This window comes from Nocardiopsis sinuspersici (assembly GCF_001998325.1).
Lineage (GTDB): Bacteria > Actinomycetota > Actinomycetes > Streptosporangiales > Streptosporangiaceae > Nocardiopsis > Nocardiopsis sinuspersici.
In genome coordinates this window covers 3,549,581-3,604,382 of the sequence record NZ_MCOK01000001.1, presented here as the reverse complement: position 1 = coordinate 3,604,382, position 54,802 = coordinate 3,549,581, and the positions used below count along the sequence as shown (strand labels likewise).

Below are 54,802 nucleotides of genomic sequence, written 5' to 3'. Positions count from 1 at the left end.
ACCGTGCTGTTCACCGACGAGCTCGGCGGCGGTGGCGCACCCACCTGCACCGAGGAGGTCGGCCCCGAGCGCGGCGCCGACGCCGTCTACGAGGTCGGCGGCGAGAAGGGCGCACCGGAGCTGGACTTCGCCAGCTACTTCAAGATCGACCGCCACCAGGGCGACCAGGTGTGCGTGGCGCACAACGGCTCCCTGATCCCGGTCCCGGGCCGTGACTACTTCGTGCAGTCCTGGTACCAGGGCGGCGTCTCGGTCATCGACCTCAACGACCCGGGCAGCCCCGAGGAGATCGGCTTCTTCGACGTGGACTCCCGCGTCCAGGAGGGCGTGCAGGACAACGACACCTGGTCGACGTACTACTACAACGGCTACGTGTACTCGTCCGACATCAGCCGGGGCCTGGACGTGCTCCGTATCGACGACCCGCGCCTGCGCGCGGCCGAGCAGGTCCGGATGGACGAGCTCAACCCGCAGAACCAGGAGAGCTACCGACCGGGCCGAGGCAACGGCCGGTAGGAAGGGCGGACGACACCACGAGTGGTGACCCCGGCGGGGGCGGCGCCTCGGCGCCGTCCCCGCCTCTCGGTCTCAGCCGAAGAGCCGGTCGGTGGGGGCGTCCACGGCCTCCAGGACCCGGCCGGTGAAGTAGACCGTGCCCAGGGCCAGCACACGTGTGCCGAGCGCCCTCAGGGCCGCGGGGGAGAGGCCGTCGGCGTCCATCCGGTCCCAGTGGTCGGGCAGGGCGTGCTCGAACCGCAGGTGGGCCTCGGGCAGGCGCACGGCGGTCACCGGCAGGTCGCCCAGGGCCTCCACGGCCCCGGACACGTCCTTGTGGTCGGGCAGGCACAGCAGAACGTGGTCCACCCGGCCCCACAGCCCGCGGGCGTGGGCCAGCGCGGCGGAGACGCCGGCGCGGTCGATGGCCGAGTCCACGAGGACCTCCGCGTCCGGTACCGCTCCCGTGCTTTCGTCGCCCGCGTCTCCTGTGGCCCCGCCGTCACCACCGCCGCTCGCGTCTTCCGTGGCCCCGCCGTCACCACCACCGCCGCTCGCGTCTTCGGTGGGGACGGCATGGTGGGACAGCCTTCCCGGCAGCCGTAGGGTGCCCAGCACGGCGTGCAGCCGTTCCCGGTCCATCGGCGGGCGGCCCAGGTGGTCCAGCATCCGTGCGGCGGCGGCCGTGCCCAGCACCCCCGACGCGGCGGACAGCCCCGGCGGGCGCAGCGCGGGCGGCGGCTCCACCCCCGGCCGCCCGGGGTCGACCACCTCGGCGCGGACCCGGCCGCCGGTGGCCTCGGCCAGGGCGGCGTCGACCTCCGCGGCCACCCCCGCGGTCTGCGGCAGGCGCACCAGCGCGCGGGTCCGCTCCCCGGCGACCCGCGCCTTCTCCCGGGCGATCTCCTCCACGGTGTCGCCGAGGACCCCCACGTGCTCGGCGAAGACGCTCCCCAGCGCGACGACCTCCGGACCGACCAGGCGCAGCTCGTCGCGGTGCCCGCCCATCCCGGCCTCCAGCACGCACACGTCGGCCTCCACATCGCGGGCGTGCAGCAGTCCCGCGACCAGGAACAGCCCGCTCGGCGCCAGGTACCCGCCGGACTCCTCCACCGGTGGCAGCCCGCGGCGTGCGGCGTCGATCCGGGCACCCAGCGCGTCCAGTTCGGCGTCGGTCACCGACATCCCGTCCACCCGCACCCGCTCGCGGTAGGACCGGAAGCTCGGCCCGGTGACCAGTACCGTGCGCAGCCCGGCCGACGCCAGCGCCGCCGCCGCCGTGGTCGCGGTGGTGCCCTTGCCCTTGGACCCCACCACCCCCAGCACCGGGGCGCGGTCGGCGTCCAGTCCGAGGGCGCGCGCCAGCGCCGCGGCGCGTTCCAGGCTGCGGGCCCGTCCGGGGCGCCGTCGCGCCCACTCGGTGAAGAAGGGGTCAAGACTCGGCATGGCACCAGTATGGTCCGTGCGACATGTGCCACCGGTTCCTTTACCCGGCGTCCGGTCCCAGGTGAGGGCGCGTACACTGGCGCGGGTGTACACCCCGAACAAGCGAGACACCGAGACACCGTGAGTGACGCCAGCGCCGAGCAGCGCTACGACGAGGTGACCGCGGAGATCCTCTCCCGCGCACCCGAGTCCGACATCGATCCTCGTCTGGACCGGATCCGCACACTGCTGGACCTCCTGGGCGACCCGCACCGCAACTTCCGGGTCATCCATGTCACGGGTACCAACGGCAAGACCTCCACCGCCCGCATGATCGACGCGCTCATGCGCGCACGCGGCCTGCGTGTGGGCCGCTACACCAGCCCGCACCTGCGCACCGTGCGCGAACGCATCGTCATCGACGGGAAACCGGTCTCCCGGGAGCAGTTCGTCGAGGCCTACGACGACATCCGGCCCCAGATCGAGATGGCCGACCTGATGAACGACGCCCCGCTGTCGTTCTTCGAGATCCTCACCGGGATGGCCTACGCGGCCTTCGCCGACGCACCCGTGGACGTCGCCGTGGTCGAGGTCGGCATGGGCGGCCGGTGGGACGCCACCAACGTCGTCGACGGGGACGTCGCCGTGGTGACCCCCATCGGCATCGACCACACCGAGTACCTGCCCGACACGCTGGAGGGCATCGCCGAGGAGAAGGCGGGCATCATCAAGCCCGACTCCGTGGTGGTCATGGCCGAGCAGCCGCTGCCCGCAGCCGAGGCGCTCCTTCGCAGCGCCTCCGAGATCGGGGCCCAGGTGGCCCGGGAGGGTCTGGAGTTCGGCGTCACCGCCCGCGAGGTCGCCGTGGGCGGTCAGCAGGTCGACATCAAGGGCCTCACCGGCAACTACGAGAACCTGCTCCTTCCGCTCTTCGGAGCGCACCAGGCCGGAAACGCGGCCGTCGCCATCGCCGCGGTGGAGGCCTTCTCCGCCGGCGAGGACGCCGACGGCCTGGACCCGGAGATCGTCGGCGAGGCCTTCGCGGAGGCGGACTCCCCGGGCCGCATGGAGATCGTGCGCACCAGCCCGACCGTCATCGCCGACGCCGCGCACAACCCCGCCGGGATGATCGCCACCGCCGCGGCCGTGGAGGAGGCCTTCGCCTTCTCCCGGCTGGTCGGAGTGGTCGCGATCATGGCCGACAAGGACGTCGAGGGGATTCTCGACCCCCTCGAACCGCTACTCGACGAGATCGTCGTCACCCGTAACTCCTCACCGCGCTCCCTCGACCCGGATCGGCTGTCCACCGTCGCCCAGCAGATCTTCGGCGAGGACCGCGTGCACGTGGCACCCCGACTCGACGACGCCATCGACCAGGCCGTGGGCCTGGCCGAGGAGAACGGCGAGTTCGGTGGATCCGGTGTACTGGTCACCGGATCGGTCGTCACCGCCGGTGACGCCGTCCACCTGCTGCGCGGCGCGGGGGAGTGACGGGCCGGACGGCCCACTACGAAGGGAACCCGCCGTGCGTGTAGTCTGCGCCGTCATCCTGGTGTTCGAGGTCATCGTGATCGGCCTCTTCATCCCCGTCGCCATCGCCCTGGAGGGGATGGCCCCGGCCCTGGCAGCGGGCCTGTGGGGCGGGATGGCCGCCGCCGCCCTCGTGCTCTCCGGCCTCCAGAAGTACCGCCTGGCGCACTACGCCGCCTGGGTGCTGCAGGCCGCGTTCCTGTTCACCTCCTTCCTGGTCTCCGGGGCGGTGCTGATCGCCGTGGTCTTCGTGTCCCTGTGGGTGACCGGTGTGATCATGGGCCGCCGTACCGACGAGGTGAAGGCCGCGCACCGGGCCAGGGCCGAGGCGGAGGCCGCCCGGGAGGCCGGGGAGGCCGGTGGGGACGGCGACGTCGTGACATCCGCGTCGTCCCGGCAAACGCGATAGTGTGACGCACGTCCGGGCGGGTGGCCGGAGCAGGGAGGGACTCCCGCTCCTCGGCCCCCGCTTCCGTGACCCATCACCCGAACCCTCCGCGTGCGGCCGACGCCGTGGGCGAACAGCCCACGTGCGCCACGCGGAGCCCCAGTGAGGAGTTGACACGCACGTGGAGCGCACTCTCGTTCTCATCAAGCCGGACGGCGTCCGCCGCAACATCGTCGGCGAGGTCATCTCGCGCATCGAGCGCAAGGGCCTGCAGCTGGTCGCGATGGAGCTGCGCACGCTCGACACCGAGACCGCCAGGACACACTACGAGGAGCACGCCGAGCGCCCGTTCTTCGACTCGCTCGTCGAGTTCATCACCGGCGGTCCGCTGGTGGCCGTGGTGGTCGAGGGCGAGCGCGCGGTGGAGGCCTTCCGGGCCCTGGCCGGCGCCACCGACCCGGTGACCGCCTCCCCCGGCACCATCCGCGGCGACTTCGCGCTGGAGGTGCAGCAGAACATCGTGCACGGCTCGGACTCCACCTACTCCGCCGAGCGCGAGATCAAGCTTTTCTTCCCCGACCTGTAGGCGGGGCGGAGCGGGCCGCGGGTTCTTCGGCATGGGACCCGCGGCTTCGTCATGAGGGGACTTCTTCGGATTCGTCCGCCGTCGGGGCAACAATTCGGTGTGTTTGCGTAACGGACTAAGTGCTGACCGTTACGATACGGGGGACTGGATACCTATCGTGACGGATCGACTACGTATGGTCGCTCGCGTCGCCACGCCCGACACGGCGCCTCTGAGGACGTTACATGCCGAACAACCTTGCTTTTCTCGGCCGGGACATGGCCGTCGACCTTGGCACCGCCAACACGCTCGTGTACGTGCGCGGACGCGGCATCGTTCTGAACGAGCCGTCGGTGGTCGCGCTCAACACCTCAACGGGCAGGATCGTCGCCGTCGGCATCGAGGCCAAGCAGATGATCGGCCGCACACCTGACAACATCACGGCGATCCGCCCCCTGAAGGACGGCGTCATCGCCGACTTCGAGATCACCGAGCGCATGCTGCGCTACTTCATCCAGAAGATCCACCGACGGCGCCACTTCGCCAAGCCCCGCCTGATCGTCGCCGTCCCGAGCGGTATCACCTCGGTCGAGCACCGCGCCGTCAAGGAGGCGGGCTACCAGGCGGGCGCACGCCGGGTCTACATCATCGAGGAGCCCATGGCCGCCGCCATCGGCGCCGGGCTCCCCGTCCACGAACCCACCGGCAACATGGTCGTGGACATCGGCGGCGGCACCACCGAGGTCGCCGTCATCTCCATGGGCGGCATCGTCACGTCCCAGTCCATCCGCGTGGGCGGCGACGAACTCGACCAGGCCATCACGACCTTCGTCAAGAAGGAGTACTCCCTGATGATCGGGGAGCGCACCGCGGAGGAGCTCAAGATGGCCGTCGGGTCCGCCTATCCCAGCGGCTCGGAGGAGGTCCGCGCCGAGGTGCGGGGACGCGACCTCGTCAGCGGCCTGCCCAAGACCATCGTCCTGTCCGAGACCGACGTGCGCCAGGCCATCGAGGAACCGGTCATCGCCATCATCGACGCGATCCGCACCAGCCTCGACAAGTGCCCTCCGGAGCTGTCCGGGGACATCATGGACCGCGGTATCGCCGTCACCGGCGGCGGGGCCCTGCTCCGCGGACTCGACGAGCGGCTCCTGCACGAGACCGGCATGCCCATCCACGTGGCCGACAACGCGCTCGACTCCGTCGCCCTCGGCTCGGGCACCTGCGTCGAGAACTACGAGCGCCTCCACCAGGTCCTCGTTCCCGAACGGCGGCGATGACATGTTCCGCGACTCGTCCCGATCCAGACTGATCCTGGCCGTGCTCCTCGCGGCGGCCGTGGCCCTGCTCGTCCTGGACGCGCGACCCGGCGGCGACCCCGTCACCTCCGCGGCCCGCGCGGGCGGCGAACTCGTGTTCGCGCCCACCGCCGCGGGGGTGGGCTGGGCGACCGCGCCGGCGGCCGCCCTCTACGACGGGCTGCGCCAGAGCCCGGAGACCTCCGACCGCATCACCGAACTGGAGCAGGCCAACGCCGACCTGAAGGACCAGCTCCAGGCCGCCCGCATCGACGAGCAGCGCTCGAAGCAGCTCGACGAACTCCTGGACCTGGCCGGCCTGGGCGGCTACGAGATCGTCGCCGCCCAGGCCGTCACCCACGTCACCGCGCGCGGCTACGCCGACACGGTCACCATCGACGCCGGAACCGAGTCCGGCGTGCGCCCGGACATGACCGTGGTCAACGGCTCCGGCCTGGTGGGGCGCGTGACCGAGGCCGGTCCGCACACCGCCACCGTCATGCTCGCCACCGACGTCAAGTCCGCGGTCGGCGCCCGGCTGGAGGCCACACGCAAGATCGGCGTGGTCAACGGCGGGACCGTTCCCGGCGGCCCCGAGGCCGAGCTGACCCTGGAGCTGTTCGACCTGGAGGCGCAGGTGGATCCCGGAGACCGGGTGGTCACGCTCGGCTCGCACGAGGGCGCGCCCTTCGTGCCCGGCGTGCCCATCGGCACCGTCGAAGAAGTGCAGGTGGCGCCCGGCGCGCTCAGCCGCCTCGCCGACATCGCCCCGGCCGTGGACTTCTCGTCCCTGGACGTGGTGGGCGTGGTGGTGCGGGGTCCGGAGGAGGACCCGCGCGACTCCGTGCTCCCGCCCCGACCCGACAAGGGGGACCGGTCATGAGAACCGCAGCGGCCCTGATCGCGGTGCCCGCCGCCGTACTCGTCCAGACCACGATCATCAACCGGCTCCCGTTCGACTGGGGGGCCGGACCGGACCTCGTGATCGCGGTGGTCGTCGCGGTCGCCCTGACCACCAGCCCCGCCGCCGCGGCCGGCTGCGGCTTCGCCGCCGGGCTGGCCATGGACGTACTCCCGCCCGCCGAACACGTCCTGGGCCGCTACGCCCTGGTCCTGTGCCTGGCCGCCTACGTGCTGGCCCTGCTGCGCAGGAACACCGGCTCGGCCGGCTCCCTGGACGGGCGCTCCTCGGTGTGGGCGGTGACGGGAACGGTGGCGGCCACGGCCCTGGGCGTGGGCCTGGGGTACGCGGTGGTCGGCCTGCTCATGGGGGACCCGCGTGTGTCGCTGGCCGCCGTCGCGGTCAACACCCTCGTGGGCACCGCCCTCACGGCCCTGGTCGCCCCGCTGGTCGCCTTCCCGCTGCTGCGGGTGCGCGAGTCGCTCGCCGACGACGAGTACGCCGCGGTCCGGGGCCCCATGCCCTCGGGGAGGTGGTGAGCCGTGCGCGCAGCACCCGTCGACGACTTCGAGCCCCCCGGCCGCAGACTCGGCCGGGCCGGGCTCGTCATCGCCCAGGTCCTGGTCGTGACGCTCTTCGCCTTCCTGGCCGCCCGGCTGTGGTACCTGCAGGTCCCGATGTGGGACCACTACCGCGAGATGGCGATGGCCAACCACCACCAGCAGCTCATCGTCCCCGCCACACGCGGACAGATCCTCGACGCCACCGGCCGCCCGCTGGTGAACAACCGGACCGAGCTGGTGGTCTCCGGTGACTACCACGAGCTCATGGGCATGAAGGACAACGGGAGGAAGGTCCTCAGCGACCTGTCCGAGGTGCTCGACGTGTCGCCGGAGAAGCTCCAGCAGCGCATGCGCCTGTGCGGGCCCGAGGTGAGCCGTCCCTGCTGGCCCGGCTCGCCCTACCAGCCCGTCACCCTCGCCGACGACGTGGAGCCCTCCGTCGCCCTCCAGATCATGGAGCGAGCCGGCGACTTCCCCGGCATCAGCGCCCAGGCCCACGCCGTCCGCTCGTACCCGCAGGGAGGCCACGCGGCCCAGCTAGTGGGCTATCTACAGCCGATCACCCAGGAGGAGCTGGAGGCCCGCGAGGACCTGCGCACCCAGTTCACCGGTATCGACCAGGTGGGACGAGACGGGGTGGAGGCCTCCTACGACGCGCAGTTGCGCGGCGACGCGGGCAAACGCGTGCTGGGGGTGAACAACCACGGCGAGGTCATGGAGGTGATCTCCGAGACGCCTCCCGAACCGGGCATGCACCTGGTCACCCACATCGACCTGGGCGTGCAGAAGCTCGCCGAGAAGGCGCTGGCCGAGGGTATGGCCAAGGCCCGGCCCCGCTACAAGGCCGACTCCGGCGCCGCCGTCGTCCTGGACGTGCGCACCGGCGGGGTGGTGGCCATGGCGAGCCTGCCCACCTACGACCCCGCCATCTGGCGCGGCGGCATCGACCAGGAGACCTTCGACGAGATGCTCAGCGAGGAGGCGGGCGAGCCGCTGCTCTCCCGCGCGGTGCAGGGCACCTACCCGCCGGGTTCCACGTTCAAGGTCTCCTCGCTCGCGGCGGCCGCGGAGAACGGGTACTCGCTGCGCAGCACCTACGCCTGCCCGGGCTCGGTGAACCTGGCGGGGCAGAACTACCAGAACTACGCGGGCCAGGGCCACGGGCCGATCAGCCTGCACAAGGCCATCGTGGTCTCCTGCAACACCGTCTTCTACAACCTCGGCTACCAGATGTGGAAGAAGGACGGCGGCCTGTACCCGGAGGGGGAGCCCGAGGAGGCCATGGCCAACATGGCGCGCGGCTTCGGCTTCGGCTCCCCGACCGGGATCGACCTGCCCTACGAGACCTCGGGGCGCATTCCCGACCGCGAGTGGAAGCGCACCTTCTGGCAGGAGACCCGGGAGAACAACTGCCACCGGGGCGAGCACGGCTACCCGGAGGTCGCCAAGACCGACCCCTCGCGCGCCGCCTACCTCAAGCTGCTGGCCTACGAGCAGTGCGTGGAGGGCTTCCAGTGGCGGGCCAACGAGGCCGTCAACTTCTCCATCGGCCAGGGAGACGTCCTGGTCACGCCCCTCCAGCTCGCCAACGCCTACGCGGCCGTCGCCAACGGGGGCACGCTCCACGAGCCCCGCATCGGCCGGGCGCTGGTCTCCGCGGACGGGTCGAAGGTGAAGGAGATCGAGCCGGTCGTGCGCGACCGGCTGCCGGTCAGCGACAAGACCCTCGAGTACCTGCAGAAGGCGCTCACCGAGGTCCCCAAGAAGGGAACCGCCGCCGGCGCCTTCGCCGGGTTCCCGCAGGACAAGGTCTCCGTCGCGGGCAAGACCGGCAGCGCCGACGTGCGGGGCCGCCAGGTCTCGTCCTGGTTCGCCTCCTACGCGCCCGCCGACGACCCGCAGTTCGCCATCGCCGTCCTGGTCTCCCAGGGCGGCACCGGCGGGATGACGGCGGCGCCCATCGCCCGCGAGATCTACGAGGGCATCTACGGGTTCGAGAGCCCCGGCCAGGCCGAGGGGGAGGGCGGCTCCGGGCCCGCCGAGCCGCTGCTCCCGGGCGGCGAGCCGCCCGAGGACCTGCCGGCCATCCGCCCCGACGGCTCCATCGACGTCCTGGATCGGTAGTGATGACCACACACCTGGGGGCACCCCGCACGCGCAGGGCCGAGTTCGGGCGCAACGCGGCGGGCCTCGCGCGACGACTGGACTGGACGCTGATCGTGTCGGTGGCGGCCCTGTGCGCCATCGGCACCCTGCTGGTGTGGTCGGCGACGGTGCCGGGAGACGGCAGCGACCCGCTGGACTCCACCGAGCACCTGCGCCGCCACCTGTTCCACCTGGTGGTGGGGTGGACGCTGTGCCTGGCGGTCGCCTCGGTGGACCACCGGACGATCCGCGCGTACGCGCCCATCGCCTACCTGGTCACGGTGGTCCTGCTGGCCCTGGTGCTCACCCCGCTCGGCGAGACGATCAACGGGTCGCGCGGATGGATCGTGATCGGCGGGTTCCAGTTCCAGCCCAGTGAGCTGGCCAAGGTCGGGCTGGTCCTGATGCTGGCCACGCTGCTGGGCGAGCCGCGCGACGGCGAGGCCCGGCCGATGACGCGGGACGTGCTGTTCTGCCTGGTGGCGCTGGCGGTGCCGCTGGCACTGGTGATGTCCCAGCCGGACCTGGGCACCACGCTGGTGCTCGGCGCGATCTTCCTGGGGATGCTCACGCTCTCGGGAGCCCCGGTCGTGTGGGTGGCGGGCATGCTGGTGTGCGGTGCGGTCGGGGCGTTCTGCGTGTGGTTCTTCGACGTGCTGAAGCCCTACCAGGTGGCCCGCATCGCGACCCTGATGAACCCGACCGCCGACCCGCAGGGCACGGGGTACAACTCCAACCAGGCGCTGATCGCGGTGGGGTCGGGCGGGTTCAACGGGACCGGGCTGTTCCAGGGAGAGCAGACGCACGGGCAGTTCGTGCCCGAGCAGCACACCGACTTCATCTTCACGGTGGCGGGCGAGGAGCTGGGATTCGTGGGCGCGGTGCTGGTCATCGGCCTGTTCGGGCTGATCCTGTGGCGGCTCCTGCGGACCGCCCAGGGGTGTGAGAAGCCCTATCCGCGCCTGCTGTGCGTGGGTGCGGCCTCCTGGTTCGGGTTCCAGGCCCTCATCAACATCGGGATGTGCCTGGGGGTCGTGCCGGTGACGGGCCTGCCGCTGCCGTTCGTGTCCTACGGGGGTACCGCGGTCGTGGCGAGCATGCTCGCCCTGGGGCTGGTGCTGGGGGTCAGGTCCAGGGACCGGGGTTTCGTGTAGAGGGACACGGCCGGCGCCTCGTCCGCCGGTAGCCTGGGGACACCCGCGCGGTCGTGTTCCACGAGCCCCGGGGACCGCTCCCGCCACGGCGGGAGTCCACGCACACTCCGACACGAAGTCCGCCGAACGAAGGCCCACACCATGTCCGTCGAAAGCCTCTTCCCGCGACTGGAACCCCTGCTGACACAGGTGGGCAAGCCCATCCAGTACGTCGGTGGCGAGCTCAACTCCGTGGTCAAGGACTGGGACGACACCCAGGTGCGCTGGGCGCTGATGTACCCGGACGCCTACGAGGTCGGCGTGCCCAACCAGGGCGTGCAGATCCTGTACGAGGTCCTCAACGAGCGTGAGGGCGTGCTGGCCGAACGCACCTACGCGGTGTGGCCGGACCTGGAGAAGCTGATGCGCGAGCACGGCGTGCCGCACTTCACCGTGGACACCCACAGGCCGGTGGCCGCCTTCGACGTCCTCGGGCTGAGCTTCGCCAGCGAGATGGGCTACACCAACATGCTCACCGCGCTGGACCTGGCCGGTATCCCGCTGCGCACGGCCGACCGCACCGCCGAGCACCCGATCGTGCTGGCGGGCGGGCACTCGGCGTTCAACCCCGAGCCGATCGCCGACTTCCTGGACGCGGTGGTGCTCGGCGACGGCGAGGAGATCACCCTCGCCATCACCGAGATCATCCGCGAGTTCAAGGAGGAGGGCGAGCCGGGCGGGCGCGACGGGCTGCTGCTGCGGCTGGCCGCGACCGGCGGGGTGTACGTGCCGCGCTTCTTCGACGTGGAGTACCACCCCGACGGGCGGATCGCCTCCTACACGCCCAACCGGCCCGGGGTGCCCGGCACGGTGCAGAAGCACACCGTGATGGACCTCGACCAGTGGCCCTACCCCAAGAAGCCGATCGTGCCGACCGCGGAGTCCGTGCACGAGCGCTACAGCGTGGAGATCTTCCGGGGCTGCACGCGCGGCTGCCGGTTCTGCCAGGCGGGGATGATCACCCGCCCGGTGCGCGAGCGCAACAAGGAGACCGTCACCAGGATGGTCGAGGACGGCGTGAAGGCCTCCGGTTTCCAAGAGGTGGGGCTGCTGTCGCTGTCCAGCGCCGACCACAGCGAGATCGGGGGCATCGCCAAGGGGCTCGCCGACCGGTACGAGGGCACCAACACCGGCCTGTCTCTGCCGTCCACCCGCGTGGACGCGTTCAACATCGACCTGGCCAACGAGCTGACCCGCAACGGGCGCCGCTCCGGGCTGACGTTCGCCCCCGAGGGCGGCAGTGAGCGGATGCGCCGGGTGATCAACAAGATGGTCACCGAGGAGGACCTCATCCGCACCGTCACCGCGGCCTACGAGGCCGGGTGGCGGCAGGTGAAGCTGTACTTCATGTGCGGTCTGCCGACCGAGGAGGACGAGGACGTCCTGGCCATCGCCGACCTGGCCACCGAGGTGATCCGGACCGGCCGCGAGGTGACCGGGCGCAAGGACATCCGGTGCACGGTGTCCATCGGCGGGTTCGTGCCCAAGCCGCAGACCCCGTTCCAGTGGGCGGGGCAGACCTCGCACGAGGACGTCGACGCACGGCTGCGCAAGCTGCGCGACCGGCTGCGGGGCGACCGCAGGTACGGCAAGTCGATCGGCCTGCGCTACCACGAGGGGCGTCCCTCCATCGTCGAGGGCCTGCTCTCCCGGGGCGACCGCCGCGTCGGCCGGGTGGTCGAGGAGGTGTGGCGCGCCGGCGGCAGGTTCGACGGCTGGAGCGAGCACTTCTCCTACGACCGCTGGATGAGGGCCGCCGAGACGGCCCTGGCCGGCCTCCCGGTGGACGTGGACTGGTTCACCACCCGCGAGCGCGATGAGGAGGAGGTCCTGCCCTGGGACCACCTGGACGCCGGGCTCGACCGGTCGTGGCTGTGGCAGGACTGGCAGGACTCGCTGCACGGCGAGGAGTCGCTGGAGGTCGACGACTGCCGGTGGAACCCCTGCTACGACTGCGGCGTGTGCCCGAGCATGGGTACCGAGATCCAGATCAACGCCCCCGCGGAGGGCCGCCCGACGCTGCCGCTGACCGTGGTGCAGCCCTGACCCGCCCCGGGCGCGGGAGGACGCTCCCGCGCCCGGGCGCGAGGCGCTAGCGGGAGGGGTCCGGCCTCCGCTCGCCGTGGTCGTCGGGCATCAGGTCGCGCAGTTCGGGCGGCAGGTCCGGGCGGCGCGACCCCGCGACGTGGTCCGCGATACCGTCCAGCGCCTTCATGTCGGCCCCGGAGAGCACCAGGTCGAGGGCGGCGGCGTTCTCGTCCAGCCGGTGCGCCCTCTTGGTGCCGGGGATGGGTGCCGCGGCGATCCCCGTGGCGCCGATCCGGTGCGCCAGCCAGGCCAGGGCGACCTGCGCGGGGGTGGCCTCGTGCTCGTCGGCGACCCGCCGCACCGGGCGCAGCAGCGCCGCGTTCGGTTCGACGTTGCCCTCGGCGAACCACGGGAACGCCTGGCGGGCGTCGCCGTCGGCGATGTCGCCCGGGTCGGAGAAGGCGCCGGTGAGGAAGCCCCGTCCCAGGGGCGGGTAGGGGACGAGGCCCACCCCGAGTTCGAGGCACGCGGGCACGAGCTCCTTCTCCGCGCCGCGCACGAACAGGGACCACTCGCTCTGCACGGCGGCGATCGGGTGTACCGCGTGCGCGGCGCGCAACTGCTCCGCGGTGACGTTGGACAGCCCCGGGTACCGGACCTTGCCCGCGCCGACCAGTTCGGCCATCGCGGCCACGGTCTCCTCCACGGGCACGTCCGGATCGGGGATGTGCTGGTAGTACAGGTCGATACGGTCGGTGCCCAGGCGGCGCAGGCTCGCCTCGCAGGCCTGCCGGACGTACTCGGGGTCGCCGCGGACGCCGGTGGCCGTCCCGGTCCCGGGATCGAAGATCCCGCCGAACTTCGTGGCCAGGACGACGTTGTCGCGGCCCACGCGGGTGAGCACCTCCGCGATCAGGAGTTCGTTCTCGCCCAGCGCGTGGGAGTCGGCGGTGTCCCAGAAGCGGATGCCGAGGTCGAGGGCGTGTTCGAGGGTGGCCAGCGCCTCCCGGCGGCCGCCGGGAGCGTCGTAGGACTGGTTCAGGCCCATGCATCCGAGCCCGAGTCCGGAGACCGCGGGGCCGGAGGCGCCCAGGATGACGTCATGCACAAGGAGGTCCCTTCGGGATATAATCGGGATGCCCATCCCGGTTAATCGGAAGATACGGGACGGGCATCCCGTTTGTCTGCCGCCCGTGTACGGGCACCGAGGGAAGTGCGGATGCGAGCCGACGCCAGACGCAACAGGGAGAAGGTGCTCAGGGCCGCCTACGAGGCCTTCGCCTCGGAGGGGAGGGGGGTCTCCGTGCAGGAGATCGCCCGCCGCGCCGGGGTGGGGACCGGGACCGTGAGCCGCCACTTCCCCACCAAGGAGGCTCTCTACGAGGCGATCGTGCTCGACCGGATGGAGGTCCTGGCCGGAGCGGCCGAGGGGTTCGCCGCCGAGAGGGGGCCCGGGGAGGCCTTCTCCGCCTTCCTCGGCTTCATGGTCGACGAGGGGGCGCTCGACCACGGGCTCGCCGACGCGCTCAGCGGCGACGGGTTCGACGTCGTCGCCGCGGCCCGCGGCACGGGCCACGACGTCGTGGAGGTGCTGGGCGCACTCCTGGCCCGGGCACAGGAGGCGGGGGAGGTCCGGGGCGACGTGGACGCCGCCGACGTCAAGGCGCTGGTCAGCGGGTGCATCGCCCGGGGGCGCGGAGGGGCCGACGAGGCCGCCAGGCGGCGCACCGTGGCCGTGGTCCTGGACGGACTGCGTCCACGGGCCTGAACCGGGGGCACGGGAGGGGGCGACGCCCGCAGGGGCCGGTTCCGGCCGCGCTGAGGGGCGTGGAGCGGGATTTCGCGATCCGGCGCCGACTCGACCCCTGAGGGGAGTGCGGCCCGGGAGAAGGTGTACGGCCCGGCGCCCCGCTCGCGCCGGGCCGTACGTGTAGTAGGACTCGCGGCTTACGCGGGGGGTTGCCATCCGGCGCAGATTTTCTTCGGATTTTTTTCCGGGGCCCTCATGTTCTGGGAGTGAGGACCGATTCGATACCGGCTCCGACCGCTTCGGGACTTTTCGATCCCAGGTCAGTGGGGGAGATACCGGTATGCGTAGTCCTGTTGGCGCATGTGCACCACCGCGCACCGTACGCTGAACAGGACGAGGAACAGCCCCTTCTGGCCGCCCCGCCGGCCACACCAGGGGGCATGAGGAAAGGAGTTGAGCTGCCCCCCGCACCCGAGGGCACCACCTCACCCTCCACCGCCAAACCCGGACAACGGCTTCGCGTCCGCTACGCCAAGCGCGGGCGCATGAGGTTCGCCAGCCACCGCGACATCGCCCGGGCCCTGGAGCGCGCCCTGCGTAGGGCCTCCGTACCCGTGGCTTTCTCCGCTGGCTTCTCACCTCACCCCAAGGTCTCCTACACCGGTGCGGCTCCCACAGGGGTCGCCAGCGAGGCGGAGTACCTTGAACTCACCCTGGCCGAACCGCGCCCGCCCGAACAGGTACGGGCCGACATCGACGCGGCGATGCCCTCCGGCATCGACATCGTCGAGGTCGTCGAGGCCCGGCACCCCGGACTGGCAGACCGGCTCCAGGCATCCGAATGGCGGGTGGAGATGGCGGACGTCGACCCCGACGACGCCGCCAGGGCGGTGGCCACCTACCTGGCCGCCGACAGCGTCGAGGTGGAGCGGATGACGAAGAAGGGTCGTCGCCGCTTCGACACGAGACCCGCAGTGGTCCGTATCGACGTGTGCACTGACTCCCACGGGCGCGCCCCAGAGGAACATCACACGACATATGCCATACTTCGGATGGTTGTACGGCACATGACACCTGCCGTCCGACCAGACGACGTGCTGACCGGCCTTCGCCACGTGGCCGACCTCGCGCCGCCGTCATCACCGATGATGACCCGGCTGGCGCAGGGGCCGCTGGACGAGACGACAGGTGCGATCGCGGACCCGCTCACACAGGACCGTCCCGAAGCTCACACGAGCCCCGGACCCGCGAACGACAACGCGGACGAGCGGCGCGACAGCGCATCACAGCCGTCGACGCCCATGCCGGGACCGCGCTGATGAGCGGCCCCAAGACGGGGAGCATGGGCGACACCACAGGACTTTGCCCCGACGGCGCTCCGGCGCCGCCGGCGCTGACACAGCGACGACAGTTCTCGCGAGCCGCGCCGCCGACCGACAGGTCGCGCCGAGCCCGAGAACTCTGACGGGAGACCGCCCGCATGCTCGACAACGAGCCCGACAACGGTGCCGAAGGCGCCGAGGGCACGACCGAAACGAACAACGACATGGCGGAGGCGCCCCCCACGGGGAGCGGCGAGGTGCGCGTGACCACACCCGCGCCCGCCAGGGGCGGCCGCCGCGCCGCCGGACCACCCCCCGAACCGGACGACGTCTTCACCCCTCCCTCGATGCCCGTCACCTCCCTCGCCGGATCCGGCGAGGGGGGCACGGTCAAGACCGCGGTGACCACTCCCGCCTCGCGCAGGCGCACCGTGCGCGCCGCGGGCAGCCCCGACGAGGAGGTGGCGGCGCCGCCGCGGCGTAGCCGTACCCGTGCCGCCGCGGAGACCGCCGCTCCGGTCCCAGCCGAGGGCCCCGGGGCTGAGGAGGCCGCGGCCCCGGTCGAGGAGGGTGACGACGCCTCCACCGCCCGGAGCCGCTCCCGCGGCCGCTCGCGCACCCGCTCCGCCGAGACCGGTGGGGCCGAGCCCGCCAGGGGCCGTAGGGCCAAGGGCGCCGGGACCAGCAGGACCTCCGAGCCCGCCGAAGCCACCGAGGAGCCCGAGCAGGAGGACGAGGAGTCCGCCGGCGGGAACGTCTTCCAGTCGCCGGCCATGCTCTTCCAGCCCCCGGTGGCCAGCGCCGCCCCCGCGACCGTCCGGAGCGCCGACACCGGTGCCGACGAGGACGAGGACGAGGAGTCCGGGGAGGAGACGGCCGAGTCCACCGGCACCGAGGACAACGGTGAGGAGGGCGACCGCCCCAGCCGTCGCCGCCGCCGTCGCGGTGGCCGCGGGCGCGGCCGGTCCCGTGGGGACGAGGGCGAGGACGACGCCGAGCCCGCCGCCGAGAGGGCCGAGAAGAAGGCCGACAGGAAGGCGGAGCAGAAGGAGTCCAAGAAGGACGCCGGCTCCGGCGAGGACGGCGGACAGGCCGCCGACCAGGGTGAGGACTTCGGCGAGGAGTCCGAGCGCGGCAGCCGTCGCCGCCGCCGTCGTCGCCGCCGCTCCAGCACCGGCAACGGCGCCGACGCCACCGGGGACGACCCGCCCAACACCGTGGTCCGGGTGCGCGAGCCGCGCCAGGAGAAGCCCATCGAGGACGAGGTCCAGGCGGTCCGCGGCTCCACCCGCCTGGAGGCCAAGAAGCAGCGCCGCCGTGAGGGCCGGGAGCAGGGCCGCCGCCGCCCCCCGATCGTCACCGAGTCGGAGTTCCTGGCCCGCCGGGAGGCGGTCAAGCGCGACCTGGTGGTCCGCCGGATCGGCGACCGCACCCAGATCGCCGTCCTCGAGGACGACATCCTCGTCGAGCACTACGTCGACCGTGCCACGCACCGCTCCTACGTGGGCAACGTGTACCTGGGCCGGGTGCAGAACGTGCTGCCGTCCATGGAGGCCGCCTTCGTCGACATCGGCAAGGGCCGCAACGCCGTCCTGTACGCGGGCGAGGTCAACTGGGACTCCTTCGGCCTGGACGGCCAGCCCAAGCGCATCGAGTCGGTGCTCAAGTCCGGCCAGTCGGTCCTGGTGCAGGTCACCAAGGACCCGGTCGGCCACAAGGGCGCCCGCCTGACCAGCCAGGTCAGCCTGCCCGGCCGCTACCTGGTGTACGTGCCCGGCGGCTCGATGACCGGCATCAGCCGCAAGCTCCCCGACAAGGAGCGCGCCCGCCTCAAGCAGATCCTCAAGAAGGTCATGCCCTCCGGCGCGGGCGTCATCGTGCGCACGGCCGCCGAGGGCGCCAGCGAGGAGGAGCTGGAGCGCGACATCACGCGCCTGGCCAAGCAGTGGGACTCCATCAAGCGCAAGTCGAAGTCGGCGAACGCCCCGGCGCTGCTCAACAGCGAGCCGGACCTGACGGTGCGGGTCGTGCGCGACGTGTTCAACGAGGACTTCTCCAGCCTGGTCGTCTCCGGCGACGAGGCCTGGACCACCGTCCGCGAGTACGTGGACTACGTGGCGCCCAACCTCGCCGAGCGCCTCTCGCACTGGAGTGAGGACCGCGACGTCTTCGCCGCCTACCGGATCGACGAGCAGATCAACAAGGCCCTGGAGCGCAAGGTCTGGCTGCCCAGCGGCGGCTCGCTGGTCATCGACCGCACCGAGGCCATGACCGTGGTCGACGTCAACACCGGCAAGTTCACCGGCCAGGGCGGCAACCTGGAGGAGACGGTCACCAAGAACAACCTGGAGGCGGCGGAGGAGATCGTCCGCCAGCTCCGGTTGCGCGACATCGGCGGCATCATCGTCATCGACTTCATCGACATGGTGCTGGAGTCCAACCGCGACCTGGTGCTGCGCCGCATGCTGGAGTGCCTCTCGCGCGACCGCACCAAGCACCAGGTGGCCGAGGTCACCTCGCTGGGCCTGGTCCAGATGACCCGCAAGCGGGTCGGCCAGGGCCTGCTGGAGGCGTTCTCGCACAGCTGCGAGCACTGCAACGGGCGCGGCCTGATGCTGGACCTCGACCCGGCCGAGGGCAAGGGCGGCGGTAACGGCGGAGGCAACGGCGGCGGCCGCAAGAAGAAGAAGGGCAAGGGCGAGCCCGACAAGGACTCCAAGGCGGAGAAGGCGGAGGAGTCCGCTGACAGGCCCGAGCAGGCCGCTGACGTGAAGGCGGCGGAGCCCGAGCCCGAGCAGGTGGAGGAGGCGCCGGCCGCCGAGGCCGAGGCCGAGCCCGCCAAGAAGACCCGAAAGCGGGCCTCCCGTTCCCGTAAGGCCGCCGAGGCGGCCGCGCAGGAGCAGGAGGAGATCACCGCGGCCGAGGCCGCTCCGGTGGAGGCCTCCGCCCCTTCTGGGGAGAAGGCCCCCGAGGCGGAGGAGGAGGCCCCGGCCAAGAAGACCCGCAGCCGGCGCACCACCCGCCGGTCCGCCCGCGCGGCGGCCGACGAGGGTGGGTCCCCGGCGGCGGACGGCGGTGGCGCGGACGCCGCCGAGGAGACGTCCGCCCCGGCCGAGGGCGACGACGAGGCCGCGGAGCGGCCCAAGCGGCGCCGTACCCGGCGTACCAAGGCGGCGGCCACCCCGCCGACCGCCGTGGACGCGGGCTGAGCCAGGGGCGGCAGCCCCGCCGTGGTCCGGACCGGGCACATGTCCGGTCCGGACCACGGCACGTGTGCAGGCCTGTGGCGGGCCAGTGGTAATCTGATGGACGGTGCGTCGGCGCGCTCCACCACATCGCGCGCCCCGACACCGAAGTGCTCTCCACGCAGGGTTTGTTTCCCTCGGATCCCCGCGCCCCGCTACAGGCGATCAGTGGATCGTGGAACGAGGCTCCTCCCCACCCACGGGGACGGACCTCCCGGCGGGCCTGGGCACAGGCACTGCCGGACCCGGACCCCGGACCTCACGTCTCGGGGATGGTCCCGAGCATTATTCGTTGAGCGAGCAGGAAGAGAGTTACCCGGTGTACGCGATCGTGCGAGCGGGCGGCCGACAGGAGAAGGTGTCTGTCGATGACGTCCTGAACATCGACAAGGTTTCCGAGGAGACCGGCGCCACCATCACGTGGCAGCCCATCCTCGTCGTGGAGGACGGCAACGTCATCAGCGACGCGGACAAACTGAGCGGCTACTCGGTCACCGCCGAGATCCTCGGTGAGACCAAGGGCCCCAAGATCAACATCATGAAGTACAAGAACAAGACCGGTTACAAGAAGCGCCAGGGACACCGCCAGAAGCACACCCAGGTGCGCGTCACCGGCATCGCGGCGAAGTAGGAGGCCTGGAGAAATGGCACACAAGAAGGGCGCTTCGTCCAGCCGTAACGGTCGTGACTCGAACGCCAAGCGCCTCGGCGTCAAGCGCTTCGGTGGTCAGGCCGTCTCGGCTGGCGAGATCCTGATCCGTCAGCGCGGCACCAAGTTCCACCCCGGCGCCAACGTCGGCCGCGGTGGCGACGACACGCTGTTCGCGCTGGTCGCCGGTCAGGTCAAGTTCGGCAGCTTCCGCGGCCGCAAGGCCGTGAACATCGTTCCCGTCGCGGCCGAGTAGGGTCGCGCACGGACGTTGTGAAGGTGGGGCGGGCCAGGGAACACTGGCCCGCCTCTCGCGTTGTCACTGGGTGACACACGTGTTCGTCCAGGCCCTCGCCGGGGGCCGGAGAGTAACGGGGAGAGTTATGCCTGACTTCGTCGACGAGGCGGTCTTGCACGTCAAGGCCGGGAACGGCGGGCATGGCTGTGCCTCCGTGCACCGTGAGAAGTTCAAACCGCTGGGCGGCCCGGACGGCGGCAACGGCGGCCGGGGCGGTGACGTGGTCCTGGAGGTCGACACCCAGACCGCGACCCTGCTGGACTACCAGCGCCGCCCGCACCGCAGCGCCCGCAACGGCACGCCCGGACAGGGCGGCCACCGCGCCGGGGCCAACGGCGAGGACCTCGTCCTCGCGGTGCCCGACGGCACCGTGGTCACCCGTGTGGACGGAGAGGTCGTCGCCGACCTCGTCGGCCACGGCACCCGCCTGGTGCTCGCCCAGGGCGGCAGCGGCGGCCTGGGCAACGCCGCGCTGGCCTCCAAGAAGCGCAAGGCGCCCGGCTTCGCCCTCAAGGGCGAGGAGGGCGAGGGCTTCGACGTGCGCCTGGAGATGAAGACCATCGCCGACGTCGGCCTGGTGGGCTTCCCCAGCGCGGGCAAGTCGTCCCTGATCGCCGCGATGTCCGCGGCCCGCCCCAAGATCGCCGACTACCCCTTCACCACCCTCGTGCCCAACCTGGGCGTGGTGGAGGCGGGCAGCGTCCAGTACGTCATCGCCGACGTGCCCGGGCTCATCCCCGGCGCCAGCGACGGCAGGGGCCTGGGCCTGGAGTTCCTGCGCCACATCGAGCGCTGCTCCACCCTCCTGCACGTGCTGGACTGCGCCACCTACGAGCAGGGACGCGACCCGGTCAGCGACCTGGAGGCCCTGGAGGCGGAGCTGTCCGCCTACGGTGAGCGCGCCGGCGTGGACCTGTCCGACCGGCCGCGCCTGGTCGCCCTGAACAAGGTCGACGTTCCCGAGGCGCGCGACCTGGCCGACCTGGTCACCCCGATACTGGTCGAGCGCGGCTACCAGGTCATGGAGGTCTCCGCGGCCTCCCGCGAGGGCCTGCGCGAACTGTCCTTCGCCCTGGCGGAACAGGTCGCGGCGGCCCGTAAGGCCACGCCCGCGGCCGAGCCCACCCGGATCGTGCTCCGGCCCAAGATGATCGGCGACATCCCCTTCCAGGTGGTGCCGCTGGGCGACAACACCTTCGAGGTGCGTGGCGACAAGCCCGCCCGGTGGGTGCGCCAGACCGACTTCTCCAACGACGAGGCCGTGGGCTACCTCGCCGAGCGCCTCAACCGCATCGGTATCGAGGAGGAGCTGGCCAAGGCCGGTGCCACCGAGGGCGCCGAGGTGCGTATCGGCACCGAGGAGGACTCCGTGGTCTTCGACTGGGACACCTCCACGGACGCCGAGATCGTCCCGTCCGGCCCGCGCGGAACCGACGCCCGGCTGGGCTGATCCGCGCGGGGACCGACGGCCCGGCCGAACAGGCACGAGCGCGGTGCCGGACGCCGCGCCACTGGATGGAAAGCCCCTCACGGTGCACAGCACAGAACTGGAAGAGACCGCCTCCCCGGAGGCCGCGGGCCGCGCGGCGGTGGCCGCCGCGGGCCGGGTCGTGGTCAAGGTGGGGTCGTCGTCGCTGACGACCCCCGACGGCCGGATCGACTCCGGCCGCATCCGCGACCTGGTCCGGGTGCTGGCGGAGCGACGCGCCACCGGACAGGAGGTGATCCTGGTCTCCTCCGGTGCGGTCGCGGCCGGGATGACCCCGCTCGGAATGGCCCGCCGCCCCCGCGACCTGGCCTCGCAGCAGGCCGCCGCGAGCGTGGGACAGGGGCTGCTGCTGGCCGCGTACACGGCCGAACTGGCCGGACACGGCCTCACCGCAGCCCAGGTCCTGCTCACGGTGGAGGACATGATGCGCCGGGTGCAGCACCGCAACGCCCAGCGCACGCTGCGCCGCCTGCTGGACATCGGCGCCGTGCCGATCGTCAACGAGAACGACACGGTGGCCACCGACGAGCTGCGGTTCGGCGACAACGACCGGCTGGCGGCCCTGGTGGCGCACCTGATGCGCGCCGACGCGCTGGTGCTGCTGTCGGACGTGGACGCCCTCTACGACGGCGACCCCTCCGCGCAGGGATCGTCGGTGGTCAGCCTGGTGCGCGGCCCCGCCGACCTGGACGGGATCGACATCGGCAGCACGGGGAGGCGGGGCGTGGGCACCGGCGGGATGGTCACCAAGGTGGCCTCCGCGCGGATCGCCACGGAGGCGGGGGTGCACACCGTGCTGACCTCCGCCGCCAACGCCCGCGCGGCCCTGGGGGGCGACCGCGTGGGCACCCTGTTCTCCCCGGGCGGAGGGCGGCGCCCATCCGCCCGCCAGCTGTGGCTGGCACACGCCACCGCGGGGCGGGGCAGCCTGGTCCTGGACCCCGGCGCGGTCGCGGCGGTGGTGCGGGAGAAGGCGTCCCTGCTGCCCGCCGGCGTGGTGCGGGTGACCGGCGACTTCAGCGCGGGCGACCCGGTGGACCTGTGCGACGAACAGGGCGGTGTGGTCGCGCGCGGGCTCGTCAACTACGACGCGGCCGAGGTACCCGACCTGATGGGACGGTCCACCCGCTGGCTGGCCCGGGAGATGGGGCCCTCCTACGAGCGCGAACTCGTGCACCGGGACGACCTGGTGGTCCTGTAGCCCGTCCGTGCGGCGGTCGGCGCGGCCGCCGCACGGACGGCGGCTACCCGTCCAGGTCCCGTCGGCCGAAGCCCCACACGCCGAGCGCGGCCAGCGCCACGGCGAGCACGGTCAGCACCGCGGTCGGGACGAGCGCGGGCTCCTCCACGGGTACGCGCGGAACGTGGTTGTAGGGCGAGGTGGCCAGCAGTCGGTCCGGCCAGCCGAGGTCGGGCGCGAAGAACCGCAGGCAGACGCCGTAGACGACCACCGCCCAGACCGCACCGAAGGCCCGGGGCGCCCATCCGAGCAGGGCCGCGGCCAGCCCCGCGGTCAGGAGGACCTCCGGCGCGCGTGCGAGGGCGGCGCCGAGCAGGACGGGAAGCAGCGATCCGTCCCCGACGGAGGCGGCGGCGCCCAGGCCGGTCCCCAGCCCGACCAGGGCCACCAGCGCGACTCCCGAGACCGCGGTGACCAGGAGTGACGTACCCGTCCACGCGGCCCGGCCCGTCGCCGCGGTGAGCACCGCGACGGCGCGTCCGCTGGTCTCGTCGCGGCGCAGGCCCCGCACGGAGACGACGGCGAAGAAGCACACGACGAAGACCATCGAGACGGTCATGATGCTGAGGTAGCCGTCGAGCACGTCCACCGCCGGCCCGCCGACCACCTCCGCGGGCAGGTCGACGGCGCCCTCGTCCATGGCGCCGCCCAGGCCGCCGTAGCACAGGGAGGCGGCGAACACCGCCGTGCCCCACCACGCCACCGTGCGGCGCTGGAGCCGCCAGGCCAGGGCCAGCGGCGACCGCAGCCACGGGGCGGCCGTGGACCGGCCGGGGCGCGTGCCGACGAAGCCGCCGCCGAGGTCCCTGCGCTCGGCGAGCGCGTAGGAGGCGGCCGCCCCCGCCGCGAAGAGGAGCACCGACAGGGCCAGCGGCCACCAGCGCTCGTCGTCCAGGATCCGGGTCAGCTGCGGCCATCCCAGGGGGGACAGCCAGGTGGCCCAGCCGCCGGCCTCGTCCTGGACGGCGCCGACGGCCCGCAGCATCCAGGCGGCCGGCAGCGCGGCCGAGGCGAGCCCCGAGGCGGTCCGGGAGCTCTCGCCGAGCTGGGCGGTGACCGCGGTGATCCCGGCGAAGGACAGGCCCGTCGCCGCGACGGCGGCGCCGAACAGCAGACCGGAGCCGGCGGGGAAGGCCAGCGCGACCATGGCCAGGGCGATGAGCAGGCCGAGGGCGGTGTTGGCGAGCACCGCGACGGCCAGCGCCGCGGTGAGCTGGGCGTGGCGGCCCACCGCCGAGGCGCGTACGAGTTCGGCGCGGCCGCTCTGCTCCTCGCCCCGGGTGTGCCGGGCGACGAGCAGGACGCTCATCACCGCTGCGGCGAGCAGGAACTCCGGGAGGTAGACCAGGAAGGAGCGCTGGAGGGTGACCTCCCCGAACCCGAAGTAGGGCCCGGCGAACAGCCGCACCATGGGGCTGTCCATGAGGGCCGTGGACTCCTCCAGCGCCTCCTGGGTCGGGCTGACGACGCCCAGGACGGTGTAGAAGTAGGGCACGAAGACCGTGATGCCGAGCAGCCAGGCCGGCAGGCGGATCCGGTCGCGGCGCAGGGCGAGCCGGACCAGTGCGCCGGTCCCGGCCGCCGCTCCGCCGGCCGCGGGGGCGGTGCGGCCCGGCGACGGCGCGCCGGTGGCGGTCACGCCGCCTCCCCGTCCCCGTAGTGGCGGAGCATGAGCTCCTCCAGCGTGGGCGGGTGGCTGCTGAGCGAGAGGACGCCGAAGCCCCCGAGGTGCTTGAGGGCGCCGTCGAGGTGGTCGCCGTCCACGTCGAAGCGCACCCGTGTCCCGGTGGCCTCCAGGCCGTGCACGCCCGGGAGCCGGTCGAGCCCGTCGGCGGGCGCGGCGGTGGTGGCCTCGACGGCGGTGCGGGTGAGGTGGCGCATCTCGGCCAGGGTGCCGGACTGCACGACGCGGCCCCGGCGGATGATGCTGACCCGGTCGGCGAGCTTCTCTACCTGGGACAGGATGTGGCTGGAGAGCAGAACGGTGCGCTCCTCCCCGCGCAGCTCCCCGACGACCTGCTGGAACACGGCCTCCATGAGGGGGTCCAGGCCGGAGGTCGGCTCGTCGAGCAGGAGCAGTTCGACGTCGGAGGCCAGCGCGGCCACGAGCGCGACCTTTTGCCGGTTGCCCTTGGAGTAGGTCCGTGCCCTGCGCGTGGGGTCCAGGTCGAACCGCTCGACCAGCGCGTCGCGCCGGGCGGCGACCGCGCCGCCGCGCAGGCGGCCGAGCAGGTCGATGATCTCACCGCCGGTGAGGTCGGGCCACAGCTCCACGTCGCCCGGCACGTAGGCCAGCCGGCGGTGCAGTGCGACGGAGTCGCGCCACGGGTCGCCGCCGAGCACCGCGGCGGCTCCGCCGTCGGCGCGGACGAGGCCGAGCAGGATCCGGATGGCGGTGGACTTGCCCGCGCCGTTGGGGCCGAGGAAGCCGTGGACCTCTCCGGAACGCACGGTGAGGTCGAGGCCGTCCAGGGCCCGTGTCGGCCCGTAGGCCTTGGTGAGGTCGACGGCGGAGACGGCCGTGGTCATGGTGTCCTCCGGTAGCAGGTGTGGTGGAGCACCGCGAGGAGGTGGTCCTCGACCTCTCGTACCGTGCAGGTGTCGGGCCGGGTGAGGAGATGGGTGGTGACCGCGCTGGTGAGGATCTCCCCGACGACCGCGAGGTCGGCGTCCGGGGGGAACTCACCGCGCTCCCGGGCCCGCTCCAGGGTGGAGCGGATCCACCGCTCGCGGCGCGCGATGCCGGCCTCCCGGTAGGCCCGGTGGAGCTCGGGGTGGTCGTGCAGGCCGGTCATCAGGCGGCGGAGCAGGCGGCGCCCTCCTGCGGCGTCCGGCCCGCCCAGGCCCTGGGCCCACATGGACAGCATCTCCTCGACGCTGTCGCACTCGGGCAGGTCCGAGGGCGTCCGGAGGCCTTCCAGGAGCGCGGCCAGGAGCAGCCGCGTCTTGTCCGGGTACCGCCGGTAGACGGTGGCCCGGGTGACGCCCGCCCGCTGGGCGACCTTCTCGATGCTGGTGCCCTCGACACCGTGCTCGACCAGCAGTTCCAGAGCGGCGCCGAGGACGGCCCTGTCGGCCTCCGCGCTGCGGGGCCGACCGGGTGTGGGCGGCATGTGCGTCCTCCTCCGGTGCCGGCGGTCGCGGCACCTCTGGTTACAATACGGTGCTGTACCGTATTTAATCAAGGCGCTAGACTCCGGCCATGGCCGACACCACACGAGCGGCGGCGCTCCTCCTGGCCGTACTGTGCGCGGGATGCGCTTCCACGGCCGCCGTCCCGGTCCCGGAGCCCCCGCCGAAGGGCCCGTTCGACTACCAGCTCGGCGGTGCGTACACCCCGGCCGCCGGAGTGGCCACGGTGGTCCGCGACGCCACCGACGAGCCCGCCGCGGGCCTGTACTCCGTCTGCTACGTCAACGGTTTCCAGACCCAGCCCCAGGAGCGCGACCTCTGGCTCTCCGAACACCCCGGCCTGCTCCTGCGCGACACCGGCGGCGATCCCGTCGCCGACCCGGACTGGCCGGACGAGATGCTGCTGGACACCTCCACCGCCGACGCGCGGGAGGAGATCGCCCGCGTGGTGGGGGAGACCGTCGCCACCTGCGCCGAGAGGGGCTTCGACGCCGTGGAGTTCGACAACCTGGACTCCTTCACCCGCTCGGGCGGTGCGCTGACCGCGGACGACAACCTGGCACTGGCCGCCGAACTGGTCGCCGCCGCCCACGGCCGGGGGCTGGCCGCGGCCCAGAAGAACGCCGCCGAGACCACCGGCCGGGCACGTGGGGAGGCGGGCTTCGACTTCGCGGTGGCCGAGGAGTGCGTGGCCTTCGACGAGTGCGGCGCCTACACCGGCGCCTACGGTGACGGCGTCCTCGTGGTCGAGTACCCGGACACGCTCGGTTCCTCCCTCGCGCAGGCCTGCGGCGCTCCGGGCACACCGTCCCGCACCATCCTGCGCGACCGCGACCTGCTCGTCCCGGGAGAGGAGGGCCACCTCCGCGAGTCCTGTTGACGGCTCCGCGCGTCCCGGCCCTCCCTGTGGCCGGGGCGGAGGTGGCCGTGGGACCGGCGGCGGCCGCGCGGGTGCGGGGAAGTCCCGGTCCCCCCGGACCGCTTCCTACCATGGAGCCGGGCCGTTTTCGTCGTCCCCCCGTGGAAGGGTTCGTTCCTCGGACCCTCGCCTGCAAGAGAAGGAATCCCATGCCCAGCCTGGCGGTACGATCCCTGTCCCTGCTGCTACGGGTGGCGCGCAAGCGGCCCATGGCGACCCTGGAAGAGGCCCGCAGGCAGATCACGGCACCCAAGCGCGATCCCGCGCCCCCCGCCTGGTTCGCCGAGCGGTACGGGGTCGGCGTACGAAGGGTCGGCGGGTTCGACAGCTTCACCGTGCCGCCGCGGGGGAGGGAGACCCCCGAGCGGGTCGTGCTGTACGTGCACGGCGGGTCCTACGTCCACGAGATCTCGCACTGGCACTGGGTGTTCGTCGCCAGGCTGGCGGACGCGGGCTGCCTGGTGGAGGTACCGGCCTACGGCCTGGCCCCCCGGCACACCCACCGGGAGGCGCTGCCCTTCCTGGAGGCCGTGCACCGGGAGCTGCCGACGGACGCCGGCCCCCTGGTGTTCGCGGGGGACTCGGCGGGTGCCGGACTGGCGCTCTCCTACACCCAGTCCCTCCTCGGGGAGGAGGCCGGATCGGGACCGCCCATGCCGCGGCGCCTGGTGCTGATCTCCCCCTGGGTGGACCTGACCCTGTCCCATCCCGACATCCGCGAGCTGGACCGGGTGGACCCCTGGCTGAGCCCGGTGGGGCTGCGGGAGTCCGCCCTGGCCTGGGCCGGAGGCGACGACCTGGCCGATCCCCGGCTCAGCCCGGTCAACGGTCCGATGGAGGGCCTGCCGCCCACCGACCTCCACATCGGCACGCACGACCTTCTCCTGCCCGACGTCCGGCGGCTGCGCGACCGGCTCGTGGAGGCCGGGGTGGCGGTCGACCTCCAGGAGGAGAAGGGCGCCTTCCACGTGTACCCGCTGGTCCCGTACCCGGAGGGGCGCGCGGCCCGGGACCGGATCATCGCCGCGCTGCGGGAGCCGCGGGCCACCGACGGCTGAGGCCGGTGGCACCCGCCCCCGGCCGACACGGGCGAGGAGGGTCCCCGGCGCCGGAAGCGAGGGTCCCGGCAGGTCACGTGCGGTCCCCGGCACACCGTCAGCGCCGCGATGGTGAGGCCGGTGCGCTCAGGTCAGCTTCCGGACCACCGACAGGGGGAGCCGCCTCATCGCGAAGCCGATCGGTGCCCACGGCCACGCGGGCACGTACGCCCTCACCCTGCGCTTCTCGATCGCGGCGACCATCGAGCGCACACCGGTCTCCGTGTCCACCATGAACCTGGTCCTCTGCTGCACGTGCTCGTTCATCTCCGAGCGGATGTAGCCCGGGTAGACCACGGACACGTCCAGGCCGGGCACCCGCTCCGAGCGCAGGCCCTCGGCGATGGCGGCCACGCCGGCCTTGGTGGCGGCGTAGACGTTCATGGCCTTGCGCATGCCGCGCAGCGCCGACATCGACGAGATCATCACCAGGTGGCCGCGCTCCTGGGCGCGGAAGATCTCCATGGCCGCCTCGGACTGGGCCAGGGCGCCCACGAAGTTGGTCATCGCGGTCTGGCGGTTGGCGTCGTAGCGCCCCTTGCCCAGGGCGGCGCCCTTGCCGAGCCCGGCGTTGACGATCACCCGGTCCACGGTGCCGAAGGCCGCGGCCAGGTCCTTGAAGACCTCGAACACGGCCTCGTCGTCGGTGACGTCCAGCGCACGCAGCTCCACCCGGCGGTCGGGGTGCGCGGCGGTGATCTCCTCGCGCAGCGCCTCCATCTTCGCGGTACGCCGCGCGCACAGTCCCAGGTCGTAGCCCAGCGCCGCGAACTGGCGCGCCATCTCGGCCCCGAGGCCGGCGCTGGCGCCGGTGATGAGGATCGTTCCCTTGCTCATGTGTGCTTCTCCGTGCTGTGTCTCGTGCAGGGCGGGAGGGACGCCGTGCGGAGTTCGTTCCGTTGACACTACGTTCTTGTTGAGCAATGCTCAATAGCGTGAGCGACCGAGAGCCGCGACGTACGCGGATGACCCAGGACGACCGCAGGCGCCAGCTGGTCGGGATCGGGCTGCGGATGCTGGTGGAGAGGCCCATCCAGGAGCTGTCCGTCGACGAGGTGGCCAGGGAGGCGGGCATCTCCCGGGGACTGCTGTTCCACTACTTCCCGAACAAGACCGCCTTCCACGACGCGGTCGTGGCCGCCGCCGCCCGCCGGGTCGTGCGCAACACCGCCCCCGACGAGGGGCTCGCGCCGGCGGAGGCGGTCGCGCAGTTCGTGGCCCGCTACTACGGACAGGTCGACCGGCGCCGGGACTCGTACCTGGCACTGGTCTTCGGCAGCGGGGCGGTGGGCCTGGGCGGAGAGCACGTGGAGGGCCTGCGCCTGGCCATGGCCGAGCGCATCCTGGCGGTCCTGGACCTGGACGGGGACGCGCTGCCCGTCGCGCACGGGTGGACCGCCTACGTGGAGGACCGGGCGCTGCGCTGGTCGGCCGTCCCGGAGGGGGAGCGGTCCCGCACCCTGGAGGAGGAGGTCGCCCACTGCGTCCGAGCGCTGGAGGCCCTGCTCGCGGTGCGCTGACGCGGACCCGCCCGAACGGAGCGACCGGACGGCGTTCCCGCGGCCACGGCCTAGGATGCGGGCGTGAGCGAACGAACGATGAGCCGAGGCGACGACCACCCCCAGCACGGCGAGGTCCGCGAGGTCCCCACCGCCCGCAACGCGACCACGCTCGTCTACGCGCCCGAACGCGACGGCCTCGCCGACGCGGGCGAGATCGTGTGGACGTGGGTGCCCTACGAGGAGGACCCGGGTCGGGGCAAGGACCGGCCGCTGCTGGTGGTCGGCCGCCGCGGCGGCCGACTGCACGGCCTGATGCTGTCCTCGCAGCGCCCCGACGACTGGGAGCGCCAGGACTGGCTGCCGATCGGCTCGGGCCCCTGGGACCGGGAGCAGCGCGACTCCTACGTGCGGATGGACCGGCTATTCGAGTTCGACGAGGACGGTATCCGCCGCGAGGCCGCCGTCATGGAGGAGGACCTGTTCTGGGGGGTCGCGGCGGTCCTGCGCTCCCGCTACGGCTGGCGGTGAACGCCGGCGGCCCGCGGACGCCCCCGGGTGTTCGGCCTGTGGAAGGCCGTGTCCCCCGAAGCGCGGCGCTATACGCTGGAGGTGTTCACCCCGGTGCGTACCCCGACGCCCTCCGACGTCGCAGGGCGGGTACGCCGGGATGGCCTCCCAACCAAGAGAGAACACCATGAGCGACATCGAGCGCGAGGTCCACGCGGTGGCGGAGCGCGCCAGGGACGCCGCGGCCGACCTCGCCCCGCTCAGCCGGGCGGTGAAGGACGCGGCGCTGCTGGCGATCGCCGACGCCCTGGTCAAGCGGGCCGACGAGATCACCGCGGCCAACGCCGAGGACGTGGAGCGGGCACGGCGGGACGGCACCGGCCCGGCCATGGTCGACCGGCTCACCCTCACCCCGCGGCGGATCGAGGCCATCGCCGACGCCGTTCGCGAGATCGTCGAGCTCCCCGACCCGGTGGGCGAGTCCGTGCGCGGCTCCGTACTGCCCAACGGCCTGGACCTGCGCCAGATCCGGGTGCCGCTCGGTGTCATCGGCATCATCTACGAGGGCCGTCCCAACGTCACCGTGGACGCCGCCGCCCTGTGCCTCAAGAGCGGCAACGCCGCCCTGCTGCGGGGCTCCTCCTCGGCCTACGCCTCCAACACCGCCATCGTCGCGGTCCTGCGGGACGCCCTGGAGGGCACCGGCGTCCCCGTGGACGCCGTCCAGATGGTGCCCGGGCGCACCCGTGAGTCCTCCACCGCGCTCATGCGGGCGCGCGGTCTGGTGGACGTGCTCATCCCGCGCGGCGGCGGCTCCCTCATCCAGGCCGTGGTCCGCGACTCCACCGTCCCGGTCATCGAGACCGGCGAGGGCCTGTGCCACGTCTACGTGGACGCCGACGCCGACCTCGACAAGGCCGTGGCCATCACCACCAACGCCAAGGCCCAGCGCTGCTCGGTGTGCAACTCCGCCGAGACCCTGCTGGTGCACGAGTCGGTGGCCGATGCGTTCCTGCCGCGCGTGCTGGAGTCACTGGCGGAGAGCGGCGTGACCGTGCACGGCGACCCGCGGGTGCTGGAGGTCGCCGCCGCGCACCGGACCGGGGCCACCGTGGTCGAGGCCACCGAGGAGGACTGGGCGACCGAGTACCTGTCCATGGACCTGGCCGTGCGCGTGGTGCCCACCATCGACGAGGCACTCGCCCACATCCGCAGGTACTCCACCCATCACACCGAGGCGATCGTCACCGACTCGCTGAAGGCCTCCCGGTACTTCGTCGCCCGGGTCGACTCCGCCGCGGTCATGGTAAACGCCTCCACGAGGTTCACCGACGGCGGTGCATTCGGTTTCGGCGCCGAAATTGGTATTTCCACCCAGAAACTGCACGCCAGAGGGCCGATGGGCCTCACCGAGATGACTTCCACCAAGTATGTGGTCACCGGTGACGGCCACCTCCGGTAACGGGGAGGGAAGGGCCGCCCGCCCCGCCGGGCGGCCCTTGCGCGCGTGACCGAGACGGGGGAGCGGCGGGACGGATACGTGTTCCCGTTGGCGTCTGAAACGTTTTCCTACAGGAAACCTGGACAGAAGCGAATCTTCGTCCGGGGAGTGTTCCCAAAGCGAACTCCGGTCGATATTTTCACTTGTGGTGTCTCACGGCGCTCCCGGGTCCATTCGGAGCGTCACCCCCACGGTCACGACGAAAGGAAATCCCCCGTATGAAGCTCCGGAACAAGGTCGCGGCCATCGCCACGACCGCCCTGGCCGTCAGCGGTGTCACGATGACGGCCACCCCCGCCCAGGCGGACCTCGTCACCCTCTGCTCGGGCCACGGCGGTGCGATCACCCTGCCCACGGACCTCGCGGTCCCCGCCGGCAAGAGCTGCTTCCTGGACGGCACCGTCGTCCAGGGCGACGTCACCGTCCGCAAGGGCGCCAACCTGCACATCGTCGGCGGCGAGATCGAGGGCCGGGTGACCGTCCAGAAGGACGGCTACTTCGACGCCCAGGAGAGCTCCGTCAGCGACCGCGTGGTCAACCGCGGCTCCTACGGCACCTACATGGAGGACAGCTCGGCCGGTGCCGCACTGCGCACCGTCCCGGTGGAGGGCGGCAACACCGACGGCTTCGCCTACGTGGTCGACTCCTCCGTCCGCAGCATCAACGCCGAGGTCGGCGCCGTCTACGTCTCCGGTTCCCGCGTCAACGGCGCGTTCAAGGCCGACGGTGTCGAGTACGTCGACGTCTACGACTCCGTGGTGCGCGGCGACCTGTCCGTCACCGCCCCGAACAGCGGCGGCATCCTCTGCGACAGCGAGGTGATCGGCGCGGCGACCTACACCGGCGGCTCCGGTCCGGTCGCGGTCGGCGCCGGTGAGAAGGAGGGCTTCTGCTCCTCCGTCAACTACGTCGACGGCGACCTGAGCGTCACCGGTGTCAGCGGCGGCGTCTACGTCGACAACAACATCGTCGGCGGCGACCTGGTCACCTCCGGCAACACCCCGACCGCACAGGTCGGCGACCACAACCGCGTCCGCGGCGACATCCTCACCGAGGAGGTCGCCCTGCGCACCTTCTCCGCCACCGTGGTCGAGGAGTTCGAGGCCCACGAGGACGGCCTCGCGGAGGAGGTCGAGCAGGCCCGCTCCGAGACCATCGAGGACGCCATGGCCGCCGGTTCCGCCTTCTAGCCCGTACGGGGCGCGTCCGATCGTCGACGGCGCCGACGGCCCGGAGCCGTCGGCGCCCTCGTGTGTCCGCGGGGCCGGCGGGCCGGGGAAGCCCCCGCCCCGGCCCCGGGCGGCGCTCCAACGGCGTCTGAACGGCGCCCGGGAGGCACTAGGACGGCGCACCGGGGGACGGGGCGGGGTGGGGCGGGAGCGACCTGTTACGGTCCGCGGACATCGAGCCCGACGACGAGGAGGCACCCGTGCCGACCACCGTGGCCTACGGCGACCACCCCAGCCAGACCGTGCACCTGTGGGATCCGGAGGGCGGCCCGGGCGGACCCGCGCCCGTGGCGGTGCTGCTGCACGGCGGCTGGTGGCGCGACCGGTTCGACGCCGGCCTCATGGACGCGCCGGCCCGCGACCTGGCCGCCGCCGGATGGGCGGTGTGGAACGTGGAGTACCGGCGCACCGGCGGCGACGGCGGAGGCTGGCCACAGACCCTGGACGACGTCGGCCGGGCCCTGGAGTTCCTCGCTACGGCGGCCGCGCGCGGGTCCGGGCGCTACGACCTGTCCCGCGTGGTGTCCGTCGGCCACTCCGCGGGCGGACACCTGGTCCTGCTCAACGCACTCGACGAGAGGACGCCCGTGACCGCCGTGGTGGCCCTCGCCCCCGTCACCGACCTGGAGCGCTGCGCCGGAGCGGGCCTCGGCGAGGGCGCGGTCGAGCCGTTCCTCGGCCCGGACCCCTCCGCGGAGCTGTACACCGCGAGCTCGCCGGTGCTGCGGGTGCCGCTCGGCGTGCCCCAGCTGGTCGTGCACGGCGACGCCGACCAGCGCGTTCCCGTCGAGCACAGCCGCGACTACGCGGCCGCCGCACGCGCGGCGGGGGACACCGTGGACTACCGCGAGGTGGCCGGAGCCGACCACTTCGCGGTCATCGACCCCGCCCACGCCGCCTGGCGGCAGGTACGCGGGTACCTGTCCGGGACACGCTAGGAACCGTTGGACCCCTGGCCGCCGCCACGGGAGGAGCCGTTCCGCCACCGGTCGGCGACGGTGTCGAAGATCTTGCCGCCCGCGCTGGCCGCACCGCCCGCGACGTCGCGCAGGGTGCCCAGCAGCGGGTCTCCCGAGCGCTCCCAGGCCTCCTTGTAGGAGTTGGCGGCCTTGCGAGCCTCATCGCCGACCTTCGCGTCGCGGTCGGAGGAGCGGCGCGGGTAGTCGCCGTCGATGACGCGCTGGTAGGAGCCGTCCTCGATCCACCGGTGCAGCTGGGCCAGGCGCACCACCGCGAACGGGTGGGTCTGGCCCATCAGGCTGACCATCTTGAGCAGGCTGTCGCGGGCGTCGCCCCCGGACTCGTAGTCGCGGGCCTGCTCCAGGAACGCGTCGGGGTTCATCTCCACGAGCCTGGAGCCGCCCGCCAGCTTCATCAGGGCGCGCTTGCCCGCCTCGGGGTTCTGGCCGGCGAGGACCCCGGCGCGGTCACAGGACAGCTCGGACTTGCGGTACCACTCCTCCAGCGCGGAGACGATGGCCTGGAGGCCGATGAAGCCCAGCGGCACCCACGCCACCCGGGCGGCCAGGCGGATCAGGGCCAGCAGCATGGTGCGGTACACGGCGTGGCCGCTGAGGATGTGGCCGACCTCGTGGCCGACGACGAAGCGCTGCTCCTCGGCGTCCAGCAGGTCGAACAGGCCCGTGGTCATCACGATGAACGGCCGCTGGCTGCCGATCGCCATGGCGTTCGGCCTGGGGTTCATCTGGATGTACAGCTCGGGTACCTCGTCCAGGTCCAGGACGTAGGCGGCGTCGCGCACGTAGTCGTACACGTGCGGGAACTGGGTGGGACCGACCCGGACGGCGCTGGAGAGGAACATCAGGCGCAGGGCCCGTTCGTTGAACAACCCCGACAGGCGCTTGAACACCTCGTCGAACCCGCGCAGCGAGCGCAGCGCCACCAGGGCGCCGCGGTCGGCGGGGTGCTCGTAGGCGCGGGGTGAGATCTCGGACAGCCGGACGCGGACGCGGTCTGGTGTGTTGGCCATATCGGCATGCTATGCGTCGGGATGGTGCTTGGCCACGGTTTCCCCAACGAGATATGACGCGATTTCCGGGCGTGGGGGACACGCCCGGGGAGGGAGTCTCCCGAGGTGCTCGTTCCCCCGGTGCGGGGGCAGACAGGGAGGAAGGGGACAGTGGTGGTGCCCGGTGTCGGCTAACCTCGGTTGGCCGGTCCCGGCAACGGCAACGTCCAAGGCGAAACGGAGCGCACAGTGGCGCACGAAGCTTCCGACGCCCCCCGGAGCGGAGGATCCCCCGCGCGGCGAGGAACCGCCCCGACCAAGGTCGGCATCATGGGTGGCACCTTCGACCCCATCCACCACGGTCACCTCGTGGCGGCCAGCGAGGTCGCGCACTTCTTCGGGCTCGACGAGGTGGTGTTCGTCCCCACCGGCCAGCCCTGGCAGAAGGACCTGGCCAAGGTCACCCCCTCCGAGGACCGCTACCTGATGACGGTCATCGCGACCGCCGAGAACCCCCAGTTCCGGGTGGACCGCATGGAGATCGACCGCTCCGGCCCCACCTACACCATCGACACACTGCGCGAGATGCGCTCCAAGTACGGGCCCGGGGTGGAGTTGTACTTCATCACCGGGGCCGACGCGCTGGGCGCCATCCTGAGCTGGCACAACGTCGACGAACTGTTCGAGCTCGCGCATTTCGTAGGCTGTAACCGGCCCGGTCACCATCTCAGTGATCCCGGACTGCCCGAGGGCAAGGTCTCCTTGTTGGAGGTCCCCGCGCTGGCCATCTCCTCGACCGAGTGCCGGGAGCGGGTCCGCAAGGGCGAACCCATCTGGTACCTGGTTCCCGACGGCATCGTCCGCTACATCAACAAGACCGGGCTCTACCTAGAGAGCTGAAAGGCAGCAAGCACAACGTGACAGCCACCGACAGGGCGCAGGAACTGGTCAGGGTTGCGGCAGAGGCCGCGTCCGACAAGCTCGCCCAGGAGATCATCGCCTACGACGTCAGCGAGCAGCTGGTCATCACCGAGGCCTTCGTGCTGTGTTCGGCGCCCAACGACCGGCAGGTCCGGGCGATCGTCGACGAGGTCGAGGACCAGCTCCGCATCCAGGCCGGCGCCAAGCCGGTCCGCCGCGAGGGCGAGCGCGACGGGCGCTGGGTGCTGCTGGACTACGCCGACATCGTCGTGCACATCCAGCACGAGGAGGAGCGCGGGTACTACGGCCTCGAACGGCTGTGGAAGGACTGCCCCGAGATCGACCTCCCCGAGAGCGCGCGCGGCGCCGAGCGCACTCCCCTGGACGAGCAGTAACACCGGCACCACTTCGACGACACTCCGATCGGGAGAGACACACCACGTGAGTGATACGCCTCGTGTGCTGTTCTGGCGGCACGGACGTACGGCCTGGAACGTGGAGAACCGCTTCCAGGGGCAGACCGACATCGATCTCGATCCGATCGGCCACGCCCAGGCCAGGCGGGCGGGGGAACTGCTCGCCTCCATGAACCCGGACGTCATCGTCGCCTCCGACCTGAGGAGGGCCGCCGACACGGCCGGGTACCTGTCCCGTGCCTTGGGCGTGCGGGTGGAGTACGACAAGGGGCTGCGCGAGCGCTTCGGCGGGTCCTGGCAGGGGCTGACCGGGGTGGAGCTGTCCGAGCGCTGGCCGGCCGAGCACGCCAGGATGGACATCCCCGACGGGGAGGACATCGCCGAGGTCGGCGACCGGATGCACGCAGCCGTCGAGCGCGGACTGGGCAAGACACCGCCCGGGGGACTGCTCGTGGTGGTCAGCCACGGCGCCGCCCTGCGGGTGGGGATCGCCCGGATGCTCGGGATCTCCGACGAGCAGCGCGAGGTCCTGGGGCCGATCAGCAACTGCTGCTGGTCGGTGATCCAGCGGCGCCGGGACCACTGGCGGCTGATGGAGCACAACGCGGCCAGCCTGCCCGAGCCGGTGGTGCTCAGCGACGACGCGTAACCGTTTCGACGTTCGCGCCGGATTCCGCTAGGGTGCAGGGAGTCGGCAGGGCCGCACAGGTCCGATCGACTCCCTCACGGGGCTATGGCGCAGCTGGTAGCGCGCCTCCATGGCATGGAGGAGGTCTGGGGTTCGAATCCCCATAGCTCCACGTGACGCGGGCTGCTGCTCGCCGGTCTTCGACCGGCTCGCCGCAGCCCGCGATTCTTTTTGGGGGGACGACCCCCCAGACCCCCCGGTGTGCCGCTCGGCCTTCGGCCGTCGTGCTTCGCGGCACGACCGTGGTTGAGGCCTGCTGCACGGTCTTCGTCCGTCTCGCCGGGTCGTCTCGTCGTTTCTCTGGGGGGCGACCCCCAGACTCCCCGGTGTGCCGCTCGGCCTTCGGCCGTCGTGCTTCGCGGCACGACCGTGGTCGTGGTCTGCTGCACGGTCTTCGTCCGTCTCGCCGGGTCGTCTCGTCGTTTCTCTGGGGGGCGACCCCCAGACTCCCCGGTGTGCCGCTCGGCTTCCGGGGGCCTTCGGCCGCCTCGCCTCGCGGCGCACTCCCGGTGTTCACCCCATGGGCGCGGTCGTGGCCGGAACTGGGGTCAGCCGGTGTCCCGCCGGCGCTTCCAGTGGACGTAGCCGCCCCTGAGGCTGCGCGCCTGGCGGCCCGTGCCGTTGAGCACGCGGACGGCGCGGGGCGACACCACGCAGTACGGCCCCTGGCAGTAGGCCACGATCGTCATGTCCCACGGCAGCTCGTCCAGGCGCTCCTCCAACTGGCGCGAGGGGATCGACACCGCGCCGGGCACGTGGTCCTCCTCGTACTCCTCCGGTGAGCGCAGGTCCACCAGCACGACCTCCCCGCCTCGGAGCAGCTCTTCCAGCTCGGGACCGGTGACCGCGCCGACCGTCTCGTCCCTGCCCAGGTGCTCCTCGATCTCCGCGCGCAGGTCGCTCATGCGCTCCTCGGCGAACTCCTGGAACCTTCCCAGGAACCCGGAGACCTCCCGGTCGCGCAGGGAGTAGTGGATCCGGGTGCCCTCCCTCCGGGTGGCCACCAGGCCCGCCGCGCGCAACTGCTGTAGGTGCGCGGAGGTGTTCTTCAGCGGCAGCCCGCCCCGCTGGGCCAGCTCCTCGACGGTGCACTCGCCCTGGTCGAGCAGGTCGAGCAGCCGGAGCCGCACCGGGGCGGACAGCACCTTGCCCAGGCGGGCCAGGTGCTCGTAGATCGGGGCCTCGGGAAAGTCAGTCATAGTCGGGCAGGTCTCCGTTGAGGAAGCGGATGTAGCGTTCGGCGTCGCGCACGAGGAGTTCCTTGGCCCCGGCCTCGATACGGGGCTCCCACCATCCACCGTGGATCCGGTCGAACTCCAGGGGCTCCACGGCGGAGACCACACGGCGCACCAGGCGCTCGGGCAGCGGGAGGCGGTTGGGCGCGCTGTAGAGGAAGGTGACGTGGTGCCCGCCCGGCGTGACCATGACCGTGTCGCCGACGAACAGCGCACCCGGCCCCTCGTCCACGTGGAGGACCGCGCTGCCGGGGAAGTGGCCGCCGGTCTGGACGACCGCCAGTCCCGGCAGGGGCCGGTACTCCCCGCTCCAGGTGCGCACACGGTCGCTCGGCCGCTGGAGCCAGTGCGCGTCCGCCTCGGGCAGGGCGATCTCGGCCTCGAACAGGTCGGCCCACTCCACGGCGGAGCCGTACATGTGCGGATGGCTCGACGCGACGACGGCGACGCCGCCGAGCCGCTCGACCTCGGCCACGGCGTCCTGGTCGAGGAAGCCGGGCGGGTCCCACAGCAGGTTGCCGCCGCCGGTCCGTACGAGGACGCCCCGGTGGCCCACGCCGAGACCGGGTTCGACGCCGATGCCCACGACGGACTCCTCCACCGGCCGGAACACGGTCCGGTAGCCCTCCGCGGCCAGTTCCCCGCGTGTGGCCCAGTGGTGCCCGTCCCGCGGCACCCACTGGCGGTCGTCCTCGCAGATCGGGCAGTCGGCGGGAGCGGTGTCGGAGGGCGCCCGGTTGGCGCCGCAGGTGCGGCAGATCCAGTAGTCGCCGATCTCGCCGGACGCGGGGGATGGGGTGGCCATGGGGTCCTCGCCTCTTCGGTGCCTGCTTATCCAATATTCTAGCGATTATTAGAATAAGGATGGGGCAGGGTCCGCGCAACCCTGGCCCCCGGCCGGTGGAGGACCGTCCACCGGCCGGTCGTCCCCGGAGCGGCCGCACCGCCGCGTTCCCCGGTAGCCCGCCGTCCGGTTCCCGCGCCGGCCGCCGGCACCTCTTCCGAGGGCGGAGCCACGGCCTCCTCGCCGGCGCCAGCACGTCCGCATCCCGCCGGAACGCGAGTGGGCGCGCAGGATGGGCGCGGCGTTCGTTCCGGCCGGGGAGTGCGCCTCCGGGGGCGGTCCACGCGCGGGGTCGCCTCAGCCCAGGCAGGACCGGACCACCCGGAGCGCCTGCTCACGCGGCTCGACGATCTCCGGCCGGGTGATGCCGCGCATGATGAGCCCGTCGGCGTAGGCCGTCAGGGTGCGCGCGGCCGTGTCCGGATCGGGCGATCCCAGGTCGGCGAGTATCCGCGAGGTCCAGCCGTGGACGAGTTCGGAGCCCCGGGCCAGCGAGGCGCGTACCTCGGGGTTGTGGGCCCCCTCCATGGCCAGGGTGTAGCGGGCGACGGTCAGGGCGCGGTCGGTCGTGGTCGCCGCGGTCACGAAGCCGAGCGCGGCGTCGACCAGGTGCTCGACGTCTCCCAGGGAGGAGTCGTAGAGGGCCGCCCAGATCTCCCTGTCCCTCTCCTCCAGTCGCTCGACCACCCCGCGCACCAGCGCCGCGCGGGTGCGGAAGTGGTTGGAGGCCGACCCCCGTGGCAGCCCCGCGGCGGCGTCCACCTTCCCGTGTGTGAGGGCGTGCAGCCCCTGGGTGCCCAGGAGTCGGAGCGCGGCGTCGAGGGCGCGGGTCCTGTTCTGTGACATCGGATCACTATATTCGTAGTGACATGTAACTACGATCGTAGTACCGTGTCGGGTATGCACGGAAGAGCACTGGTCGTCGGAGGGGGCATCGCCGGACTCGTGGCGGCCCGCGGACTGCTGCGCGCGGGCTGGGAGGTGGAGGTCCGCGAACGTCGGAGCTCGCCGCCCGACATCGGCGGTGCTCTGGGCCTGTGGCGCGGGAGCATGGCCGCGCTCGACCGGCTCGGCCTCGGGGAACGCGTCCGCGAACGCGCCGAGCGCCCCGACCGGGGCGTGATCGCCACTCCCTCCGGACGCACCCTCGTCTCGGCCGGATCCCAGCGGGCGGACGTCCACCTCGTTCCCCGCTCGTCCCTGCTGGCCGTGCTCGTCGAAGGGCTTCCCGAGGGCCTCGTCCGCTGGGACACGCCCGTCACCGACGCCGACGTCCGCGACCCCGGGGCCTTCGACGTGGTGGTGGGCGCCGACGGCATCCACAGCCTCGTCCGAAGCACCGCGCTGCCCGGGGCGGTCGCTCCCCGACCGCTCGGCACGGTCGCCTACCGGGGCACGGTCCCCGGGCGGGTGGGGACGGCCACCGAGACGTGGGGGAGGGGGATGCTCTTCGGGGTGACCCCGATGGACGACCGCACCACCAACTGGTTCGCCTCCCTGCGTACGGAACTCCTCCGCGGCCGGGAGGACCGGGACCGCGTGGACCTGCTGCGCGAGCTGTACGGCGGCTGGCACACCCCGGTCACCTGCGTCCTGGACGCCTTGCCGGGAACCGGGGTGGACCGGCGCGAGCTGTACGACCTTCCCGCCCTGGCGAGCTACGTCCACGACCGCCACGTCCTCATCGGCGACGCCGCCCACGCCATGGCCCCCAACCTGGGCAGGGGCGCCTGCGAGTCGATCATCGACGCGGCCGCCCTCGCCGACGCCCTCGGCGCCGAGTCCACCGTCGAAGGCGCGCTGGCCCGCTACGACCGCCGGCGGCGCGGGCCCACCCGACGCGTCGTCCGCGCCTCCCGCGCGGTCAACCGGGTGAGCACCGCCGTCCGCCTCGACGGGCCGAGGAACCTCCTGGCGCGCGCACTCGGCCACCTCGTCTGAGCCCTCCGGCGGCTCCGGCCCGTGCGCGGACGGGCTCGGCACCGTCTCAGGGCCCGCGCGTGTCCAGCAGTCCTTGTCCCGTCCGGTACAACTCCACCAGCAGTGGACGTAGCAGCAGTCCCCGGTCGGTCAGCGAGTACGTGGTGCGCGTCGGGAAACCGGTGGTCTCCCCGCGCTCCGCCCGGCCCTGTTCCACCATCGTGCGCAGCCGGTCGGACAGCACCTTGTCGCTCAGCCGGGGCAGCGCCCCGCTCAGGTCTCCGTAGGAGCGCGGGCCGTGTATCAGCTCGCGCAGCACCAGCGTGGTCCACCGGCCCGAGAGCACCGCCAGGGCGGCCTCCACCGGACAGGTCTCCGTGGGCTCACACGTCTCTCCCGACTCGTCCGGGACCAGCTCGCGATCCCATCCGCCACTTACCGCTTGGTGAGCCGCGCTGGCGTCTGCTTGGCTGCGGTCATGGACGATCGAAGCACGGGGCATGGCGACATTCCGCCCCTCACCACCGAGGCCGCGCAGCATCCGCACGTGTTCGCCAGCGCCTTCGACTCCGGCGACCCCGACCAGGTCGAGAGGGTCTACGAGGAGGACGGCGTCCTCGTCCTGGAACCCGGAAACCCGCTGACCGGGGCGGCCCGGCGGGAGGCCAACGCCGGCCTCATGGGCCTGGGCGTGCCCGTCCGCGTCACCCCCCGGCACGTCCACGTGGCGGACGACATCGCCCTCCTCATCGTGGACCGGGCCGTCCGGGGCGCCGGAGACGACGGCCGGGAGGTCGACATCCGGGGAACCGCGACCGACGTGGCCCGGCGGGGCGCGGACGGGTTGTGGCGCTACGTCGTCGACAACCCGTTCGGCACCGCCGAGCCCCCGGCCCCCGTGTAGCGGCTCACGCCTCCAGGCCGGACAGGAAGTCCGTCAACTCCTCCAGGAACCGGTCGTGTGCCTCCAGTCGGGCCCAGTGACCGCAGTCGGGAACCAGCGCGAGCCGGGCGTCCGGCATCCGGCGCACGGCCTCGCGCGATCCCCCGGGCGGCAGCAGCGGTGCGGTCTTGGTGTCTTCCTTCCACGGGAGGGCGGCCACGACGAGGGAAGCGTGGCCGGGGCCGGCCTCAGCGGCGCGTGACGTCGCTCCCGTCCAGGTCGGCCACGTCCTTGCCCATCAGCTCGGCGGTGATCTGCAACTCCGCCAGCGTCGCACGCAGCACGTGCTCCACGCCCGCGGCGCCGTCCACGGCCAGCCCGTACACCCACGGCCGGCCCAGCAGCACCGCCTTCGCCCCCAGGGCCATCGCCACGGCCACGTCCGCGCCCGAGCGCACACCCGAGTCGAACAGCACCGTGGCCCGGTCGCCGACCGCATCCACCACCTCGGGCAGCGCGTCCAGGGCCGCCACCGCGTTGTCGACCTGCCGCCCGCCGTGGTTGCTGACCACGATCCCGTCCACGCCCGCGTCCACCAGGTCGGCGGCCTCGTCCCCGCGCACGACACCCTTGACCAGCACCGGCAGGTCCGTCCACCGGCGGATACGCGAGATGTTGTCGGTACTCAGCGACTTGCTGGCGAACGCGCCCAGGAAGTGGAACACCGCCTCGGTGAAGACCCCGCCCGGCTCCGGGTCGGCCTTGAGCCGGGACCGGAACTCCGGGTCGCTGAAGTAGTTCGCCGTGCCCTGGCTGCGCAGGAACGGCAGGTGGCCCAGCGCCAGGTCGCGCGGCCGCCAGCCCAGCCGCTTGGTGTCGGAGGTGACGACGATCGCCTTGGCCCCGGCCGCCGTCGCCCGCCGCACGAACGACTCGGCCAGGGCGTCGTCGCTGGGCCAGTACAGCTGGTACCACCACGAGTCGACCGCCTCGGCGACCTCCTCCATCGGCGTGGACGCGGCCGTGGACAGCACCATCGGCACCCCCAGCGCGTTGGCGCCCCCGGCCACGGCCAGCTCCGCCTCCTCGTGCACCTGCTCCAGCACCCCGATCGGCGCGGTCAGCAGCGGGGTGGGGTAGTGCTCCCCGAACAGGGTGACCCCCAGGCCGCCGGACTCCTCGGCGCCCGGCCGCAGGGTGCGCGGGCGCAGGGCGTAGCGGTCGAACGCGTCCACGTTGGCCCGGGCGGTGCGCTCCCGACCGGCGCCGCCGTCCACGTAGCCGAACGGCCCCGGCTCCATGGCCTTCTCGGCCAGGCCGCGCAGGTCGTCGTGGTGGTAGGGCAGATGGGGCAGCCTGCCGTTGGTCGCGTCGGCGTAGACGCCGTCCTGGTACTGGGCGAAGTGGGTCATGGGGGTCCCTCACGGGCGCCGGAGCGCCGGGTACGGGCGCCGAGGGGCACGGCGCGCGGGAACGGAAGGCGGACGCGGCCGCGGGTGGGGAGGAGCGGGTCCTCCCGGAGGCCCGCGGCCGTCGAGCCGTTCGCGCCGACCGGCTCTGGCCGGATGCTACCGCGCGTTCACGTGACCGGGGTCACCCGCTCCGGTTCCGCGGATCCGTCGACGGAACCCCGCTCCCCGGACCCGGCGATGTGCAGCGCCGCGACCAGTTCCCGGTACAGGTCGTCGCGCTCCATGAGCTCCCGGTGCGTGCCGCTGGCCCGCACCCGCCCGTCCTCCATCAGAACGATGGTGTCGGCGTGGATCACCGTGGAAAGCCGGTGCGCGATGGTCACCACGGCGGCCCGGTCGGCGTGGTCGCGCACGCTCTCGGTGATGGCCGCCTCGGTGATCGCGTCCACCTGCGAGGTGGCCTCGTCCAGCAGCAGCACGTCGGGCGAGCACAGCAGCGCACGGGCCAGGGCGATCCGCTGCCGCTGGCCCCCGGAGAGGGACGTGGCGTCCAGCGGGGTGTCTGGTCCCTCCTCCAGGGCGTCGATCTTCTCGGCGAGCCGCACCTGCTCCAGGACCCGGCGCACCTCCTCATCGGAGGCCTCGGGCCGGCTGAACAGCAGGTTCTCCCGGATGGTGCCGGGGATGACCGGGGTGTCCTGCTCGACGTAGGCGAAGCGGTCGCGCACCTGCCCCGGTGTGAGTTCCAGATAGGGGACCCCGTCCAGGAACAGCTGCCCCTCCTCTGGTTCGAGGAAGCGCAGCAGCAGCGAGAACACGGTGGTCTTGCCCCCGCCGGAGGGGCCCACGATCGCGGTGTGGCCGTGCCGGGGAAGGACCAGGTCCACCCGGTCCAGGGCGGACTCGGCACCGGGCGCGTACCGGGCGGTGACCCCGCGCAGCTCCAGCAGCGTGTCCCCGCGGTCGCTGTCCGGCGCGCCCCCGCCGGAGCCGGTTCCCGCCGGAAGGGGTGTGCCGGCTCCCTCGGAGGAGGGCTCGAGCGGGAGGGCCTCCACCTCGCGGATACGCCTGGCCGCGGCGATGCCCGACTGGAGCGTGGTCACGCTCTGGGAGAGCTCCATCACCGGGGTCATGAGGGTGAAGGCGTAGAGCAGGAACGCGATGAGGGTGGAGACCTCGATGGCACCGGAGGTCACCCGCAGCGCGCCCAGGCCCAGGATGGCGATGATGGCGAGCTGGACGCCGCTGAACGCCACCGTCCAGGCGACCGCCTGGCGGCGGACCGAGCGCACTCCGTACCGCGCGGACTCCTGGGCGTGCTCCAGGATCTGCCCGCCCAGCCGCTCCTCGGCACGGCTGACCTTGACCGTGCGGATCGCCCGCAGGGCTCCGTCGAGCACGCCGCCCATCAGGCCCAGGGAGTTCTGCGCCCTCTCCTGGGCCTTGGCCAGGGACGGCATCAGGGTCAGGAACAGGATGGTGACGACGAGCACGGCGACGAAGGTGACCGCGAGCAGGAACGGGTCCAGCACGCCCATCATGACCAGCGTCCCCACCAGCAGCACGCCACCGTTGATGAGGCTGATGACGCTGCTGGAGGCGGCCTCGCGCAGGAGCACCGTGTCGGAGGTGGCCCGGGTGACCAGCTCGCCCGAGGAGCGGTGCGACAGCGGGATGAGCGCGGCGCGGAAGTAGCGGCGCACGAGCGAGGTGCGCGCGTCCAGCACCACCTTCTCCGCGACGGTGCCCAACAGGATCCAGTGCCACAGGCCGAACACCGCGCCCAGCACGAACAGGCCCAGCAGCAGCGTGATCGGTCCGAGGAGGCCGTCCCCGCCGGAGACGCTGTCCAGGACCAGCTTGATCACCATCGGGTTGGCGAGTTCGAGGGCCGAGCCGACCAGCGCCAGCACCAGGCCCAGCGCCAGCTTGCGCCGGTACGGGCGCACGAACGACCACAGCACCCGGAACTGGGCGAAGCGGGGGCCGGAGGCGTCCGGAGAGGGGACGGTATCTGATCTTGATGGATCATTCATACACCAAAGTAGGTCATATGTGACCGATTATTGTCAACCAATGACCGACGAGCTTAGGATGAGGGCATGGTGAAGAGTGCTCCCTCAGAGGAAGAGACGAGGACCCGGGCCAGGACCCGCCGCGCGATCCTCGAAGCGGCGGTGCTGGTGCTCGGTGAGAACGCCGCGGCCCCGCTTTCCCAGGTGGCCGAGGCCGCCGGTGTGGCACGCAGTACGCTCCAGCGCTACTTCGCCGAACGCGCCGACCTGGTCCGGGCCCTGGGCGAGTACGCCGACGAACTCGTCAACGAGGCCACCGAGAGGGCACGCGTCACCGAGGGCACGGGGCTGGAGGCCTTCCGGCGGCTCGTTCCCGAGTACTTCGGGCTTCAGAGGGTGATCATGCTGGCGTTCGGGAACGAGGAGTCCTGGGACGAGGTGTCCCAGGACGAGTGCGGCGCGGCCGACCGCGCCCTGTACGCCCTCGTCGAACGAGGCCACGCCGACGGAAGCATCGATCCCAGGATCACCCCGGCCTGGGCGCAGCAGCTCATGTGGGCCGGGCTCTACGCCGCGTGGACCCACGTCAACTCCAGCCGCACGCCCGCCTACGAGGTCCTCAACCTGTGCGTGTACTCGCTGGTCAAGGCGGTCGCGAACCCCGCCCGAGACGACGGGCGCGCCTGACCGGGGCCGGCGGTGAAGGACCCGCCGGGCCCGGGGAGTGTTCTGGAGGGCTTCCGGCTCGGCGGGTGATCGTCCAGGCCGTCCCTCGCAGACGATGTGCGAAGTTCGGCCTGGTCGTGTTTCACGAGCGCGGAGCGCGGCGAGGGACAGCCTGGTGGGCGCGAGCCCGAGATGATGCGGAGAACACGCCCTGGGCGCCTGGCGGGATGGAAGGGACTACAGGTAGAGGCCCGTGCCCCGGCCCTGTTCGGGGGCCTCGTTGGCGACGGCGTGCACGTCACGCTCGCGCAGGATCACGTAGCGCTCGCTGTTCAGCTCGACCTCGTTCTGCTCTTCGGGGTCGAAGAGCACGCGGTCGCCGGTCTTCACCTGGCGGGCACTCGTTCCGGCGCCGACGACCTCGCCCCATGCGAGTCTGGTCGCCAGCCTGACCGTGTCCGGAATGACCAGACCGGCGTTGCTGCGCCGCTCGCTCGTGTCAGGGACCGCCTTCACCAGCAGACGGTCGTGGAGCATCTGGATTTCAAGCTTTGATTCGGGCACCACTCCAGGGTATTCGCCCCCAAACCGGCTACCGCACGTCCACCTGCCGGCCCCGACGTCGCAACCCACTCCTGATCTCCGGTACAGTAATTTCATCGCCGAGCGGGGGAACCGCCCGGCATACCAGGGGCTATGGCGCAGTTGGTAGCGCGCCTCCATGGCATGGAGGAGGTCTGGGGTTCGAATCCCCATAGCTCCACGTTGAGGCCCGCGTGGTCGGTGGACTTCGTCCACCTTCCCCGCGGGCCTGTTTCTTTTGGGGGGACGACCCCCCAGACCCCCCGGTGTGCCGCTCGGCCTTCGGCCGTCGTGCTTCGCGGCACGACCGTGGTTGAGGCTGCTGCACGGACTTCGTCCGCCTCGCCGGGTCGTCTCGTCGTTTCTCTGGGGGGCGACCCCCAGACCCCCCGGTGTGCCGCTCGGCCTTCGGCCGTCGTGCTTCGCGGCACGGCCGTGGTCGCGGTCTTCGCCCGCCTTCCCCGCGGGCCTGTTTCTTTTGGGGAAGCCCCCTGGTGCGCCGCTCGGTCCTGTTCCGTTCGCGGGACCGCCTTCTATCCGCTTGGCCGATCGGTGGAGGCCGATCGTGTTCGTGCGCTCCGCCGTGATCCCCCGATCCTGCCCCACGGTTTGAAGACGGCCAGCAGTACCGCGATGAGCAGGCCCGTGGGCGAGACGATCGGTGGGAAAACGAGGTCAGTCACCATCGCCGCGTCCGGGTGCCCTTCGACGAGGTTCCGGCCGTACTCGGCGGCTGCGGTGACTGTCGGGCTCAGCGACAACGGTACGAGGACGACGAACACCACGTTCACCACCAGTTTCGCGACCACCCACCAGTACCTCAGCACGCCGTACTTCGTGCCCAGCCCCAAGAGGACACCTGAGGCGAGGCACACCAGGCCGGCGGTGAACAGCGGTCCGATCGCGAACAGCTCCAGCGCCTGGTAGGCGAGTGCGGCGGTTCGAACGTCGTCGGTGAACAACGCGGTGAACACCAGGACGCCCAGTACGACGTCGATGCCGATCCATGATCCGGCCGCGACGATGTGCACGGACAGCACGGCTTTGCGGGTACGTGGTCCCAGACGCCACCGGTGGACCGTGCGCTGGGGCTTACTCATACCGGGTCACCTCCCAGGGCGTCCACGGCACGGGCCGGGGCGGCCACGCCCTGCTCGGTCCACGGGCCCTCGGTGATCACGACGATGTGCTCGATGCCCAGCGTCGTTTCGATCTCCTCACGTGGGCGGCTGGCAGCCGTGCAGTGCTCGGCGAGCACGTCGAGCGCGGTGACGGCCTTGACCAGTAGACCCGGCGGCCGGAACGTCACACCGGTGACCATCGTGCCCAACCTCACGCGCGTCGTCCGCGCGGCCAGAAAGCCCAACGTCGTGTAGGCCTCCGGCACCTCGGCGTCGAGTGAGCTCTGCGGACCGACCTGGAGCAGGTGGTCGGCGACCCGGACCGTGTCCAACCCCACGTCGTCGGCTGCGCGTGCGACACGCGTCAGTTCATGGCGCAGACTGTCCGGCTCACCGGACCATACGTGGTCGGCTGTGTTCAAGCTGATACGCATGATTCCGTCGCCGCCTTAGTTCTTGGGTATCGGTGACAGCTGGAGGTTGGCGATGCGCCAGGGGTGCCCGTCGGCGACCAGCGCCGCGGTGAAGCGGAACCGGCCGGGGACGGGGCGACCGCAATAGGTGGCGCGCTGCGCCAGTACCCCGTTGGCGATGGCCGTCTCCGCTCCGTAGCGGCGTATCGCGATCTCGTCAGCGGTGAACACCTCGTTGACCAGGGAACCGGAGTCATAGCGGTCCAGCCACCGTTCCCGGTCGAGCTGGAAACCGTGTGGACCGATCCCGGCGAAGTCCTCGGTGAGCATTGCGCCCAGGGCGGCGGTGTCGCCCGCCTCCTCGGCCGCGACCCAGGCGTCGACCGCGCCGCGTGCCTGCGCCGTTCTCGCGTTCTCCGGCATTGCTCCTCCTTGGTCGAGGGCCGGTCCCGAGCGGACCGGCCAGTTCGCCTCCCGTCAAAAGATAGGTACCGAACGGTTAGTCGTCAATCCATTAGGGTGCGAACGGTTGTGGTAGCCTTGCCGACATGCCGTTCCGCTCTGCCGGCCCTCCCCTCGGGGTCAGACTCGCCGCCACCGCCAAGGCGGTCAGCCACGCCTTCGACGAGGCGCTCGCCGCGACGGGAGGATCTCGCCCGAGCTGGCTCGTTCTCATGTCCCTGAAAGCCAGGCCGGCGGCCAATCAGCGCGAACTGGCCGCCGCGGTGGGTATCCGGGGGGCGACGCTGACCCAGCACCTCAACGCCATGGAGGCCGAAGGTCTGTTGACCCGGCGCCGCGACCCGGGGAATCGGCGAGTGCACCTGGTGGAGCTCACCGAGGAAGGTGAGGCGGCGTTCCACCGGATGCGCGAGGTGGCGCTCGCCTTCGACCGCCGCCTGCGCGCCGGCCTCGACGAGGAGGACACCGCGCACCTGGAACAGTTGCTGGAACGGCTCCGCGACAACGTCACCGATCCGCCGGACGGGTCGGCGACGCGGGAGCCGCAGGGCCGGGCAGGGCGGAACGAGCGGCGCGAAGCCGGAGGTTCGTGTTCCACTGCCCGCGAGTGATGCGAGGGTGACCGAACGGAGCCGCGACGCGGTTGCGACTTCGGAAGGGGCGGAGGGCGATGGACGAGAGCCTGGACCGGATCGAGCGGCAGGTGGACGTCGCCGCGTCCGCGCGGCAGGTCTGGGACCTGGTGAGGCGGCCGGGATGGTTCGTCAACGACGAGGAGATCGCCGACCACCGGATCACGCCGGACGGGGACACGGACATCGTGCACGACCCCGTTCACGGCGCCTTCCGGATCCGTACCGAGAAACTCGAACCCCACGGCTACGCGGCCTTCCGCTGGTTCGGTGGCGACGGGGAGAGCTCCACGCTCGTGGAGTTCTGGATCGAGGAGCGTGGCGCGGGCGGGGTCACCCTGCGGGTGGTGGAGAGCGGCTTCACCTCGCTGGAGGTGTCGGAGGAGGCGCGGCGCCCGTACGTCGAAGAGGGCGCCATCGGCTGGGAGATGGTGCTCTCGCTCGCCGCGGCCCATGTGGAGGCGTCCCGCTAGGGTCGCCGACCGCGCCTTCCGTCACTCCGTGGAAGCGTCCCGCCCGTCCACGAAGGCGAGGAGCGCCGGATCGTCGGAGACCAGGCGATCGACCTCCTCGCCCCCGTCGCACCGGCACAGGGCCACCGTCACCCGGGACGGGGCCCGTTCCACCACCCGCCACACGGCGCCGTGGTCCTCCCAGCGGACCAGGGTCTGGACGGGGTCCTGCTGCGGTCTGCCGTTCATGCCTTCCCTGTGCCCGGTTCGCGGCCCGGCGAACAGGATGTCCCGTACGGGGACGGTGTGGGGCGTACTACACCGCGGTCTTGGTCATCCCACCCCTCCATATCCGATAGGATCTAACCGTTGCCGCAAGGCACACGGGGCTATGGCGCAGTTGGTAGCGCGCCTCCATGGCATGGAGGAGGTCTGGGGTTCGAATCCCCATAGCTCCACTCGACTCCGAGACGACCCTGCTCGGCGGACTCCGTCCGCCTCGCCGGGTCGTTTCGTCGTTTCTCCTGGGGGGACGACCCCCAGACCCCCGATGTGCCGCTCGGCTTTCGGGGGCCTTCGGCCGTCGTGCTTCGTGGCACGACCGCGGTCGTGGTCTGCCGTCGGGGACTTCGTCCGCCTCGCCGGGTCGTCTCGTCGTTTCTCCTGGGGGACGACCCCGGTGCGTCGCTCGGCTTCCGGGCGGATTCCCCTCCTCTCACCTCTTGAACTTGGCTGTGTCGTGGGTCATAATCAACACATCAGTTGATTAACAGGAGAGTTGAATAAGCAGATGGCGAACGACCCGTTGAGCCTCACGTTCGCGGCACTCGCGGACCCGACCCGCCGGGCGCTGCTGGCGAGGCTCGCCGAGGGCGAGGCGACCGTCAACGAACTGGCGGAGCCGTTCCCCATCAGCCTCCAAGCGGTCTCCAGACACCTGAAGGTGCTGGAGCGGGCGGGGCTGGTCAGCCGGGGCCGCGACGCGCAGTGGCGCCCCTGCCGGCTGGAGACCGCTCCTCTGGACGAGGTGTCGGCGTGGATCGGGCGGTACCACCAGCAGTGGGAGGACCGCCTCGGCCGCCTCGACGAGGAGATCCGCAGGATCCAGCAGGGACAACGCGGTACCCAGGGAGAGAACGACCATGAGCGACCTCACAGTGATCGTTGAGCCCGGACGGCACGACATCGTCGTCACGCGCAGCTTCGACGCGCCCCGCGACGTGGTGTACAAGGCCATGACCGAGCCCGAGTACCTCGCCAGGTGGTGGGGGCTCAAGGAGAGCGAGACCGTCATCGACCGCGCCGACGTGCGCCCGGGCGGCTCCTGGCGCTTCGTCGAGCGCATGCCCGACGGGCAGGAGCACGGCTTCCACGGCGTGGTCCACGACGCCGTCGCCCCCGAGCGCTTCGTGTGGACCTTCGAGTACGAGGGCATGCCCGGGCACGTGTGCTTGGAGACCACCACGCTGGAGGAGAGGGACGGCCGCACCCTCTACACGTCGGTCACGGTCTTCCAGACCGTCGAGGACCGCGAGGGCATGGTCCAGTCCGGTATGGAGTACGGCCTGAGGCAGTCCATGGAGGCCCTGGACGAGCTGCTGGCCACGATGGCCTGAGGAGACCGGGGGATCGGCCGGGCCCACGGCGGTCCGGCCGACTCGGCCTGTGGACGACGACGCCCCTGTCCTCCGTGGCCGGTACTGTCGATCCGTGGCAGATCTCCCCGACATCCCCGTCCTGCTCGACGCGGCCGTCGCCGCCCTGGGCGGCAGCCGCCGCGAGGGCCAGGCGACCATGGCCGATGCCGTGGCCGAGGCGGTCGACAAGCGCGAACACCTGGTGGTCCAGGCCGGTACCGGCACCGGCAAGTCCCTGGCCTACCTGATACCCGCGATCAGACACGCGATGGCCGGCAAGAGGACCGTGGCGGTCTCCACCGCCACCATCGCCCTGCAGAACCAGCTCATCGAGCGCGACCTGCCACGCCTGGCCGGGGCCCTCGCGCCGCTGCTGCCCCGCGAGCCCACGTTCGCCGTGCTCAAGGGCCGCCGCAACTACCTGTGCCGCAACCGCCTGCAGACCGCGGGCGAGGAGGCCGAGGACACCGAGCTGTTCGACCCGCGCCAGCTCTCCTCGCTGGGCCGCCAGGTGGCCCGCCTGCACGAGTGGGCCGAGGACACCGTCACCGGTGACCGCGACGAGCTCACCCCCGGCGTCAGCGACCTGGCCTGGCGCCAGGTCTCGGTGGGCGCCAACGAGTGCATGGGCGCCCGGATCTGCCCCTTCGGCCAGGAGTGCTTCGCCGAGTTCGCCCGCGAGGCCACCCAGGGCGTGGACGTGGTGGTCACCAACCACGCCATGCTCTCCATCGACATGTCGCAGGGCCGCCACATCCTGCCCGAGCACGACACGATCATGATCGACGAGGCGCACGAACTCGTGGACCGCGCCACCTCGGTGGCCACCGGCAGCCTGAGCGAGCGGGCCGTCAACGCCGCCGCCAAGCGCGCCGCCCGCCTGGTCGAACCCGGTGTCAGCGAGCGCCTGACCGAGTGCGCCGACGGCCTGGCCCTGATGTTCACCGAGTCGCCCGAAGGGCGCATGGACCACATCGGCGACGCCCTCGCCAACTCGGTCGCCGCCACCCGCGACGCCGCCTCGGCCTGCGTCACCGCCATCGGCCCCTCGCCGGGCGAGCTGGACCCGGACGGAGCCAGCGACCGCCGCCTGGCCCTGGCCGCCCTCGAAGAGGTGCACGACACCGCGGTGCGGATCCTGGAGTCCTTCGAACCCGCCCTGCGCGACCGCACCGAGATCGTGTGGCTGACCAGGACACCCGGCCGCCAGCCCACGCTCAACGTCGCCCCGCTCGGCGTCGGCGGGCTGCTGCGGGACAAGCTCTTCGGCGACCGCACCGTGGTCCTGACCTCCGCCACCCTCACCCTGGGCGGCTCCTTCACCGCCCTGGCCAACCAGTGGGGGCTGGGCCGCGAGGTCACCCGGGAGGCGGCCGAACGCGCCGCCGCGGGCCGCACCGACCCGGAACCGGGCCGCGGGGACACGTCCGGGACCGAGGCCGCGGACACGGACGCCTCCGAGGGAGGCCCGGATCCGGACGAGGACGACGACGGCCCCCACCGCGCGGCCGGGGAGCCCCGTTGGCGCGCGCTGGACGTCGGCTCGCCCTTCGAGCACGCCCGCAGCGGCATCCTCTACGTGGCCAGACACCTTCCCCCGCCCGGCCGCGACGGGCTCGCGCCCGCCTACCTCGACGAGATCGCCGAGCTCATCGAGGCCGCCGACGGCCGCGCGCTGTGCCTGTTCTCCTCCATGCGCGCCGCCCAGCAGGCCGCCGAGGAGCTCCGCGAGCGCCTGGACCATCCGATCCTGTGCCAGGGTGAGGACTCCACCGGCCAACTGGTCCGCCGGTTCGCCGAGGACGAGCGGTCCTGCCTGTTCGGCACACTGTCGCTGTGGCAGGGCGTGGACGTGCCCGGCCCCTCACTGTCCCTGGTGGTCGTGGACCGGATCCCCTTCCCCCGGCCCGACGACCCGCTGGCCTCGGCCCGCCAGCGTGCCGTGGCGGCGCACGGCGGCAACGGCTTCCTCTCGGTGGCCGCCACCCACGCCGCCCTCCTGCTCGCGCAGGGCACCGGGCGCCTGCTGCGCTCCACCGATGACCGGGGCGTCATCGCCGTCCTGGACCCGCGCCTGGCCACCGCCCGCTACGGCGGTTTCCTGCGGGCCTCCCTGCCGCCCTACTGGGGGACCACCGACCCGGCGGTGGCCAGGTCGGCGCTGCGCCGCCTGTCCGGCCGGCCCGCGCCCGAACCCGCCGCCTGACACGCGGTTCGGGATCCGGGGAGCGGCCGCGGCGGACCCGGGCAACGCGGCGGCCGGGCGCCCGCGAGAAGGGGCCCGGCCGTGTGCTGTGCAATCGTGTGCCGTTGTGGGACCGGCCGTCTCCGGCGGCTCCCGTACCCCGTCCCCGTGCGGCCCGCCTCAGCCCCGGGTGCGGTAGCCGAACAGCCGGACCGCGTACGCGGGGGTCTCGTCGTCCTCGGCCTCCTGGATGAACCAGCGGTCGTCGTGGTCGCCGACCAGCAGTTCGTTCCACATCATGTCGATGAGTTTGAGCCGGGAGACCACGGACGACTCGGGGTCCAGCACGATCGAGTAGGCGCGGTCGGACAGCCGCTGGGTCACCATGCCCACCGACTGTCCGTCCCAGATGGCCGGGACGGGGGCGTGCCCGACCTCGACCCCGCACAGCCGCAGCTGCTCGACCTCCTCGTCGAGGGCCTCGGCGGCCAGGGCGCCGTCCAACCGGAGGGCGTCCTCCAGCTCGTCGCGGTCCTCGTCCCCGCGCAGGTAGGCGTGGTAAGTGCGGTAGCCGCAGGTGCGGCACTTGCGCCAGACGACGCAGCGAGCCAGCCCGTAGGCGGACTGCGCCTCGCCCACACTCTGGTAGTCGCTCACCTCGCGAATCGTGCCGCAGTCGCAGCACAGGGCCGTGAGATCCTGCTTCATCAGAGTCCCCCCTCCCAGGCGAGTATGCGACGAACGGAGCCCGTTAGGGAACCCGTTCGGCGAGGAAGTCGCGGCAAGGACTCGTCATCAATGCCCAAAATGGCGCGGTGGCGGGTTTTGGACGTACTCCCGGCGGCGTGTCGGTGTGGCCGGTCCTACACCGGCCCGCCGAAGGTCCGCGCACCGTCGGGGCGTGTCCGCCGCACACGCCCTAGTCGTCCAGCGACAGGCCGCGCTTGTTGCGGGCGCTCCAGTCGCGCATCCGCTGCGGGTAACCCATGATCTGCACGTCGTACGCGGGAACCGCCAACTTACTGGCCACCTTGCGGATCACCTCGGGCGAGCCGCACCGGCGGCGGATCCACTCGCCGTCCGTGGCGACCGCGACGGCGGTGGTCCGGGTGGCGAAGGTCTCCGGTTCGACGAAGAACTCCACCCCGACCCGGCTCTTGGCGAAGTCGATCAGCGCCTTGATGTCCGAATCCTCGGAGGCGCGGTCAAAACGGACCTTGCCTCTGCGGTTGGCCTTGCGGAGTCCGAAACGGTCTCGCCATCCCATCGGGGCTCATGTCTCCTCAGGTACGTGTCGGGGTGAGCCCTGTGAGGCTCGGTCCGGCTGTCCGCGCCGGAATCGGGGCGGCCCCTCCGGGGCCGTGGTGCCCCGAGTGTATCGGGCCAAATCCACCCCCATCGGATGCGTAAACCCCTGCTACACGGTTTTTCCGCGTTTCCCGTACACCTCTGTCACCGCGCTGCTACGTTCGGTTCTCACGCGGCGCTTACAGGGGGAGTGATCATGCCGATGTGGACATGGGCGGGGGAGACCGCACGCCAGCTCAGGGCGGCGGGACAGACGGAACTGGCCGAGGCGGTGGCGGGCCTGCCGGTGCTCTGTGAGGCCGGGGACGCGGTACGCGTGGAGGCGACGGCCCGCTCGGCCCTGCGCACCGCGCGCCGACTGGTCGCCGAGGCGGGGGGAACCGGGCCCGGAGTGCCGGGGCTCTTCGGGCCGCCGACCCTGTTCTTCCTGGCGCACTGGCCGCTGGCCGTGCGGGTGGGGGCCCTGGCCGAGGGAGGGCGGGCGCTCGCCCAGGTCAGCGCGGCCGCCGAGGACGAGCCCGAACCGCACGCCCACGGCGCCCTGCCGGTCTCCCTGCTGGAGACCCTGGTGCGCTGCCACGCCAACGTCGACGCCCGGGGCACCACCGGTCTGCGGCGCGAGCTGCTGTC

Annotated in this window: 57 protein-coding genes and 3 tRNA genes (2 of these 60 cut by a window edge); 39 read left to right on the top strand and 21 right to left on the bottom strand. The window is 72.1% G+C overall.

What is annotated here, in order from left to right; all coding sequences use genetic code 11:
• Positions 1–516, top strand: the 3' end of a protein-coding gene (locus NOSIN_RS15635) for an LVIVD repeat-containing protein (RefSeq protein ID WP_077691453.1). 909 nt of this gene lie to the left of the window's left edge; only the last 516 of its 1,425 coding nucleotides appear in the window; the start codon falls outside the window, past its left edge; it ends in the stop codon at positions 514–516.
• A 72-nt stretch (positions 517–588) separates the two neighbouring features.
• On the opposite strand, the gene NOSIN_RS15630 is transcribed toward NOSIN_RS15635, so the two are convergent.
• Positions 589–1,941: a folylpolyglutamate synthase/dihydrofolate synthase family protein gene (locus NOSIN_RS15630; RefSeq protein ID WP_077691452.1), complete on the bottom strand. Its 1,353-nt coding sequence runs from the start codon at positions 1,939–1,941 to the stop codon at positions 589–591.
• 120 nt (positions 1,942–2,061) lie between these two features.
• Here NOSIN_RS15630 and NOSIN_RS15625 point away from each other — a divergent pair, with 120 nt between their 5' ends.
• From NOSIN_RS15625 to NOSIN_RS15585, 9 genes are all read left to right on the top strand, one after another.
• The gene (locus NOSIN_RS15625; protein WP_077691451.1) at positions 2,062–3,411 is read left to right on the top strand and encodes a bifunctional folylpolyglutamate synthase/dihydrofolate synthase; all 1,350 of its coding nucleotides are present in this window, start codon (positions 2,062–2,064) and stop codon (positions 3,409–3,411) included.
• A 34-nt stretch (positions 3,412–3,445) separates the two neighbouring features.
• Positions 3,446–3,859 carry a DUF4233 domain-containing protein gene (locus NOSIN_RS15620; RefSeq protein WP_077691450.1) on the top strand — a complete coding sequence of 138 codons (414 nt, stop codon included), beginning with the start codon at positions 3,446–3,448 and terminating at the stop codon, positions 3,857–3,859.
• A gap of 160 nt (positions 3,860–4,019) precedes the next feature.
• Positions 4,020–4,424, top strand: coding sequence for a nucleoside-diphosphate kinase (ndk, locus tag NOSIN_RS15615; RefSeq protein ID WP_077691449.1), 405 nt, complete (start codon positions 4,020–4,022; stop codon positions 4,422–4,424).
• Between the two features lie 224 nt (positions 4,425–4,648).
• A complete protein-coding gene (locus NOSIN_RS15610) occupies positions 4,649–5,683 on the top strand; it encodes a rod shape-determining protein (RefSeq protein ID WP_077691448.1) in 1,035 nt (344 codons plus the stop codon).
• 1 nt (position 5,684) lies between these two features.
• Positions 5,685–6,584 (top strand): rod shape-determining protein MreC, encoded by a 900-nt coding sequence (gene mreC, locus NOSIN_RS15605; RefSeq protein ID WP_077691447.1) that lies wholly within the window; start codon positions 5,685–5,687, stop codon positions 6,582–6,584.
• On the top strand, positions 6,581–7,141 hold the full coding sequence (mreD, locus tag NOSIN_RS15600; RefSeq protein ID WP_077691446.1) for a rod shape-determining protein MreD: 561 nt from the start codon (positions 6,581–6,583) through the stop codon (positions 7,139–7,141). Before mreC ends, mreD begins: the two co-directional genes overlap by 4 nt.
• Positions 7,142–7,144: 3 nt before the next feature.
• Positions 7,145–9,289, top strand: a complete 2,145-nt coding sequence (mrdA, locus tag NOSIN_RS15595; RefSeq protein ID WP_077691445.1) for a penicillin-binding protein 2 — start codon at positions 7,145–7,147, stop codon at positions 9,287–9,289.
• 2 nt (positions 9,290–9,291) lie between these two features.
• The gene (rodA, locus tag NOSIN_RS15590) at positions 9,292–10,464 is read left to right on the top strand and encodes a rod shape-determining protein RodA (protein ID WP_077691444.1); all 1,173 of its coding nucleotides are present in this window, start codon (positions 9,292–9,294) and stop codon (positions 10,462–10,464) included.
• Positions 10,465–10,605: 141 nt separating this feature from the next.
• On the top strand, positions 10,606–12,549 hold the full coding sequence (locus NOSIN_RS15585) for a TIGR03960 family B12-binding radical SAM protein (RefSeq protein WP_077691443.1): 1,944 nt from the start codon (positions 10,606–10,608) through the stop codon (positions 12,547–12,549).
• A 46-nt stretch (positions 12,550–12,595) separates the two neighbouring features.
• Here the strand turns inward: NOSIN_RS15585 and NOSIN_RS15580 are convergent, their stop codons facing one another.
• The gene (locus tag NOSIN_RS15580) at positions 12,596–13,639 is read right to left on the bottom strand and encodes an aldo/keto reductase (RefSeq protein ID WP_077691442.1); all 1,044 of its coding nucleotides are present in this window, start codon (positions 13,637–13,639) and stop codon (positions 12,596–12,598) included.
• A 111-nt stretch (positions 13,640–13,750) separates the two neighbouring features.
• Here NOSIN_RS15580 and NOSIN_RS15575 point away from each other — a divergent pair, with 111 nt between their 5' ends.
• The 7 genes from NOSIN_RS15575 to proB all read left to right on the top strand — a co-directional run bounded on the left by NOSIN_RS15575 (position 13,751) and on the right by proB (position 22,485).
• The gene (locus NOSIN_RS15575; protein WP_077691441.1) at positions 13,751–14,299 is read left to right on the top strand and encodes a TetR/AcrR family transcriptional regulator; all 549 of its coding nucleotides are present in this window, start codon (positions 13,751–13,753) and stop codon (positions 14,297–14,299) included.
• 344 nt (positions 14,300–14,643) lie between these two features.
• Positions 14,644–15,600: a TIGR03936 family radical SAM-associated protein gene (locus tag NOSIN_RS15570; RefSeq protein ID WP_077691440.1), complete on the top strand. Its 957-nt coding sequence runs from the start codon at positions 14,644–14,646 to the stop codon at positions 15,598–15,600.
• A gap of 161 nt (positions 15,601–15,761) precedes the next feature.
• Positions 15,762–18,812 carry an Rne/Rng family ribonuclease gene (locus NOSIN_RS15565; protein ID WP_077691439.1) on the top strand — a complete coding sequence of 1,017 codons (3,051 nt, stop codon included), beginning with the start codon at positions 15,762–15,764 and terminating at the stop codon, positions 18,810–18,812.
• Positions 18,813–19,167: 355 nt separating this feature from the next.
• On the top strand, positions 19,168–19,479 hold the full coding sequence (gene rplU / locus NOSIN_RS15560) for a 50S ribosomal protein L21 (RefSeq protein WP_077691438.1): 312 nt from the start codon (positions 19,168–19,170) through the stop codon (positions 19,477–19,479).
• Between the two features lie 13 nt (positions 19,480–19,492).
• Positions 19,493–19,753, top strand: coding sequence for a 50S ribosomal protein L27 (rpmA, locus tag NOSIN_RS15555; RefSeq protein WP_077691437.1), 261 nt, complete (start codon positions 19,493–19,495; stop codon positions 19,751–19,753).
• A 127-nt stretch (positions 19,754–19,880) separates the two neighbouring features.
• Positions 19,881–21,245, top strand: coding sequence for a GTPase ObgE (gene obgE, locus NOSIN_RS15550; protein WP_077691436.1), 1,365 nt, complete (start codon positions 19,881–19,883; stop codon positions 21,243–21,245).
• A gap of 82 nt (positions 21,246–21,327) precedes the next feature.
• On the top strand, positions 21,328–22,485 hold the full coding sequence (gene proB, locus NOSIN_RS15545; protein ID WP_077691435.1) for a glutamate 5-kinase: 1,158 nt from the start codon (positions 21,328–21,330) through the stop codon (positions 22,483–22,485).
• Positions 22,486–22,528: 43 nt separating this feature from the next.
• Here proB and NOSIN_RS15540 read toward each other — a convergent pair whose 3' ends face one another.
• Genes NOSIN_RS15540 through NOSIN_RS15530 form a run of 3 tightly spaced genes read right to left on the bottom strand, consistent with a single transcriptional unit; the run spans position 22,529 to position 25,637 of the window.
• Complete coding sequence (locus tag NOSIN_RS15540; RefSeq protein ID WP_077691434.1) at positions 22,529–24,163, bottom strand: ABC transporter permease; 1,635 nt, start codon at positions 24,161–24,163, stop codon at positions 22,529–22,531.
• Positions 24,160–25,053 carry an ABC transporter ATP-binding protein gene (locus tag NOSIN_RS15535; protein ID WP_077691433.1) on the bottom strand — a complete coding sequence of 298 codons (894 nt, stop codon included), beginning with the start codon at positions 25,051–25,053 and terminating at the stop codon, positions 24,160–24,162. The genes NOSIN_RS15540 and NOSIN_RS15535 overlap by 4 nt, the downstream gene beginning before the upstream one ends.
• A complete protein-coding gene (locus tag NOSIN_RS15530; RefSeq protein ID WP_077691432.1) occupies positions 25,050–25,637 on the bottom strand; it encodes a TetR/AcrR family transcriptional regulator in 588 nt (195 codons plus the stop codon). The genes NOSIN_RS15535 and NOSIN_RS15530 overlap by 4 nt, the downstream gene beginning before the upstream one ends.
• A gap of 89 nt (positions 25,638–25,726) precedes the next feature.
• On the opposite strand from NOSIN_RS15530, the gene NOSIN_RS15525 reads away from it, so the two are divergent.
• Together NOSIN_RS15525 and NOSIN_RS15520 are read left to right on the top strand one after the other, a co-directional pair.
• Entirely contained in the window at positions 25,727–26,536 is an 810-nt protein-coding gene (locus tag NOSIN_RS15525; RefSeq protein WP_077691431.1) for an endo alpha-1,4 polygalactosaminidase, read from the top strand.
• 188 nt (positions 26,537–26,724) lie between these two features.
• Positions 26,725–27,633 (top strand): alpha/beta hydrolase fold domain-containing protein, encoded by a 909-nt coding sequence (locus tag NOSIN_RS15520; RefSeq protein WP_077691430.1) that lies wholly within the window; start codon positions 26,725–26,727, stop codon positions 27,631–27,633.
• A gap of 126 nt (positions 27,634–27,759) precedes the next feature.
• Here NOSIN_RS15520 and NOSIN_RS15515 read toward each other — a convergent pair whose 3' ends face one another.
• Positions 27,760–28,509 carry an SDR family oxidoreductase gene (locus NOSIN_RS15515; protein WP_077691429.1) on the bottom strand — a complete coding sequence of 250 codons (750 nt, stop codon included), beginning with the start codon at positions 28,507–28,509 and terminating at the stop codon, positions 27,760–27,762.
• A gap of 98 nt (positions 28,510–28,607) precedes the next feature.
• Here NOSIN_RS15515 and NOSIN_RS28030 point away from each other — a divergent pair, with 98 nt between their 5' ends.
• The 5 genes from NOSIN_RS28030 (at position 28,608) to NOSIN_RS15490 (ending at position 33,349) form a co-directional block, all read left to right on the top strand.
• Positions 28,608–29,192 carry a TetR/AcrR family transcriptional regulator gene (locus tag NOSIN_RS28030; protein WP_269087592.1) on the top strand — a complete coding sequence of 195 codons (585 nt, stop codon included), beginning with the start codon at positions 28,608–28,610 and terminating at the stop codon, positions 29,190–29,192.
• A 78-nt stretch (positions 29,193–29,270) separates the two neighbouring features.
• A complete protein-coding gene (locus NOSIN_RS15505) occupies positions 29,271–29,702 on the top strand; it encodes a type II toxin-antitoxin system PemK/MazF family toxin (protein ID WP_218909009.1) in 432 nt (143 codons plus the stop codon).
• A gap of 166 nt (positions 29,703–29,868) precedes the next feature.
• Positions 29,869–31,143, top strand: a complete 1,275-nt coding sequence (locus NOSIN_RS15500; RefSeq protein ID WP_077691426.1) for a glutamate-5-semialdehyde dehydrogenase — start codon at positions 29,869–29,871, stop codon at positions 31,141–31,143.
• Positions 31,144–31,400: 257 nt separating this feature from the next.
• The gene (locus tag NOSIN_RS15495; RefSeq protein ID WP_077691425.1) at positions 31,401–32,372 is read left to right on the top strand and encodes a hypothetical protein; all 972 of its coding nucleotides are present in this window, start codon (positions 31,401–31,403) and stop codon (positions 32,370–32,372) included.
• Between the two features lie 239 nt (positions 32,373–32,611).
• Positions 32,612–33,349 carry an alpha/beta hydrolase family protein gene (locus tag NOSIN_RS15490; protein ID WP_077691424.1) on the top strand — a complete coding sequence of 246 codons (738 nt, stop codon included), beginning with the start codon at positions 32,612–32,614 and terminating at the stop codon, positions 33,347–33,349.
• On the opposite strand, the gene NOSIN_RS15485 is transcribed toward NOSIN_RS15490, so the two are convergent.
• Positions 33,346–34,401, bottom strand: coding sequence for a M48 family metallopeptidase (locus NOSIN_RS15485; protein WP_077691423.1), 1,056 nt, complete (start codon positions 34,399–34,401; stop codon positions 33,346–33,348). The genes NOSIN_RS15490 and NOSIN_RS15485 overlap by 4 nt on opposite strands.
• Before the next feature lie 228 nt (positions 34,402–34,629).
• Between NOSIN_RS15485 and nadD the strand changes: the two genes are divergently transcribed.
• The 4 genes from nadD (at position 34,630) to NOSIN_RS15465 (ending at position 36,517) form a co-directional block, all read left to right on the top strand.
• Positions 34,630–35,280 carry a nicotinate-nucleotide adenylyltransferase gene (nadD, locus tag NOSIN_RS15480; protein WP_269087591.1) on the top strand — a complete coding sequence of 217 codons (651 nt, stop codon included), beginning with the start codon at positions 34,630–34,632 and terminating at the stop codon, positions 35,278–35,280.
• A 17-nt stretch (positions 35,281–35,297) separates the two neighbouring features.
• Complete coding sequence (gene rsfS / locus NOSIN_RS15475; protein WP_077691421.1) at positions 35,298–35,696, top strand: ribosome silencing factor; 399 nt, start codon at positions 35,298–35,300, stop codon at positions 35,694–35,696.
• A gap of 46 nt (positions 35,697–35,742) precedes the next feature.
• Positions 35,743–36,366 carry a histidine phosphatase family protein gene (locus NOSIN_RS15470; protein ID WP_170293717.1) on the top strand — a complete coding sequence of 208 codons (624 nt, stop codon included), beginning with the start codon at positions 35,743–35,745 and terminating at the stop codon, positions 36,364–36,366.
• 78 nt (positions 36,367–36,444) lie between these two features.
• Positions 36,445–36,517: transfer RNA gene (locus NOSIN_RS15465), tRNA-Ala, on the top strand.
• 436 nt (positions 36,518–36,953) lie between these two features.
• Here NOSIN_RS15465 and NOSIN_RS15460 read toward each other — a convergent pair.
• The 3 genes from NOSIN_RS15460 to NOSIN_RS15450 all read right to left on the bottom strand — a co-directional run bounded on the left by NOSIN_RS15460 (position 36,954) and on the right by NOSIN_RS15450 (position 39,330).
• Positions 36,954–37,604 (bottom strand): ArsR/SmtB family transcription factor, encoded by a 651-nt coding sequence (locus NOSIN_RS15460; RefSeq protein ID WP_077691419.1) that lies wholly within the window; start codon positions 37,602–37,604, stop codon positions 36,954–36,956.
• Positions 37,597–38,445 carry an MBL fold metallo-hydrolase gene (locus tag NOSIN_RS15455; protein ID WP_077691418.1) on the bottom strand — a complete coding sequence of 283 codons (849 nt, stop codon included), beginning with the start codon at positions 38,443–38,445 and terminating at the stop codon, positions 37,597–37,599. Before NOSIN_RS15455 ends, NOSIN_RS15460 begins: the two co-directional genes overlap by 8 nt.
• 336 nt (positions 38,446–38,781) lie before the next feature.
• Positions 38,782–39,330 carry a TetR/AcrR family transcriptional regulator gene (locus tag NOSIN_RS15450; RefSeq protein ID WP_077691417.1) on the bottom strand — a complete coding sequence of 183 codons (549 nt, stop codon included), beginning with the start codon at positions 39,328–39,330 and terminating at the stop codon, positions 38,782–38,784.
• Between the two features lie 54 nt (positions 39,331–39,384).
• Here NOSIN_RS15450 and NOSIN_RS15445 point away from each other — a divergent pair, with 54 nt between their 5' ends.
• Positions 39,385–40,425, top strand: coding sequence for an FAD-dependent monooxygenase (locus tag NOSIN_RS15445; RefSeq protein WP_077691416.1), 1,041 nt, complete (start codon positions 39,385–39,387; stop codon positions 40,423–40,425).
• A gap of 46 nt (positions 40,426–40,471) precedes the next feature.
• On the opposite strand, the gene NOSIN_RS15440 is transcribed toward NOSIN_RS15445, so the two are convergent.
• The gene (locus NOSIN_RS15440) at positions 40,472–40,768 is read right to left on the bottom strand and encodes a winged helix-turn-helix transcriptional regulator (RefSeq protein ID WP_236743379.1); all 297 of its coding nucleotides are present in this window, start codon (positions 40,766–40,768) and stop codon (positions 40,472–40,474) included.
• A gap of 114 nt (positions 40,769–40,882) precedes the next feature.
• Between NOSIN_RS15440 and NOSIN_RS15435 the strand changes: the two genes are divergently transcribed.
• Entirely contained in the window at positions 40,883–41,308 is a 426-nt protein-coding gene (locus NOSIN_RS15435) for a YybH family protein (RefSeq protein ID WP_077691415.1), read from the top strand.
• Between the two features lie 4 nt (positions 41,309–41,312).
• Here the strand turns inward: NOSIN_RS15435 and NOSIN_RS15430 are convergent, their stop codons facing one another.
• From NOSIN_RS15430 to NOSIN_RS15420, 3 genes are all read right to left on the bottom strand, one after another.
• A complete protein-coding gene (locus tag NOSIN_RS15430) occupies positions 41,313–41,507 on the bottom strand; it encodes an alpha/beta fold hydrolase (RefSeq protein WP_077691414.1) in 195 nt (64 codons plus the stop codon).
• A gap of 28 nt (positions 41,508–41,535) precedes the next feature.
• Entirely contained in the window at positions 41,536–42,699 is a 1,164-nt protein-coding gene (locus NOSIN_RS15425; protein ID WP_077691413.1) for an alpha-hydroxy-acid oxidizing protein, read from the bottom strand.
• Between the two features lie 167 nt (positions 42,700–42,866).
• Positions 42,867–44,663 carry an ABC transporter ATP-binding protein gene (locus tag NOSIN_RS15420; RefSeq protein WP_077691412.1) on the bottom strand — a complete coding sequence of 599 codons (1,797 nt, stop codon included), beginning with the start codon at positions 44,661–44,663 and terminating at the stop codon, positions 42,867–42,869.
• Between the two features lie 138 nt (positions 44,664–44,801).
• Between NOSIN_RS15420 and NOSIN_RS15415 the strand changes: the two genes are divergently transcribed.
• Complete coding sequence (locus tag NOSIN_RS15415; RefSeq protein ID WP_077691411.1) at positions 44,802–45,401, top strand: TetR/AcrR family transcriptional regulator; 600 nt, start codon at positions 44,802–44,804, stop codon at positions 45,399–45,401.
• A 216-nt stretch (positions 45,402–45,617) separates the two neighbouring features.
• On the opposite strand, the gene NOSIN_RS15410 is transcribed toward NOSIN_RS15415, so the two are convergent.
• On the bottom strand, positions 45,618–45,917 hold the full coding sequence (locus NOSIN_RS15410; protein ID WP_077691410.1) for a GroES family chaperonin: 300 nt from the start codon (positions 45,915–45,917) through the stop codon (positions 45,618–45,620).
• A 153-nt stretch (positions 45,918–46,070) separates the two neighbouring features.
• Here NOSIN_RS15410 and NOSIN_RS15405 point away from each other — a divergent pair.
• A tRNA-Ala gene (locus NOSIN_RS15405) sits at positions 46,071–46,143 on the top strand.
• A 352-nt stretch (positions 46,144–46,495) separates the two neighbouring features.
• Here NOSIN_RS15405 and NOSIN_RS15400 read toward each other — a convergent pair.
• The 3 genes from NOSIN_RS15400 to NOSIN_RS15390 are packed head-to-tail and all read right to left on the bottom strand — an operon-like array spanning position 46,496 to position 47,919.
• Positions 46,496–47,062 carry a hypothetical protein gene (locus NOSIN_RS15400; RefSeq protein WP_077691409.1) on the bottom strand — a complete coding sequence of 189 codons (567 nt, stop codon included), beginning with the start codon at positions 47,060–47,062 and terminating at the stop codon, positions 46,496–46,498.
• Complete coding sequence (locus tag NOSIN_RS15395; RefSeq protein ID WP_077691408.1) at positions 47,059–47,517, bottom strand: LLM class flavin-dependent oxidoreductase; 459 nt, start codon at positions 47,515–47,517, stop codon at positions 47,059–47,061. The genes NOSIN_RS15400 and NOSIN_RS15395 overlap by 4 nt, the downstream gene beginning before the upstream one ends.
• 15 nt (positions 47,518–47,532) lie before the next feature.
• Complete coding sequence (locus NOSIN_RS15390) at positions 47,533–47,919, bottom strand: nuclear transport factor 2 family protein (RefSeq protein WP_077691407.1); 387 nt, start codon at positions 47,917–47,919, stop codon at positions 47,533–47,535.
• 125 nt (positions 47,920–48,044) lie between these two features.
• On the opposite strand from NOSIN_RS15390, the gene NOSIN_RS15385 reads away from it, so the two are divergent.
• Positions 48,045–48,569, top strand: a complete 525-nt coding sequence (locus tag NOSIN_RS15385) for a MarR family winged helix-turn-helix transcriptional regulator (protein ID WP_077691406.1) — start codon at positions 48,045–48,047, stop codon at positions 48,567–48,569.
• A 59-nt stretch (positions 48,570–48,628) separates the two neighbouring features.
• The gene (locus tag NOSIN_RS15380; RefSeq protein ID WP_077691405.1) at positions 48,629–49,063 is read left to right on the top strand and encodes an SRPBCC family protein; all 435 of its coding nucleotides are present in this window, start codon (positions 48,629–48,631) and stop codon (positions 49,061–49,063) included.
• A gap of 21 nt (positions 49,064–49,084) precedes the next feature.
• Here the strand turns inward: NOSIN_RS15380 and NOSIN_RS15375 are convergent, their stop codons facing one another.
• Positions 49,085–49,291, bottom strand: a complete 207-nt coding sequence (locus tag NOSIN_RS15375; RefSeq protein ID WP_077691404.1) for a hypothetical protein — start codon at positions 49,289–49,291, stop codon at positions 49,085–49,087.
• 136 nt (positions 49,292–49,427) lie between these two features.
• On the opposite strand from NOSIN_RS15375, the gene NOSIN_RS15370 reads away from it, so the two are divergent.
• The 4 genes from NOSIN_RS15370 (at position 49,428) to NOSIN_RS15355 (ending at position 52,885) form a co-directional block, all read left to right on the top strand.
• Positions 49,428–49,500: transfer RNA gene (locus NOSIN_RS15370), tRNA-Ala, on the top strand.
• A 332-nt stretch (positions 49,501–49,832) separates the two neighbouring features.
• Positions 49,833–50,210, top strand: coding sequence for an ArsR/SmtB family transcription factor (locus NOSIN_RS15365; RefSeq protein ID WP_077691403.1), 378 nt, complete (start codon positions 49,833–49,835; stop codon positions 50,208–50,210).
• Positions 50,185–50,658, top strand: a complete 474-nt coding sequence (locus NOSIN_RS15360; RefSeq protein WP_077691402.1) for an SRPBCC family protein — start codon at positions 50,185–50,187, stop codon at positions 50,656–50,658. Before NOSIN_RS15365 ends, NOSIN_RS15360 begins: the two co-directional genes overlap by 26 nt.
• Positions 50,659–50,752: 94 nt before the next feature.
• A complete protein-coding gene (locus tag NOSIN_RS15355; protein WP_077691401.1) occupies positions 50,753–52,885 on the top strand; it encodes an ATP-dependent DNA helicase in 2,133 nt (710 codons plus the stop codon).
• 159 nt (positions 52,886–53,044) lie between these two features.
• On the opposite strand, the gene NOSIN_RS15350 is transcribed toward NOSIN_RS15355, so the two are convergent.
• Positions 53,045–53,572 carry a DUF6315 family protein gene (locus tag NOSIN_RS15350; RefSeq protein WP_077691400.1) on the bottom strand — a complete coding sequence of 176 codons (528 nt, stop codon included), beginning with the start codon at positions 53,570–53,572 and terminating at the stop codon, positions 53,045–53,047.
• 211 nt (positions 53,573–53,783) lie between these two features.
• Positions 53,784–54,131, bottom strand: a complete 348-nt coding sequence (locus NOSIN_RS15345) for a hypothetical protein (protein ID WP_077691399.1) — start codon at positions 54,129–54,131, stop codon at positions 53,784–53,786.
• Between the two features lie 237 nt (positions 54,132–54,368).
• Between NOSIN_RS15345 and NOSIN_RS15340 the strand changes: the two genes are divergently transcribed.
• Positions 54,369–54,802, top strand: the beginning of a protein-coding gene (locus NOSIN_RS15340; RefSeq protein ID WP_077691398.1) for a hypothetical protein. It continues 1,102 nt past the right edge of the window; 434 of the gene's 1,536 nt are visible here — the first part of the coding sequence; its start codon is at positions 54,369–54,371; the stop codon falls past the right edge of the window.

Coding starts and splice junctions, on each gene's coding strand:
- NOSIN_RS15485 (WP_077691423.1), bottom strand. CDS start 34,401: ATGGCCAACACACCAGACCGCGTCCGCGTCCGGCTGTCCGAGATCTCA.
- NOSIN_RS15390 (WP_077691407.1), bottom strand. CDS start 47,919: ATGCCGGAGAACGCGAGAACGGCGCAGGCACGCGGCGCGGTCGACGCC.
- rpmA (WP_077691437.1), top strand. CDS start 19,493: ATGGCACACAAGAAGGGCGCTTCGTCCAGCCGTAACGGTCGTGACTCG.
- NOSIN_RS15495 (WP_077691425.1), top strand. CDS start 31,401: ATGAAGCTCCGGAACAAGGTCGCGGCCATCGCCACGACCGCCCTGGCC.
- rodA (WP_077691444.1), top strand. CDS start 9,292: ATGACCACACACCTGGGGGCACCCCGCACGCGCAGGGCCGAGTTCGGG.
- NOSIN_RS15515 (WP_077691429.1), bottom strand. CDS start 28,509: ATGAGCAAGGGAACGATCCTCATCACCGGCGCCAGCGCCGGCCTCGGG.
- NOSIN_RS15450 (WP_077691417.1), bottom strand. CDS start 39,330: ATGTCACAGAACAGGACCCGCGCCCTCGACGCCGCGCTCCGACTCCTG.
- NOSIN_RS15565 (WP_077691439.1), top strand. CDS start 15,762: ATGCTCGACAACGAGCCCGACAACGGTGCCGAAGGCGCCGAGGGCACG.
- NOSIN_RS15500 (WP_077691426.1), top strand. CDS start 29,869: ATGAGCGACATCGAGCGCGAGGTCCACGCGGTGGCGGAGCGCGCCAGG.
- NOSIN_RS15435 (WP_077691415.1), top strand. CDS start 40,883: ATGGACGATCGAAGCACGGGGCATGGCGACATTCCGCCCCTCACCACC.
- NOSIN_RS15365 (WP_077691403.1), top strand. CDS start 49,833: ATGGCGAACGACCCGTTGAGCCTCACGTTCGCGGCACTCGCGGACCCG.
- NOSIN_RS15425 (WP_077691413.1), bottom strand. CDS start 42,699: ATGACCCACTTCGCCCAGTACCAGGACGGCGTCTACGCCGACGCGACC.
- NOSIN_RS15360 (WP_077691402.1), top strand. CDS start 50,185: ATGAGCGACCTCACAGTGATCGTTGAGCCCGGACGGCACGACATCGTC.
- NOSIN_RS15610 (WP_077691448.1), top strand. CDS start 4,649: ATGCCGAACAACCTTGCTTTTCTCGGCCGGGACATGGCCGTCGACCTT.
- obgE (WP_077691436.1), top strand. CDS start 19,881: ATGCCTGACTTCGTCGACGAGGCGGTCTTGCACGTCAAGGCCGGGAAC.
- NOSIN_RS15410 (WP_077691410.1), bottom strand. CDS start 45,917: ATGCTCCACGACCGTCTGCTGGTGAAGGCGGTCCCTGACACGAGCGAG.
- NOSIN_RS15575 (WP_077691441.1), top strand. CDS start 13,751: ATGCGAGCCGACGCCAGACGCAACAGGGAGAAGGTGCTCAGGGCCGCC.
- NOSIN_RS15525 (WP_077691431.1), top strand. CDS start 25,727: ATGGCCGACACCACACGAGCGGCGGCGCTCCTCCTGGCCGTACTGTGC.
- NOSIN_RS15400 (WP_077691409.1), bottom strand. CDS start 47,062: ATGAGTAAGCCCCAGCGCACGGTCCACCGGTGGCGTCTGGGACCACGT.
- NOSIN_RS15445 (WP_077691416.1), top strand. CDS start 39,385: ATGCACGGAAGAGCACTGGTCGTCGGAGGGGGCATCGCCGGACTCGTG.
- NOSIN_RS15385 (WP_077691406.1), top strand. CDS start 48,045: ATGCCGTTCCGCTCTGCCGGCCCTCCCCTCGGGGTCAGACTCGCCGCC.
- NOSIN_RS15395 (WP_077691408.1), bottom strand. CDS start 47,517: ATGCGTATCAGCTTGAACACAGCCGACCACGTATGGTCCGGTGAGCCG.
- NOSIN_RS15345 (WP_077691399.1), bottom strand. CDS start 54,131: ATGGGATGGCGAGACCGTTTCGGACTCCGCAAGGCCAACCGCAGAGGC.
- NOSIN_RS15380 (WP_077691405.1), top strand. CDS start 48,629: ATGGACGAGAGCCTGGACCGGATCGAGCGGCAGGTGGACGTCGCCGCG.
- NOSIN_RS15520 (WP_077691430.1), top strand. CDS start 26,725: ATGCCCAGCCTGGCGGTACGATCCCTGTCCCTGCTGCTACGGGTGGCG.
- NOSIN_RS15415 (WP_077691411.1), top strand. CDS start 44,802: ATGGTGAAGAGTGCTCCCTCAGAGGAAGAGACGAGGACCCGGGCCAGG.
- NOSIN_RS15455 (WP_077691418.1), bottom strand. CDS start 38,445: ATGGCCACCCCATCCCCCGCGTCCGGCGAGATCGGCGACTACTGGATC.
- NOSIN_RS15460 (WP_077691419.1), bottom strand. CDS start 37,604: ATGACTGACTTTCCCGAGGCCCCGATCTACGAGCACCTGGCCCGCCTG.
- NOSIN_RS15535 (WP_077691433.1), bottom strand. CDS start 25,053: ATGACCACGGCCGTCTCCGCCGTCGACCTCACCAAGGCCTACGGGCCG.
- NOSIN_RS15585 (WP_077691443.1), top strand. CDS start 10,606: ATGTCCGTCGAAAGCCTCTTCCCGCGACTGGAACCCCTGCTGACACAG.
- NOSIN_RS15505 (WP_218909009.1), top strand. CDS start 29,271: ATGAGCCGAGGCGACGACCACCCCCAGCACGGCGAGGTCCGCGAGGTC.
- NOSIN_RS15350 (WP_077691400.1), bottom strand. CDS start 53,572: ATGAAGCAGGATCTCACGGCCCTGTGCTGCGACTGCGGCACGATTCGC.
- NOSIN_RS15530 (WP_077691432.1), bottom strand. CDS start 25,637: ATGCCGCCCACACCCGGTCGGCCCCGCAGCGCGGAGGCCGACAGGGCC.
- mreC (WP_077691447.1), top strand. CDS start 5,685: ATGTTCCGCGACTCGTCCCGATCCAGACTGATCCTGGCCGTGCTCCTC.
- mreD (WP_077691446.1), top strand. CDS start 6,581: ATGAGAACCGCAGCGGCCCTGATCGCGGTGCCCGCCGCCGTACTCGTC.
- NOSIN_RS15375 (WP_077691404.1), bottom strand. CDS start 49,291: ATGAACGGCAGACCGCAGCAGGACCCCGTCCAGACCCTGGTCCGCTGG.
- NOSIN_RS15630 (WP_077691452.1), bottom strand. CDS start 1,941: ATGCCGAGTCTTGACCCCTTCTTCACCGAGTGGGCGCGACGGCGCCCC.